This is a genomic window from Pseudomonas sp. MCal1 (assembly GCF_026341415.1).
GTDB lineage: Bacteria > Pseudomonadota > Gammaproteobacteria > Pseudomonadales > Pseudomonadaceae > Aquipseudomonas.
The window spans coordinates 111,608-164,683 of the sequence record NZ_JAKUMP010000001.1; the positions used below are offsets into that span (position 1 = coordinate 111,608).

At 60.3% G+C, this 53,076-nt stretch carries 65 protein-coding genes and 1 pseudogene (2 of these 66 only partly in view); 31 read left to right on the plus strand and 35 right to left on the minus strand.

All coding sequences use genetic code 11. From position 1 onward, the window contains the following. The 6 genes in view from MKZ87_RS00545 to MKZ87_RS00570 are tightly spaced (at most 11 nt apart) and all read right to left on the minus strand, a layout consistent with a single transcriptional unit that may run on beyond the window. Positions 1–597 carry the 5' portion of a response regulator gene (locus MKZ87_RS00545; RefSeq protein WP_085687674.1) on the minus strand. The gene continues 66 nt to the left of window position 1, outside the view, so 597 of the gene's 663 nt are visible here — the first part of the coding sequence; its start codon is at positions 595–597; the stop codon falls past the left edge of the window. 11 nt (positions 598–608) lie between these two features. Beyond that, positions 609–1,253, minus strand: coding sequence for a tetratricopeptide repeat protein (locus MKZ87_RS00550; RefSeq protein ID WP_085698215.1), 645 nt, complete (start codon positions 1,251–1,253; stop codon positions 609–611). Next, positions 1,250–2,059 (minus strand): SDR family oxidoreductase, encoded by an 810-nt coding sequence (locus MKZ87_RS00555; RefSeq protein WP_085703649.1) that lies wholly within the window; start codon positions 2,057–2,059, stop codon positions 1,250–1,252. The genes MKZ87_RS00550 and MKZ87_RS00555 overlap by 4 nt, the downstream gene beginning before the upstream one ends. Next, entirely contained in the window at positions 2,046–2,720 is a 675-nt protein-coding gene (locus MKZ87_RS00560; RefSeq protein ID WP_085698217.1) for a TenA family transcriptional regulator, read from the minus strand. Before MKZ87_RS00560 ends, MKZ87_RS00555 begins: the two co-directional genes overlap by 14 nt. Then, entirely contained in the window at positions 2,717–4,198 is a 1,482-nt protein-coding gene (locus tag MKZ87_RS00565) for an AMP-binding protein (RefSeq protein ID WP_266200061.1), read from the minus strand. The genes MKZ87_RS00560 and MKZ87_RS00565 overlap by 4 nt, the downstream gene beginning before the upstream one ends. Continuing rightward, the gene (locus MKZ87_RS00570) at positions 4,188–4,865 is read right to left on the minus strand and encodes a thermostable hemolysin (RefSeq protein ID WP_085703647.1); all 678 of its coding nucleotides are present in this window, start codon (positions 4,863–4,865) and stop codon (positions 4,188–4,190) included. Before MKZ87_RS00570 ends, MKZ87_RS00565 begins: the two co-directional genes overlap by 11 nt. A gap of 206 nt (positions 4,866–5,071) precedes the next feature. Between MKZ87_RS00570 and MKZ87_RS00575 the strand changes: the two genes are divergently transcribed. Then, positions 5,072–5,623: a cytochrome b gene (locus MKZ87_RS00575; protein WP_085698220.1), complete on the plus strand. Its 552-nt coding sequence runs from the start codon at positions 5,072–5,074 to the stop codon at positions 5,621–5,623. Positions 5,624–5,636: 13 nt separating this feature from the next. On the opposite strand, the gene MKZ87_RS00580 is transcribed toward MKZ87_RS00575, so the two are convergent. Further along, positions 5,637–6,563: a universal stress protein gene (locus MKZ87_RS00580; protein WP_085687688.1), complete on the minus strand. Its 927-nt coding sequence runs from the start codon at positions 6,561–6,563 to the stop codon at positions 5,637–5,639. Positions 6,564–6,782: 219 nt separating this feature from the next. On the opposite strand from MKZ87_RS00580, the gene MKZ87_RS00585 reads away from it, so the two are divergent. Continuing rightward, positions 6,783–7,856, plus strand: a complete 1,074-nt coding sequence (locus tag MKZ87_RS00585) for an NAD(P)-dependent alcohol dehydrogenase (protein WP_266200062.1) — start codon at positions 6,783–6,785, stop codon at positions 7,854–7,856. A 31-nt stretch (positions 7,857–7,887) separates the two neighbouring features. Here the strand turns inward: MKZ87_RS00585 and fnr are convergent, their stop codons facing one another. Then, positions 7,888–8,631, minus strand: coding sequence for a fumarate/nitrate reduction transcriptional regulator Fnr (gene fnr, locus MKZ87_RS00590; RefSeq protein WP_085687692.1), 744 nt, complete (start codon positions 8,629–8,631; stop codon positions 7,888–7,890). 309 nt (positions 8,632–8,940) lie between these two features. Between fnr and MKZ87_RS00595 the strand changes: the two genes are divergently transcribed. The 5 genes from MKZ87_RS00595 to MKZ87_RS00615 all read left to right on the plus strand — a co-directional run bounded on the left by MKZ87_RS00595 (position 8,941) and on the right by MKZ87_RS00615 (position 14,051). Then, positions 8,941–9,861 carry a universal stress protein gene (locus MKZ87_RS00595; protein WP_266200271.1) on the plus strand — a complete coding sequence of 307 codons (921 nt, stop codon included), beginning with the start codon at positions 8,941–8,943 and terminating at the stop codon, positions 9,859–9,861. A 98-nt stretch (positions 9,862–9,959) separates the two neighbouring features. Beyond that, positions 9,960–11,348: an MBL fold metallo-hydrolase RNA specificity domain-containing protein gene (locus MKZ87_RS00600; RefSeq protein ID WP_266200272.1), complete on the plus strand. Its 1,389-nt coding sequence runs from the start codon at positions 9,960–9,962 to the stop codon at positions 11,346–11,348. 237 nt (positions 11,349–11,585) lie between these two features. Continuing rightward, complete coding sequence (locus tag MKZ87_RS00605; protein WP_085698223.1) at positions 11,586–11,798, plus strand: hypothetical protein; 213 nt, start codon at positions 11,586–11,588, stop codon at positions 11,796–11,798. Continuing rightward, positions 11,795–13,045 carry an MgtC/SapB family protein gene (locus MKZ87_RS00610; RefSeq protein ID WP_266200063.1) on the plus strand — a complete coding sequence of 417 codons (1,251 nt, stop codon included), beginning with the start codon at positions 11,795–11,797 and terminating at the stop codon, positions 13,043–13,045. The genes MKZ87_RS00605 and MKZ87_RS00610 overlap by 4 nt, the downstream gene beginning before the upstream one ends. 88 nt (positions 13,046–13,133) lie before the next feature. Then, positions 13,134–14,051: a universal stress protein gene (locus MKZ87_RS00615; RefSeq protein WP_266200064.1), complete on the plus strand. Its 918-nt coding sequence runs from the start codon at positions 13,134–13,136 to the stop codon at positions 14,049–14,051. Positions 14,052–14,100: 49 nt separating this feature from the next. On the opposite strand, the gene MKZ87_RS00620 is transcribed toward MKZ87_RS00615, so the two are convergent. Then, positions 14,101–14,664 carry a GNAT family N-acetyltransferase gene (locus tag MKZ87_RS00620; protein ID WP_085698225.1) on the minus strand — a complete coding sequence of 188 codons (564 nt, stop codon included), beginning with the start codon at positions 14,662–14,664 and terminating at the stop codon, positions 14,101–14,103. Between the two features lie 202 nt (positions 14,665–14,866). Here MKZ87_RS00620 and MKZ87_RS00625 point away from each other — a divergent pair, with 202 nt between their 5' ends. The 5 genes and pseudogenes from MKZ87_RS00625 (at position 14,867) to MKZ87_RS00645 (ending at position 18,363) form a co-directional block, all read left to right on the plus strand. Next, positions 14,867–15,814: a universal stress protein gene (locus tag MKZ87_RS00625; protein WP_266200065.1), complete on the plus strand. Its 948-nt coding sequence runs from the start codon at positions 14,867–14,869 to the stop codon at positions 15,812–15,814. Further along, the gene (locus MKZ87_RS00630; RefSeq protein ID WP_266200067.1) at positions 15,811–16,695 is read left to right on the plus strand and encodes a universal stress protein; all 885 of its coding nucleotides are present in this window, start codon (positions 15,811–15,813) and stop codon (positions 16,693–16,695) included. Before MKZ87_RS00625 ends, MKZ87_RS00630 begins: the two co-directional genes overlap by 4 nt. A 23-nt stretch (positions 16,696–16,718) precedes the next feature. After that, a pseudogene (locus MKZ87_RS00635) lies at positions 16,719–17,258 on the plus strand (zinc-binding dehydrogenase); the annotation flags it as partial. Beyond that, positions 17,255–17,584: an antibiotic biosynthesis monooxygenase family protein gene (locus MKZ87_RS00640; RefSeq protein WP_085703641.1), complete on the plus strand. Its 330-nt coding sequence runs from the start codon at positions 17,255–17,257 to the stop codon at positions 17,582–17,584. The pseudogene MKZ87_RS00635 and the gene MKZ87_RS00640, both read left to right, overlap by 4 nt. A gap of 416 nt (positions 17,585–18,000) precedes the next feature. Then, positions 18,001–18,363: a DUF6124 family protein gene (locus tag MKZ87_RS00645; protein WP_266200068.1), complete on the plus strand. Its 363-nt coding sequence runs from the start codon at positions 18,001–18,003 to the stop codon at positions 18,361–18,363. Positions 18,364–18,430: 67 nt separating this feature from the next. Here MKZ87_RS00645 and MKZ87_RS00650 read toward each other — a convergent pair whose 3' ends face one another. The 4 genes from MKZ87_RS00650 to MKZ87_RS00665 all read right to left on the minus strand — a co-directional run bounded on the left by MKZ87_RS00650 (position 18,431) and on the right by MKZ87_RS00665 (position 21,278). Beyond that, on the minus strand, positions 18,431–18,787 hold the full coding sequence (locus tag MKZ87_RS00650) for a hypothetical protein (protein ID WP_266200069.1): 357 nt from the start codon (positions 18,785–18,787) through the stop codon (positions 18,431–18,433). A gap of 167 nt (positions 18,788–18,954) precedes the next feature. Beyond that, complete coding sequence (locus MKZ87_RS00655) at positions 18,955–19,335, minus strand: DUF6632 domain-containing protein (protein ID WP_085698230.1); 381 nt, start codon at positions 19,333–19,335, stop codon at positions 18,955–18,957. 228 nt (positions 19,336–19,563) lie between these two features. Next, positions 19,564–20,670, minus strand: a complete 1,107-nt coding sequence (locus tag MKZ87_RS00660) for a DNA alkylation repair protein (protein ID WP_266200070.1) — start codon at positions 20,668–20,670, stop codon at positions 19,564–19,566. Between the two features lie 2 nt (positions 20,671–20,672). Then, positions 20,673–21,278: a glutathione S-transferase gene (locus MKZ87_RS00665; RefSeq protein ID WP_085703637.1), complete on the minus strand. Its 606-nt coding sequence runs from the start codon at positions 21,276–21,278 to the stop codon at positions 20,673–20,675. 410 nt (positions 21,279–21,688) lie between these two features. Between MKZ87_RS00665 and MKZ87_RS00670 the strand changes: the two genes are divergently transcribed. The 3 genes from MKZ87_RS00670 (at position 21,689) to MKZ87_RS00680 (ending at position 24,244) form a co-directional block, all read left to right on the plus strand. Then, positions 21,689–22,093, plus strand: coding sequence for a TraR/DksA family transcriptional regulator (locus MKZ87_RS00670; RefSeq protein ID WP_039767046.1), 405 nt, complete (start codon positions 21,689–21,691; stop codon positions 22,091–22,093). Between the two features lie 610 nt (positions 22,094–22,703). Then, positions 22,704–23,927, plus strand: coding sequence for a methyl-accepting chemotaxis protein (locus tag MKZ87_RS00675; RefSeq protein WP_416383539.1), 1,224 nt, complete (start codon positions 22,704–22,706; stop codon positions 23,925–23,927). A gap of 113 nt (positions 23,928–24,040) precedes the next feature. Then, on the plus strand, positions 24,041–24,244 hold the full coding sequence (locus MKZ87_RS00680) for a hypothetical protein (RefSeq protein ID WP_085698234.1): 204 nt from the start codon (positions 24,041–24,043) through the stop codon (positions 24,242–24,244). Between the two features lie 6 nt (positions 24,245–24,250). Here the strand turns inward: MKZ87_RS00680 and MKZ87_RS00685 are convergent, their stop codons facing one another. Beyond that, positions 24,251–24,487, minus strand: coding sequence for a DUF2789 family protein (locus MKZ87_RS00685; protein ID WP_085687730.1), 237 nt, complete (start codon positions 24,485–24,487; stop codon positions 24,251–24,253). A 39-nt stretch (positions 24,488–24,526) separates the two neighbouring features. Then, the gene (locus tag MKZ87_RS00690) at positions 24,527–24,790 is read right to left on the minus strand and encodes a hypothetical protein (RefSeq protein ID WP_139834857.1); all 264 of its coding nucleotides are present in this window, start codon (positions 24,788–24,790) and stop codon (positions 24,527–24,529) included. Positions 24,791–25,198: 408 nt separating this feature from the next. Between MKZ87_RS00690 and MKZ87_RS00695 the strand changes: the two genes are divergently transcribed. From MKZ87_RS00695 to MKZ87_RS00705, 3 genes are all read left to right on the plus strand, one after another. Then, complete coding sequence (locus tag MKZ87_RS00695) at positions 25,199–25,669, plus strand: hypothetical protein (protein ID WP_007950541.1); 471 nt, start codon at positions 25,199–25,201, stop codon at positions 25,667–25,669. Beyond that, the gene (locus MKZ87_RS00700) at positions 25,666–25,863 is read left to right on the plus strand and encodes a hypothetical protein (protein WP_085703635.1); all 198 of its coding nucleotides are present in this window, start codon (positions 25,666–25,668) and stop codon (positions 25,861–25,863) included. The genes MKZ87_RS00695 and MKZ87_RS00700 overlap by 4 nt, the downstream gene beginning before the upstream one ends. Before the next feature lie 128 nt (positions 25,864–25,991). Then, positions 25,992–27,005, plus strand: a complete 1,014-nt coding sequence (locus MKZ87_RS00705) for an ABC transporter substrate-binding protein (protein WP_227232855.1) — start codon at positions 25,992–25,994, stop codon at positions 27,003–27,005. A 37-nt stretch (positions 27,006–27,042) separates the two neighbouring features. On the opposite strand, the gene MKZ87_RS00710 is transcribed toward MKZ87_RS00705, so the two are convergent. Together MKZ87_RS00710 and MKZ87_RS00715 are read right to left on the minus strand one after the other, a co-directional pair. Further along, positions 27,043–29,175, minus strand: coding sequence for a TonB-dependent receptor (locus tag MKZ87_RS00710; protein ID WP_085703633.1), 2,133 nt, complete (start codon positions 29,173–29,175; stop codon positions 27,043–27,045). A 94-nt stretch (positions 29,176–29,269) separates the two neighbouring features. Further along, positions 29,270–29,656, minus strand: a complete 387-nt coding sequence (locus MKZ87_RS00715; protein ID WP_011334690.1) for a DUF2946 domain-containing protein — start codon at positions 29,654–29,656, stop codon at positions 29,270–29,272. 94 nt (positions 29,657–29,750) lie between these two features. On the opposite strand from MKZ87_RS00715, the gene MKZ87_RS00720 reads away from it, so the two are divergent. Then, on the plus strand, positions 29,751–30,191 hold the full coding sequence (locus MKZ87_RS00720; protein ID WP_085698239.1) for a DUF3995 domain-containing protein: 441 nt from the start codon (positions 29,751–29,753) through the stop codon (positions 30,189–30,191). Here MKZ87_RS00720 and MKZ87_RS00725 read toward each other — a convergent pair. From MKZ87_RS00725 to MKZ87_RS00755, 7 genes are all read right to left on the minus strand, one after another. Then, on the minus strand, positions 30,188–30,550 hold the full coding sequence (locus MKZ87_RS00725) for a Na+/H+ antiporter subunit G (protein WP_007950534.1): 363 nt from the start codon (positions 30,548–30,550) through the stop codon (positions 30,188–30,190). The genes MKZ87_RS00720 and MKZ87_RS00725 overlap by 4 nt on opposite strands. Further along, the gene (locus MKZ87_RS00730; protein ID WP_007910754.1) at positions 30,547–30,825 is read right to left on the minus strand and encodes a K+/H+ antiporter subunit F; all 279 of its coding nucleotides are present in this window, start codon (positions 30,823–30,825) and stop codon (positions 30,547–30,549) included. The genes MKZ87_RS00725 and MKZ87_RS00730 overlap by 4 nt, the downstream gene beginning before the upstream one ends. After that, complete coding sequence (locus MKZ87_RS00735; protein ID WP_085698240.1) at positions 30,822–31,310, minus strand: Na+/H+ antiporter subunit E; 489 nt, start codon at positions 31,308–31,310, stop codon at positions 30,822–30,824. Before MKZ87_RS00735 ends, MKZ87_RS00730 begins: the two co-directional genes overlap by 4 nt. Beyond that, entirely contained in the window at positions 31,307–32,986 is a 1,680-nt protein-coding gene (locus MKZ87_RS00740; RefSeq protein WP_085703632.1) for a monovalent cation/H+ antiporter subunit D, read from the minus strand. The genes MKZ87_RS00735 and MKZ87_RS00740 overlap by 4 nt, the downstream gene beginning before the upstream one ends. Continuing rightward, complete coding sequence (locus MKZ87_RS00745; RefSeq protein WP_003192163.1) at positions 32,983–33,327, minus strand: Na+/H+ antiporter subunit C; 345 nt, start codon at positions 33,325–33,327, stop codon at positions 32,983–32,985. Before MKZ87_RS00745 ends, MKZ87_RS00740 begins: the two co-directional genes overlap by 4 nt. After that, on the minus strand, positions 33,327–36,227 hold the full coding sequence (locus MKZ87_RS00750) for a monovalent cation/H+ antiporter subunit A (RefSeq protein ID WP_085703631.1): 2,901 nt from the start codon (positions 36,225–36,227) through the stop codon (positions 33,327–33,329). Before MKZ87_RS00750 ends, MKZ87_RS00745 begins: the two co-directional genes overlap by 1 nt. Positions 36,228–36,333: 106 nt before the next feature. Then, complete coding sequence (locus tag MKZ87_RS00755; RefSeq protein ID WP_085703630.1) at positions 36,334–37,272, minus strand: DMT family transporter; 939 nt, start codon at positions 37,270–37,272, stop codon at positions 36,334–36,336. An 85-nt stretch (positions 37,273–37,357) separates the two neighbouring features. Here MKZ87_RS00755 and MKZ87_RS00760 point away from each other — a divergent pair, with 85 nt between their 5' ends. Both MKZ87_RS00760 and MKZ87_RS00765 read left to right on the plus strand, forming a co-directional pair. After that, on the plus strand, positions 37,358–37,921 hold the full coding sequence (locus tag MKZ87_RS00760; protein WP_085703629.1) for a helix-turn-helix domain-containing protein: 564 nt from the start codon (positions 37,358–37,360) through the stop codon (positions 37,919–37,921). 118 nt (positions 37,922–38,039) lie between these two features. Further along, positions 38,040–39,455, plus strand: coding sequence for an FAD/NAD(P)-binding protein (locus tag MKZ87_RS00765; RefSeq protein WP_085703628.1), 1,416 nt, complete (start codon positions 38,040–38,042; stop codon positions 39,453–39,455). 64 nt (positions 39,456–39,519) lie between these two features. Here MKZ87_RS00765 and MKZ87_RS00770 read toward each other — a convergent pair whose 3' ends face one another. The 5 genes from MKZ87_RS00770 to ppnN form a co-directional block, all read right to left on the minus strand. After that, positions 39,520–39,771 carry a hypothetical protein gene (locus MKZ87_RS00770; RefSeq protein WP_266200073.1) on the minus strand — a complete coding sequence of 84 codons (252 nt, stop codon included), beginning with the start codon at positions 39,769–39,771 and terminating at the stop codon, positions 39,520–39,522. Positions 39,772–39,879: 108 nt separating this feature from the next. After that, entirely contained in the window at positions 39,880–40,614 is a 735-nt protein-coding gene (locus tag MKZ87_RS00775) for a substrate-binding periplasmic protein (protein ID WP_085698247.1), read from the minus strand. A gap of 162 nt (positions 40,615–40,776) precedes the next feature. Then, positions 40,777–41,109: a hypothetical protein gene (locus tag MKZ87_RS00780; protein WP_085703627.1), complete on the minus strand. Its 333-nt coding sequence runs from the start codon at positions 41,107–41,109 to the stop codon at positions 40,777–40,779. A gap of 151 nt (positions 41,110–41,260) precedes the next feature. Beyond that, positions 41,261–41,998, minus strand: coding sequence for a response regulator (locus tag MKZ87_RS00785; protein ID WP_085698249.1), 738 nt, complete (start codon positions 41,996–41,998; stop codon positions 41,261–41,263). 157 nt (positions 41,999–42,155) lie between these two features. After that, positions 42,156–43,529 (minus strand): nucleotide 5'-monophosphate nucleosidase PpnN, encoded by a 1,374-nt coding sequence (ppnN, locus tag MKZ87_RS00790; RefSeq protein ID WP_007950520.1) that lies wholly within the window; start codon positions 43,527–43,529, stop codon positions 42,156–42,158. Between the two features lie 210 nt (positions 43,530–43,739). Here ppnN and MKZ87_RS00795 point away from each other — a divergent pair, with 210 nt between their 5' ends. After that, positions 43,740–44,261: a DUF3087 domain-containing protein gene (locus MKZ87_RS00795; protein ID WP_085703626.1), complete on the plus strand. Its 522-nt coding sequence runs from the start codon at positions 43,740–43,742 to the stop codon at positions 44,259–44,261. Here the strand turns inward: MKZ87_RS00795 and MKZ87_RS00800 are convergent. Further along, positions 44,258–44,644, minus strand: coding sequence for a DUF2784 domain-containing protein (locus MKZ87_RS00800; protein ID WP_085698251.1), 387 nt, complete (start codon positions 44,642–44,644; stop codon positions 44,258–44,260). The genes MKZ87_RS00795 and MKZ87_RS00800 overlap by 4 nt on opposite strands. A 155-nt stretch (positions 44,645–44,799) precedes the next feature. On the opposite strand from MKZ87_RS00800, the gene MKZ87_RS00805 reads away from it, so the two are divergent. The 3 genes from MKZ87_RS00805 to MKZ87_RS00815 are packed head-to-tail and all read left to right on the plus strand — an operon-like array spanning position 44,800 to position 46,005. Continuing rightward, complete coding sequence (locus MKZ87_RS00805) at positions 44,800–45,498, plus strand: AzlC family ABC transporter permease (RefSeq protein ID WP_045121617.1); 699 nt, start codon at positions 44,800–44,802, stop codon at positions 45,496–45,498. Beyond that, positions 45,498–45,809, plus strand: a complete 312-nt coding sequence (locus MKZ87_RS00810) for an AzlD domain-containing protein (RefSeq protein ID WP_176247751.1) — start codon at positions 45,498–45,500, stop codon at positions 45,807–45,809. Before MKZ87_RS00805 ends, MKZ87_RS00810 begins: the two co-directional genes overlap by 1 nt. 49 nt (positions 45,810–45,858) lie before the next feature. Beyond that, entirely contained in the window at positions 45,859–46,005 is a 147-nt protein-coding gene (locus tag MKZ87_RS00815) for a hypothetical protein (protein WP_007950514.1), read from the plus strand. Positions 46,006–46,051: 46 nt separating this feature from the next. Here the strand turns inward: MKZ87_RS00815 and MKZ87_RS00820 are convergent, their stop codons facing one another. Further along, the gene (locus MKZ87_RS00820) at positions 46,052–46,324 is read right to left on the minus strand and encodes a hypothetical protein (RefSeq protein WP_085703624.1); all 273 of its coding nucleotides are present in this window, start codon (positions 46,322–46,324) and stop codon (positions 46,052–46,054) included. Positions 46,325–46,592: 268 nt separating this feature from the next. Next, positions 46,593–47,273, minus strand: coding sequence for an SOS response-associated peptidase (locus MKZ87_RS00825; RefSeq protein WP_085703623.1), 681 nt, complete (start codon positions 47,271–47,273; stop codon positions 46,593–46,595). A gap of 215 nt (positions 47,274–47,488) precedes the next feature. Between MKZ87_RS00825 and MKZ87_RS00830 the strand changes: the two genes are divergently transcribed. Together MKZ87_RS00830 and MKZ87_RS00835 are read left to right on the plus strand one after the other, a co-directional pair. Beyond that, positions 47,489–48,388 (plus strand): polysaccharide deacetylase family protein, encoded by a 900-nt coding sequence (locus tag MKZ87_RS00830; protein WP_266200074.1) that lies wholly within the window; start codon positions 47,489–47,491, stop codon positions 48,386–48,388. A 122-nt stretch (positions 48,389–48,510) separates the two neighbouring features. Continuing rightward, the gene (locus MKZ87_RS00835) at positions 48,511–48,753 is read left to right on the plus strand and encodes a DUF1652 domain-containing protein (protein WP_085698256.1); all 243 of its coding nucleotides are present in this window, start codon (positions 48,511–48,513) and stop codon (positions 48,751–48,753) included. Between the two features lie 3 nt (positions 48,754–48,756). Here MKZ87_RS00835 and MKZ87_RS00840 read toward each other — a convergent pair whose 3' ends face one another. After that, the gene (locus MKZ87_RS00840; RefSeq protein WP_085698257.1) at positions 48,757–49,119 is read right to left on the minus strand and encodes an NUDIX hydrolase; all 363 of its coding nucleotides are present in this window, start codon (positions 49,117–49,119) and stop codon (positions 48,757–48,759) included. 195 nt (positions 49,120–49,314) lie between these two features. On the opposite strand from MKZ87_RS00840, the gene MKZ87_RS00845 reads away from it, so the two are divergent. Continuing rightward, positions 49,315–49,503 (plus strand): hypothetical protein, encoded by a 189-nt coding sequence (locus tag MKZ87_RS00845; RefSeq protein WP_007950503.1) that lies wholly within the window; start codon positions 49,315–49,317, stop codon positions 49,501–49,503. Positions 49,504–49,562: 59 nt separating this feature from the next. On the opposite strand, the gene MKZ87_RS00850 is transcribed toward MKZ87_RS00845, so the two are convergent. Then, a complete protein-coding gene (locus MKZ87_RS00850) occupies positions 49,563–49,802 on the minus strand; it encodes a hypothetical protein (RefSeq protein WP_007950501.1) in 240 nt (79 codons plus the stop codon). A gap of 176 nt (positions 49,803–49,978) precedes the next feature. Here MKZ87_RS00850 and MKZ87_RS00855 point away from each other — a divergent pair, with 176 nt between their 5' ends. Next, entirely contained in the window at positions 49,979–50,314 is a 336-nt protein-coding gene (locus MKZ87_RS00855) for a hypothetical protein (protein ID WP_085698258.1), read from the plus strand. 63 nt (positions 50,315–50,377) lie between these two features. On the opposite strand, the gene MKZ87_RS00860 is transcribed toward MKZ87_RS00855, so the two are convergent. After that, positions 50,378–50,926, minus strand: coding sequence for an RrF2 family transcriptional regulator (locus tag MKZ87_RS00860; protein WP_085698259.1), 549 nt, complete (start codon positions 50,924–50,926; stop codon positions 50,378–50,380). A 336-nt stretch (positions 50,927–51,262) separates the two neighbouring features. Here MKZ87_RS00860 and MKZ87_RS00865 point away from each other — a divergent pair, with 336 nt between their 5' ends. After that, complete coding sequence (locus MKZ87_RS00865; protein ID WP_266200075.1) at positions 51,263–52,468, plus strand: NAD(P)/FAD-dependent oxidoreductase; 1,206 nt, start codon at positions 51,263–51,265, stop codon at positions 52,466–52,468. Positions 52,469–52,773: 305 nt separating this feature from the next. Continuing rightward, positions 52,774–53,076: the 5' portion of a formaldehyde-activating enzyme gene (gene fae / locus MKZ87_RS00870; RefSeq protein WP_085698261.1), read on the plus strand. It continues 210 nt past the right edge of the window; only the first 303 of its 513 coding nucleotides appear in the window; the start codon lies at positions 52,774–52,776; its stop codon lies beyond the right edge, outside the window.

The following is a 53,076-nucleotide window of genomic DNA, read 5'->3' on the forward strand; positions in this document are numbered from 1 at the left end:
CTTGCGCAGGTGATGAATGTGCACTTCAAGGGTGTTGCTTTCGGCTTCTTCGTTCCAGCCGTAGAGCAGTTGTGTCAGGTGATCGCGGGTCATGACCCGGCCCGGCGGCGACAGCAGTTCGTGCAGCAGTTGATACTCCTTGGGCGTGAGCACCACCGGCTGGCCCAGATAACTGACTTGCTGGGTGCCGGGGTTGAGGCTGATGCCGGCGTGCTCGATCAGCATCTGCGCGCGTCCGGCGCTGCGTCGCAGCAGCGCGCGCAGACGGGCCTTGAGCTCGGCCAGGTCGAAGGGTTTGATCAGGTAATCGTCGGCGCCGGCGTCCAGCCCCGCGATGCGGTCTTCGGTGGCATCGCGGGCGGTGAGGATCAACACCGGCAGGTTCGAACCGCTGGCGCGCAGACGACGCAGGACTTCGAGCCCGTCCATGCGCGGCAGGCCGAGATCGAGCACCGCCAGATCAAAGGTTTCGCTGAGCAGGGCGTGCAGGGCGCTGCTGCCGTCCTTGAGCCAGTCGACGGTGTAGCCCTCGCGCCCCAGCGCCTGATGAATGCCCTCGCCGAGAGCCACGTCATCCTCGATCAGTAATAAACGCACACGGACTCCTGTCAGTCGAGTTTCTTGTTTATGTCCACCAGCAACGCGGCGATCTCTTTGCGGCGCCCGGCGTCTGCACTTTCCCGGCCCGGGCGCGGAGCGGCCTGCTGGGCCTTGAGCAGTGCTGCCTTGGCTTCAGCGTAGCGTTTTTGACGGTAAAGGTGATCGCCCCAGAAGTACAGACTGTCGATCCCCTCGGGGTTGAGTTGCAGGGCCTGTTTGAGCAGCTGTTCGGCCTTGTCGCTGTCGCCGAACCCGATTGGCCAGCCCGGCACCCGGTCGTACAGCGCGGCGAGGCTGGTGTAGGCCGAACCTTGCAGCGCTTTGGGGTCGAGGGTCAGGGATTTTTCCAGATCAGCCTTGGCGTCCTTCGCTTTACCCAAAGCCCCCAGTCCGCCCTCGGCACCGGCCCAACTGCTGGTGACGATGCCTTTCCAGATCCAGGCCTCGGCGACGGCCGGACGTTCGGTGGCGAAATGCGTTGCCTGGACGGCCAATTGTTCAAACGCGGCGGCCCGTTGTTTTTCCGGTGTTTCGTATTGGATGTGCGCCCAGCTCTGCTGGATGCCGTTGAGGCGTTGCTGATCGGCGGCGTCCAGTGCCCAGACACTTTGACTGAGGGCGCCCAACAACACACAGGCGAGAAGTTTTTTCATGGTTTTGGCGTCTCGTTCTCGGGTTTTTCACTCAGGCGACGGATCAACGGCAATTGCTTGCGCAAGCCGCGATCCACCAGATTGGGCAGCAGGCTGTTGAGGCGTACGAAAAAGCGCTCGGGCCAGCCCAGATAGAGGTCACGGCGATCACCGGCGATCGCATGGATCACGGCATTCGCGACGGCTTGCGGGTCGTCGACGCTGGATTTCAGTGCGTCGTTCAAGGCTTGGGCGGCGGGGCTGTTCATGGCGGTGCGCGTGGCGCGGGGCGCCACGTACAACACACCGACCCGGGTATCCGCCAACTCCCGGCGCAAGGCTTCGGAAAATCCGCGCAAGGCAAACTTGGACGCGCAATAGCTGGCGTAACCGGGATAACCGATCGAACCGTAGGTCGAGCCGACGTTGACCACCATGGCACTGTCGGCCTGTTTGAGCAGCGGCAGCAGCAGTTTGGTCAGGCAGATCGGCGCACTGATGTTCACCGCCAGCATGGCGTTGATGTCGCTGTCGTCGAGCTGTTCCAGCATGGCGAAGTGGTTGATCCCGGCCGCGTTGATCAGCAGGTTGATACCGCCGATGTCCTCGGCGGCGGCCAGCACGTTGCGGCGGTCGCTGAGAACCGTCAGGTCGGCGGCAACCCAGCGCAGGTTTTGCGGGTAACGTTCGAGCAACGGGCGCAATGATTCCTGGTGACGCGCCACGGCCAGAACCTTGGCTCCGGCGCTGCACAGGGCTTGGGTGATGGCCAGCCCGATGCCGCCACTGGCACCGGTGAGCACCACGCGGGCTTCATGCAGCTGCATGTTGAGCCTCCGCGTCGCGGGGCAGGCCACGGAACATGTCGGTGTAGAGCCGATAGACGACTTTCGAGGCATGGATCACCGCCGCCTGGTCGGCCGGGTCTTGCAGCTGATTCATCAGGTGCCGATAGGTTTGCATGTGCTCGATGTCGAGCGAGCCATGGGAGCTGAGGTAACTGAACGCTGTTTCCGGCAGCGCCAGACGCTCGCGGATGCTGCCCGCCGCATGGGTGGCCAGGGCGATGCTGGTGCCCTCAAGCACATTGACCATGCCGAACAGACCCACCGGGTTGCCTCGGGCGATCAGGTCGTAGAGAAAACTGACCATCAGCTCGATCGGCAGCGACGGCTGGCCGTCACGCACCGCGTTCCGGTCACCGCCACAGGCCTCGATGTCGTTGAGCACCCATTGCTCATGGCCGTATTCATCCTCGATGTATTCGCAAACGGCTTTGCGCAACCATTCCAGATGCGTCGGCAGGCGCGCGCCGCAGGCCATCATCAACGGTACGGTGTGACGAACGTGGTAGTAGGCCTGGGCGAGAAACGCGCGATAGCTTTCAAGGCTGACCTTGCCTTGCAGCGCATCAAGGATGATCGGCAGGTTGAACAGCTCGTGGCGTTCCTGCTGTGTGGCTTCTTGCAGGGTGTCGAAAAAACTCATGGTGCGTTTTCCTCGCAAAGGACGGATTCGGTGAGCACGGTGCGGTATTGCGCGACGATGGCATCGCGGCGCGGACGACCGTTGGCGGTGAGCAGGCCGTTGGCGGCGGTAAAAGGTTGTTGCAGACGTGTCCAGTGATGCACCTGGGCGTAATCAGGCAAGGCCTCGTTGGCAGCGGCGACGGCAGCCGCCAACTGTGCATCGGTGCAGTCCGGACGGTGCGGCCAGAGCAGGGCATGGTTGTGTGGCATGGCCTCGCCATACACAAAGGCCTGGGCAATGTGCTGGCGCTGGGTCAGTTCGGACTCGACCCATTCCGGGTTGACGTTGCGTCCGAAGCTGGTGACGAACTGATGCTTCTTGCGGCCCTTGAGGTAGAGGAAACCTTCCGGGTCGAACTTGCCCAGATCGCCGCTGGGCCACCACTCATCACTGAACGCCGGTTCGCCAAGGTAGCCGAGCAGGGTCGAGCCTTTGATCAACACCTCTCCGTCCTCGGCCAGGCGCACGTCGACGTGGGGCAGAGGCTGCCCGACACTGCCCGGACGCCGCGCACCGGGCCGGTTGAGACAGACCACCGAAGCGCACTCGGACAGGCCATAACCTTCGTAGACCGGCAGGCCGACTCGTTGCGCACGGTGGAGCAGGTCTTCGGAAACCCGTGCGCCACCGACGGCGGCAAAACGCAGCGATTGCGGATCGAAGGCTTTCTGTTCGGCGGCGCTGACCAGCAACAACAGCAATTGCGGCACCAGAATCAGGCTCTCGGGTGCCCGGCTGGCCAAACATCCAAGCAAGCGCGGCAGGTCGACGCCGCTGGCGCCCTGGATGCCCAGGGTTTTCTGGCTCGGCACGCTCAGGGCCGCACCGGCGTACAGCGCCGCGTAACAGCCGAGGTTTTCCAGCAGGATCGCCAGTGGCAGCAACGCCACGTGATGTTGGGGAACTGTCGCTTTGCTTGCCTCTTCCAGTTCCCGAGCGACCCGCAGCAGACTGTCGGCGCTCAGGCACACGCCTTTCGGTGTGCCGGTGGTGCCGGAGGTGAACGTCAGTTTGGCGGTGCCGGCGGGCAAGCGGTCGGGCCCTTCAAAGGCGCGGCACCAGAATTCACCGCGTTTTTCATAACCGGCGGCGAGTAATTCAGGTTCCAGCTCCGGTTCGGCGATCACCCGCTCGGCCTGGCTTTGTTCCAGGCAATGGGCGCGTTGTGCCGGACTGAAGAACGGCGGCAGGGTCACGCAGGCCAGTCCTTCAAACAACGCCGCCAGATCCCAGAGTATGGCTTCGACGCCGTTGTCCAGTGCCAGGGCAATAACCTTCACGTTTTCATCGCGCAAGCGTTGCTGGCGGTACATTACTTCGGCGTAGAGCGTCGTGTAGCTGATTTTCAGCGTGTCGCCCCACAATGCCAGAGCGTTGTCATTGCGCCCTGCATGGCTGCGCAGGGTTTCCTGGAATCGTTGCCGTTCAAGCGACATGGCAGGCTCCTTCGATAGACGTCGGCAATCCCAGCCGGCTGAACAGGCCGATATTGCGCAGATGGATGAAGCCGGCGCGGATATTGCCGACATGCACCCAGGGTTTGCTTTCGTAGTAACTGCCCCAGTGGTGACGGTCATCGCCCAGGCGTTCCGGGTCGGCGGCGCACAGGGTCACCGGTTTCAGCCCCAGGCGATGGAAGCTGTTGACCAGTCCGATATTGCCGGTGAAGGTCACCCATTCCAGGCCGCCCATGGCCAGCACGTAAGTGATGGCAATGATGCTCAGGCGTGCGCTGCCAGTGTCGCTGGCGGCAAGGTTGCCGACTTCGACAATCCCGCTGCGCTCCACCGGACGGTCGGCGGCTGCGCTGATCAACGGCTCGATCGGCTCGTCCAGGTAGCGTTCAAGAAACAACGGTTCAAGGTGCGCACGACGTACCCCGGCCACCGCGCACAAGTCGCCGGAGTCGTTGTGCACACCAAACAGTTCAGGCATGAAATGGCGGATATCGGCGCCGTGGGCCTTGCGAAAGCGTTGTTGAATGAACGCTTCGAACGCCGTCCGGTGAGCGTCGCCCGGCTGGGCGCTAGACAGTTGCATCTGCGGTGTTTCGCTGTGGCCAAAACGCAGGGGCAAGGGAATGTTCCAGTCAGAATCGGGCATGGGCTGAACGCCTCCCTCAATAGGTTTGAGTGGAGTATCCGGGCCATTTCTTAACGAAGTCTGAAGGTGAAAAAAGTTAACGAACGACCGATCTTCAGATTGTCTTAAGACTGTCAGGGCAGGGTGACGCCGTCGGCTCGCCCGGCAAAAACCGATCGAGACGGCCGAACGAATCGGCCGTCGCTCACAACAATCACGAGGCACCTATGACCCGCGACATGCCCGCAAACCGTTATGGAAAACTGTCGATCACCTTGCACTGGCTGATGCTGGCGCTGTTCGTCGGCGTATATGCCTGCGTTGAAATCAAGGGGTTCATGCCCCGAGGCAGCGAAGCGCGGGGCCTGTTAATGGGCCTGCACGGGGTGTTCGGCGCGAGCATCTTTGTTCTGGTGTGGGTACGCCTGCTCGGGCGCCTGACGCCGCGTCCGCCAATCACCCCGAAACCTCCCGCCTGGCAGACCGCAATCGCGCACTTGATGCACCTGGCCCTGTACGGGCTGATGATCGCCACGCCGGTGTTGGCCTGGCTGATGCTGGCAACCGGTGACAAACCTTTCCCGTATTTCGGCTTTCATCTGCCGTCGCCGCTGGCGGTGGATACCGACCTGGCCAAGCAACTCAAGCACTGGCATGAGCTGATCGGCAATGCCGGTTACTGGTTGATCGGTCTGCATGCGGCCGCCGGACTGTTCCACCACTACTGGGTGGGTGACGACACCCTTGACCGCATGCTGGGAGGACGCACTCGCTCCTGAGGCGCAAGCCTGCTCAGTCGGCCAGATGTTCGGGCGCTACGACCCAAACGCTGCACGGAATCTTGTACAGCAGGTGTTCGACCGTACTGCCGACCAGCCGATCTACGCCGTGATGGCCGACACGTCCCATGACGATCATGTCGATGTCATATCCGCTTGCGTAACTGCAGAGCACCTTGGCCGGGTTACCCATGACCATGTGCTGACGCTCGTCTGGAATGCCGTTGCGCTCGGCGAGTTCGCGAAACGCAGCGGCCTGCGCATCGAACAGCGATTTGGCGGCGCTGGAGGAGAAGAATGCCGAGGCATTGTCGAAGCCGAATTCATTGGCGCTGATCGAAGACAGATCATGGGCATACAGCACGTCGAGTTCGGCATTGCACAGGCTGGCCAGTCTGGCAGCCTCGCGCAGGATCCGGTCGTTGAAACCGGCGTATTGCCCGTCACGGTGGAACGGATCTACGGCGGCCAGGATCTTGCGCGGCAGGGCATGCCCGACATGGCTGACGAAATGCAGCGGCACCGGGCATTCGCGCAGCAAGTGAATATCCAGCGGGGTGAACATCAAACGTGAAAGGAACGATTCTGGCTCCAGCGCCTTGATCAGCGCCGCCATGGGCTGTTCCCTGAGATGAATGAGGATTTCCTGTAACGGCCGTTCCACCCATACCACTTCCGTGGTGACGGTGACCCCGAGCTTGCGCATCGAGTGCGCCCGCTCTTCGAGCCACTGACGATGACGCTCGATATAGCCGATCCGCATCTGCTCCAGTGCTTGCTCGTTGACCATGCTGGCGGTCGCCAGACCTTCGAGGTAATCGAAAGCCACGATGTGCAGGGCCGCGCCCGCCGCTTTGGCCAGTGCCGCCGCACGCTCGAAAGCCGGGTTGTTTTCCATCAGGGGTGGGGCGACCAGCATGTAACGCGATTGCTCTGACATGACGACTCTCCTTTGGCAGGACGCTTTGAACCGATGGTCACAGGCTGCGCCGTGCCTGAGTTGGGCGTTTGATCTTTGTCAAACAATGGGTGGCCGGCAGAACACGACAGACGGATGGTCAATCGTCGTGGATGTCGTCGATTGTTGATCATTATCAAGTGCCGCTCAGGGAGTGCGGCGCAGGCTGGGCCAAGAGTCGGATCGCTCAGGAGAATGCTCATGGCCACCATGAAAGCCGCCATTTTTGTCGAAAACAATCGCATCGTGCTGGATGAAAAACCGATCCCCGAAGTCGGCCCGCTGGACGCTCTGGTCCGAATAACCACCACGACCATTTGCGGTACGGATGTACATATCCTGCGGGGCGAGTACCCGGTGGCGAAAGGGCTGACGGTCGGTCACGAGCCAGTGGGCATCATTGAGCGTCTGGGTTCGCAGGTGCGCGGATTCGCAGAAGGGCAGCGCGTGATTGCCGGCGCCATCACCCCCAGCGGTCAAAGTTATGCGTGCCTGTGTGGTTGTGGTTCTCAGGACGGGCCGGACACTCGCCATGGTTTCCGGGCCATCGGCGGGTGGAAATTCGGCAATACCATCGATGGCTGCCAGGCCGAGTACGTACTGGTGCCCGATGCCTTGGCCAATCTTTGCCCGATTCCCGATGGCCTCAGTGATGAGCAGGTACTCATGTGTCCGGACATCATGTCCACCGGTTTCTCAGGTGCCGAACGGGGTGAGGTGAGCATCGGCGACACCGTCGCGGTGTTTGCCCTGGGGCCCATCGGCCTGTGTGCGGTGGCCGGTGCCCGGCTCAAGGGCGCCAGCACGATCATCGGTGTCGATGCAGTGGCCGAGCGCATGACGGTGGCGCATCGTCTGGGAGCAACCCATGTCGTCAATTTCCGGGAGGGCGATGTGGTCGAGCAGATCATGGCCCTGACCGACGGGCGCGGCGTCGATGTCGCGATCGAGGCACTGGGCACGCAAGGCACCTTTGAATCGGCGTTGCGCGTGCTGCGTCCGGGCGGTCGATTGTCGAGCCTGGGCGTTTACTCGAGCAATCTGCACATACCGCTCGACGCCTTTGCCGCAGGGTTGGGCGATTACAGCATCGTTACCACCCTGTGCCCCGGCGGAAAAGAACGTATGCGGCGTTTGATGGCAGTTGTGCAGAACGGCAGGGTTGACCTGTCACCGCTGGTGACTCACCGATTCAAACTGGATGACATCGAAGCGGCCTATGACTTGTTTGCGCACCAGCGTGACGGGGTGATGAAAGTGGCGATTACACCGTGAAGGTGACGGTGTGGCCAGCCCGTCGGCCAACTCACGGCAGGTGACGATGGCAGCCGGCGACCAACTGCTTGAGCCCGTCCATGTTCTGAATGGTGACGTCGCGGCCGGTGATTTCCACCAGCTCCAGGTCGCGCAGGTGGGCGATGCCGCGACAGACGGTTTCCAGGCGCAGGCCCAGGTAGGAGCCGATCTCCTCCCGACGCATCTTCAACACAAAGCAGCGGGACGAATAACCCCGGGAGTTCAAGCGTTGCGACAGGTTCAACAGGAACGCCGCGAGGCGTTCATCCGAATTCATGTTGCCCAGCATCATCAGCATGTCGTGATCGCGAACGATTTCCCGGCTGAGGATTTTGTTCAGGTTGTGCTGCAGTGACGGCAGCTCCCGGCTCAGTTTTTCCAGATGACCGAAATGGATGGGGCAGACTTCGCTGTCTTCCAGCGCGACCGCATCGCAGGTGTGCAGGTCCGAACTGATGGCGTCCAGACCGAGCATTTCACCGGCAATCTGGAATCCGGTGACTTGCTCGCGACCGTCGATCGACAGCACGCTGGTCTTGAACGACCCCAGCCGCACGGCATAGAGCGAGCGTAAAGGGTCACCGGCACGGTAGAGCGCAGCGCCTTTCTTGACCTTCAGTCGCTGGGTGATCAGCGTGTCCAGGCGCTCGATTTCCCCACCGCTCAAACCGAGCGGCAGACACAACTCCAGCACGCTGCAACTGGAGCACGCCGTTTTGAGTTGTTGATTGCGACAAGAGCGAGTTTCTGCCACCGAAAAGCCCTCACTTTCAGCCTGTTCAGCATAGTTCTCGGGTCGCCATTGGCACGGAAAAAACGTCGTCAAACGACGAATGGATCCGGGCTGTCAGACATTCACGTGCATCAGAAACCAGCCATGAATCAGTGTGGCGACGTCTCTCATTCAGTTGATAAAAATCAGTGATTCAGACGTGTGCCGCCAGATACTTGAACGGCAGCGTTTCCTGATTGTGGTCACACGCAGAGAAACTCACGCCCCTGTCGCTCTTCAGGAAATCAGGTTTGCAATCTTCAAGGTAAACGTTTCAGGGAGAGGCACGTGGTGCTCAAACTCAAACGCATTCTATTGATCGCCCCTGGTGAAATGACTCTGACCCCGGCGTTTGAGCGCGCCTGTGCGCTGGCTTGTGCAGGCGGAGCGCTGTTGCACATCGTCGCGTTCGATTATGTCCCGGTGCTGGCAGCGGCCGGACTGTTTGCGCCCGAGGCAATGGCCCGGGCGCGGGAAGGGTATCTGCAAGTGCATCGGCACTGGCTGGAGCAGCAGGCCCGCTTCAAACGATGCATCGGCCTGAACGTGACCACTGAAGTGGTCTGGGCCAGATCGTGCCTGGCGCACGTGCTTGAGTACGTGAACGACTTCCATCCGGACCTGGTCGTCAAGGATACCCATTGCGTCCCGGCTCTCGACCGGGCTTTCCATCGCTCGCTGGACTGGCGCTTGCTGCGCGAATGTCCGGCACATCTGCACCTGGTGACTCGCGCCGGGCATGCCAGGCCAATGAAGATCCTTGTCGCGGTCGATCTGTCGCATCTGGAAGCACTGACGCGGGGGTTGAACGACCGGCTACTTGACCTTGCTTGCAGGCTGGCGGCCGATTGCGGCGCGGCGCTGCACCTGCTCAATGTCGGTTGCTGGGCGGTCATGGATGAGGGAACCGCAAGTGTGCCGACAGGCAGCCTGGACGACAGTCTGAAAGACGCAATCGAGGACGCCCAGCAAGAAGCTTTCGAAGCACTCGCCGAACGCTATGGCATCCCGAGTTCATGCAGACACTTGCTGACCGGCGTCCCGCGAAAAGTCATCGGGCTGTTTGCCCGGCAGCACGCTTTTGACATGGTGGTTCTTGGGATGCTCTATCCCGATGGCAAACACCGGCTCATCGGCAGTACCGTCGAGAGCCTGTTGAACCAGGCTCCCTGCAGTCTGATGATCGTCAAGTCGCCGCAGCCCTCCGATTGAAAGTGAGCGTTGTCAGGTCAGCAGTTGATAAAAATCAACGGCTCCCGAGCCAAAAGGAGCGCTCAATAGTGCTCCTCCGAGCGTTCAAGGAAACGGCCATGCGAATCACATTTCTGGGTGCTGCGGGCACGGTGACGGGCAGCAAGTATTTGCTGGAACATCATGAGCAACATGTGCTGGTCGATTGCGGCCTGTTCCAGGGCTACAAGCAACTGCGACTGCACAACCGCGACCCGTTCCCGCTCCCTCCCGGCGGTCTTGACGCGATTGTGCTGACCCATGCCCATCTCGATCACAGCGGCTATCTGCCGGTATTGGTACGCAATGGTTATCGCGGCCCGGTCTACGCCACGCCAGCGACCTGTGAACTGGTAAAAATCCTGCTGCTGGACAGCGGTCGATTGCAGGAAGAGGAGGCTGAGTTCGCCAATCGGCATGGTTTCTCCAAGCACAATCCGGCGCTGCCGCTTTACACCGAACAAGACGCGGCACGCGCGTTGAAACTGTTGCGGCCGGTGGAGTTGCACCACAAGCTTCAAATTGTCCCCGGCATGACCATCGAACTGCGCTGCGCCGGGCATATTCTGGGCGCAGCGACGGTCACGGTAGTTGCCGAAGGACAATCCCTGGTGTTTTCAGGGGATCTTGGGCGACCGGATGACCCTTTGATGTTCGCCCCGGAAACGGTCGAGCAAGCAGACTTTCTGCTGGTGGAGTCAACGTACGGCGACCGAAAGCATCCAGCCGAATCACCCCATCAACAGTTGGCCGAGGTCATTAACCGCACTGCGTTGCGCCGAGGCATCACGCTGGTGCCATCGTTCGCAGTCGGACGTGCCCAATTGCTGATGTATCACCTGTATCAATTGAAACGCACAAAAGCGATTCCGGATCTTCCTGTCTACCTGAACAGCCCCATGGCCACTGACGTCACGGGCCTGTATCAGCGATTTCGCAGCGAGCACAAATTGTCTGCGCAGGACTGCGACGGGATGTGCCATGTCGCGCAGTTTGTCCAGACGGTCCAGGACTCCAGAGAGCTTGATCAAATGCGCACGCCGGCGGTGATCATTGCTGCCAGCGGCATGGCGACGGGAGGGCGGGTTGTCCATCATCTCAAGGCGCTGGCTCCCAACGCGCTCAACACATTGTTGATGCCGGGCTTTCAGGCCGGTGGCACCCGTGGGGCGCAGATTGTCGCGGGCGCTCCCAGCGTACGCATCCATGGCAGGGACGTACCCATCAACGCCGAGGTGGTGCCCATGCAAACCCTGTCGGCGCATGCCGACGCCGATGAAATCATGCAGTGGTTGCGTGGATTCAAGCGGCCGCCGAAACACACCTTCGTGGTGCACGGTGAACCAAACGCTTCCGACACGCTGCGCCGCCGCATCAGCCTGGAACTGGGATGGCCGGTGTCGGTGCCGGAGTATCGCGACAGCGTGGATCTGGCTCGATTTGACTTCGATATGGATCGGCAGCGCTGACGCAGGGATACCCCCAACCGTTTGCGGCGTGGATTGTTGATCATTATCAAGGGTCGGTCGCGTAGCCCGGCGCAGTCTGGTTCAGCGCCCACCCCCGGCAGATGACCGCGATGCTGGCCTGATGCCGAGGCGCTCAAGGTCATCGGCGACGGCCACTCATGGCGAGCTCACGACACTGCTTCGAGGGATGTAACGGTGACTGCATGTCGGATTGTCTTCGGCGATTGGAGGTGATCGATGAACATTGAAATCAGTGGACCAAGCGGCGACCAATGGATCGTGCGAATGGATGCGTTCGTGGTCAGGTTTGACAGCAAGGTCGCTGCGCAATCTTTTGTCGATCAGCTCAAGGCAAGGATCGATGCGCCTCATGTGTGGCCAACAATTGTCGATACAGCGCCGGTTGCACGACCAGAGGTCGCGCGCGCCCGTGATCCCGTCGCGCTATGACCAACGCACTGGGTCTGGCCGGAGCCGCCGCGGCGCTGGGGATCGGCATGCTGGTCGGTCTGGAGCGCGAGCGGCACAAAGGGCGCGGCGACAGCCGTGCCTGCGCCGGGTTGCGCACATTTGCGATCACGGCGTTGCTGGGTTACGTCGCGATGCAAGTGGGCGGCGCGCTGCTGGTGGGCATTGTGGGCGGCTGTCTGGCGGTGCTGATCAGCGTGGCTTATTGGCGCAGCCTGAGCAGTGATCCAGGGGTAACCAGCGAAGTGGCCTTGCTCACGGTGCTGGTACTGGGCGCGCTGTGTGGTACAGCGCCGGAATTGGCAATTGCCGTTGGCGTGGTCATGGCGGGGCTGTTGGCTTACCGGCAGAAACTCCATCACTTCGCCCGCAGCCAGTTGAGCGAAGCGGAGATGCGCGATGGGCTGGTGCTGCTGATCGCAGCGCTGGTAGTGTTGCCGCTGACGCCTGACCGGTTCATCGGCCCCTACTCGGCGCTAAACCTGCGCACCCTTTGCACATTGACCGTGTTGCTGATGGCCGTCGGCGCCATCGGGCATATCGCCGTGCGCACGTTGGGGGTTCGCTACGGCTATGCGGTCAGCGCCATCGCCTCCGGTTTCGCCTCCAGCACCATGACGATCGCGGCGATGGGGCACATCGCCCGCAAAGACCCGGAGCACCTCAAAGTATTGAGTTCGGCGGCCCTGCTGTCGAACCTGGCCACGGCGGCGCAGGTCGCGCTGATCCTCGGCGCGGTCGACACCGCGCTGTTGCCGCACCTGTGGGGACCGTTGCTGGCCGGAATTATCGTTACGCTGCTGTTCAGTATGTGTTTGCTGTTCCCCAAACCTGCGGTCGCTGCGAACCAGCCGATCAAGGTCGGCGGGGCGTTCAATCTCAAACTCGCGCTGGCGGTCACGTTGACCATGGGCGGGGTGACGTTCTTGTCTTCGTTGATGCTCGACTACTTTGGCGAGGCGGGCGTGATGCTGACCGCCGTACTCAGCGGATTCGCCGATGCGCATTCTTCCACGGCTTCGATTGCCACCCTCGCCAAGGGTGGTCTGTTGGCTTACAGCGCTATTGCGCCACCCGTGCTGCTGGCGGTCAGCAGCAACGCATTGAGCAAATGCCTGGTGGCCTGGATCAGTGGCGGACGACGTTTTGCCGCGTATGTCATACCCGGCCAGATTCTGCTGACCGCTGCCATGTGGGCCGGTCTGCTGGTGAATCAAGCGACGATTTGACCGGACACTGACAAAAATCAAAGTGGTTGTCGGTAAAAGGGCCAGCGTGAGTTTAATTCCCTGCCATCGCTCAATGTCGAGGTGCACCATGTCACAGGAACCCCGCCTGCTGCTGATCGCTCCATCCGCCATGGACCACACGCCGGCATTCGATCGTGCCTTGGCATTGGCCCAGGCGCTGCAAAGACCGCTGCATATCGTGGCGTTCGATTATTTACAGGCGCTGGCCGTGGCCGGACTGTTTGCACCCGACCAGGTCGCAGTGGTCCGTGACGCCTACCTGGAGAAGCATCGCCATTGGCTCGAAGAACAGGCGACCCGGATGCGTGGACACGGGGTCGTCGTCACGAGCGAAGTGGTGTGGGTTCAGGACCCGTACGCGGAGATTGTGCAATTCATCAATGAAATGCCGCTGGTGATGATCATCAAGGATGCCCATGAAGAGTCGGCCCTGAAACGGGTGTTCTTCACCCCGCTGGACTGGCAACTGCTGCGCGACTGCCCGATTCCGGCACACTTGGTGACCAATGCCTTGAACCCACGCCCCCGTCATGTTCTGGCGATCATCGACGTGCTGCGCAGCGAAGATCAGGATCTGCTGTTCAACGACCAGATCATCGACGCGGCATCGAAGCTGGCCGAGGTGTGCAATGCCCGGCTGCAGTTATTGCACGTTTACGATTGGACCGCCGCGTATGCGCAAGACTACGGTTTCGGCGCGTTACCGCTGGCCACCGGCATCTACGAGGCATTGGGGACGGCACAGCATGAGGCGTTTGCCGCGATGGCCGAGCGTCACGGCGTGTCGACGGACTGTCGCCATTTCATCGAAGGTGTGCCGGTGCCGGCCATTTGCCGATTCGTCGAAGAGCAGAATGTCGATGTCATCGTCGCGGGTACGGTGCAGCACAAAGGCATGAGCAAACGGCTGGGCACCACCGCCGAACAGCTCCTGCACCGGGCACCGTGCAGTGTGTTGGCGATCAAGCCGGGCAGGGGGCTTTAGCGCCGAAGCGCCGGCGATCGCCCGTTTGGACGATCGCCGGCCGCAGAGGCTACAAATTCAGGCTGTGAATGACCTGGCGAGGATCTTCAGGATCGCTGTTCCGTTCAAACCCCAACGTCCGGGCCAGGTCCCGCATTTGGGCGTTGCTGGCGGCATCGACCGAGTACATTCGGTGCATTCCATTCTTGCGCGCCGCCGTGATCAAGTGCTCCATCAATAATGTCCCCAACCCCAGATGCGTCCATTCATCGGCAACGGTAACGGCGCATTCGCACTCGTGTTCACCCGTGGCGGCATAGCGGCTTACGCCGATTTCGATCAATTGACCGTTGTCGTGCACCAGCGCTACATAAGCCAGGCGCAGGCGATTATCGGTGTCCATCAATTGGTCCAGCATCGTGCCCGACGGTTCATTGATCTGCGCCAGAAAGCGCATATGTCGCGACTCGGGAGACAAGCGTTTGATGAACGCATATTCGCGTTCCCGATCCTTTTCCGAAAGAGGCCGGATCAGTACATGACGACCGTCCTTGAGTGCTTCGATCCAGTGTTGGCCGGCGATCGAGGCATAGGCAACGGCGGCTCGTTCGTTGTGGTCTTTGACGGTGAGCATGAGGAGAACCTCCCTGCGGTTTGGAGACGGGCACGGGACACAGCGCCCCGCAGTCGCTTTCTTTCTACGCCGCTCGAAGGGCAGGAATCTGATCTGGGTCAGAGACCGGCGATGTTGAATCGTCCGGAGTTGATGTAAATCAACTGCGCGCCGGCAGTCAGGCTCAGTCTCAAAGCCTGTGGTTGTCTTGCGGAGGTGTGTGATGGGGCAATATCAACGTTTGCTGCTGGTCGCCGACCGGACCCTGCATCAGACGCCCGCCATGCTGCGCGCAGTGGCGCTGGCCAAGGCGAGCGGGGCGGCGCTGGATGTTCGGGTATTCACTGAGCCGGCGCCGGTTGTCCGGCTGTGGGAGGACAAAATCGACGAGGCCGGCTATCAGCGATACCTGCGTCACCATCGTCGCTGGGTTGCCGATCAGCTTGAGCAACTTTCAGGACAGGGATTGAAGGTGACAGTGGAGGTGGTGTTCACCACGCACCCGCAACTGGACATTTTGCGGGCTGTCGCAGACCTCAATCCTGATGTGTTGATCAAGGACGTGGCGATGGAACCCCTGCTTAAACGGGTTTTCATCACGCCGCTGGATTGCCATTTGCTGCGCGAGTGCCCCGTGCCCGTGCATCTGGTTAACGAGGTCCGTTACAGCCTGCCGCATCGCATCGTCGCGGCCGTGGATCCGTTCGATCCAGAGACCCAGATCAGCGGTCTGAATGACACCATCATTCAGACCGCCAACGCGCTGGCCGCGCAATGTGACGCGCCCATGCACCTGCTCTACGCTTATGACCTGTCACCGGCATTCAATGGCGATGCGCCGTTGGTCGGTGCCGGCTGGGGAATGGATTTTGTCGAGGAGCTGCGGCAGTCCCTGCATCAGGCGTTCATCAATCTGGCCGAACGCTACGAGATTCCACCCGAGCGACGCCATTTTGTGATGGGGCTGCCGGTGCCGGTCATCAGCGAGTTTGTCGAGCAATACGTGGCGGATGTGGTCGTGATGGGCACCGTACACCGGACCGGTATCGATCGATTGATCGGCAGCACTACCGAACGGGCATTGTATTCGGTACCCGGTAGCATTCTGGCAGTGGGGCCGGGCGTCAGAGCCGGCGTAGACAGTCACTCAGCTGACACGAGGTTGCCATGAGCCAGTATCAGCGATTGCTGCTGATCATCAATCCGCTCCTGCGCGAGTCCGGCGCGATCAATCATGCAGCAGCGCTGGCCAGGGCCAGCGGCGCGCGTTTGCACCTATTGGCGCTGATTCCTTCGCCCGAAGGTTTGTCGCTGCTGGAAACAGGCAACCGGCAACAGGCGCGCGAGGCATTTCTTCAGGATCATCGGCAAACGCTGGAGGCCCGGGCGGTCAATCTGCGCGGCAGGCGGATCGAGGTGACCATCGAAGTGGAATGGGCCGCTGATGTGGAGCATCGCATCCTTGATCACGTCAAAGCGTATGAGCCCGATCTGCTGATCAAGGAAATCGAACAGGTGTCGGCCCTCAGACGTGCGTTTTACACGCCGCTGGACTGGCAATTACTGCGCGATTGTCCGGTACCTGTCTATCTGGTGGGTGGAAGCGGCTATGTATTGCCTCGCAAAGTGCTGGCGGCGGTCGAGGTGTCGGATATCGAGTCCGCCGACAACTCGTTGAACGAGCAGATCATCCGGCAGGCCAATGCCCTGGCCATTCAGTGCGACGCCGAGTTGCACTTGCTCTATGCCTGCGATATTTCCGCCGGGTACCTGGCGGACATGGGCGGATTGCCGCTGGCCGAGCTGACCCGGTCACTGCGCGAAGACCTGCAAAAATCGTTTCTTCGACTGGCCGGGCATTTCGGTGTGGCCTCCAGTCAGCGCCACTTCATTGAAGGCCGGCCAGTCACCGTGCTGAGCGAGTTCGCCGACGAGCAGCATGTCGATGTCATCGTGATGGGCAGGGTTCGCAAGCGGGGTCTGAGCAAGTGGTTGGGCAGTACCACCGAGCACATTCTTTATCAGGTGCCTTGCTGCGTTCTGGTGGTTTGACGAGGTTTGCCAAGCTGTCGGCAGGGGGAGGCGTCGGACACGTCGCCATCCAGCTCGCCAAAGCGATGGGCGCCAAAGTGTTCACCACCGCGCGCGAAGCAAACGCCGAGTTCGTCCGCCGCATGGGCGCCGATGTGATCATCGACTACGAAAAAGAAGACTACGTCGACGCCATCCTGCGGGAAACCGATGGCCTCGGAGTGGACGTGGTGTTCGACACCATCGGCGGCGACTCCCTGTCGCGCAGTCCTGACGCCCTCGCACAACTAGGCCGCGTGGTCTCGATCGTCGACATCGCCAAACCACAAAACCTGGTCCAGGCCTGGGGCAAGAACGCGAGTTATCACTTCGTTTTCACCCGCCAGAACCGCGGCAAGCTCGATGAATTGAGTGCCCTGGTGGAGCGAGGTCAACTTCGGCCCCATGTTGGCGCGGTGTATTCGCTTGCGGAGATTGCGCTGGCCCATACGCGGTTGGAAAGTCCCAATAACGGTCTTCAAGGGAAAATTGCGATTGCGGTCGTGCCGGCGCTTCGGTCGAGTTCTGTGGGGAATGCGTCATGATTTATGAGATTGCCTTGCTGCCTGTTCATGCAGAACGTCGTGAAGCGTTCAGACGTGCATTTACCGAGGTTGCACCTTTACTCCGCCGCGCGAACGGGTACGGCGGGCACATGTTGGCGCAGGGGATTGAAACGCCTGAGCGGTTCAATTTGATCGTGCGGTGGGAATCGCTTGAGGCTCATACAGAGTTTGAGGCAGGGGAGGATCACAGGATTTTTATGCTGGGGCTGGAGGGGTATTTTTCGGAGGAGCCACAGGTTTATCACATTGAGGGGGCGGCTTTTAATGCCCGTGAAGGTGATGGGGATCTTTGGCCCGGAAACTGAGACATGCTTTTGTGATGAGTAAGCCGGACTGGGTGACAGTCCGGCTTTTGTCCGGAGTTAAACGCGGTGCGCATTGGTTGTTTAAATAAGTCCTACAGTCACACCCGGATGCCCACAGCGCCTTGCGCCGTCCCCTACACCTAAGACAGAATCCGCCGGCTTGTGCGTCTGGACCTCCGACCGTAACTTGATTCCCGTCACTGCCCATCAGTGATCGGGTCTGCAAGCCCGCCGGAAAACCAGTCGCACAGCCTGCTAAAGGACGCTCGTTCGCGTCCGCTCAATGGCGGCTTTGTGCGGGAGACCCTCGGGTCTGCCGGGTGCCTGGTTTCCCGGTCTTGCAGACCCGCACATGGATGCCACCCATCATCTGCAAGTGATGCTGGTAGCTCCTATTGAAAATCAGGAGTTTCACCATGATCAAAGCCACACCGAATCCTCCGGAAACCGATCCGGTTTCACCCTACAAATTCCCCGACTCCCGAACCCTGAACGAGGCAGCCGAACGCGCGCTCGACCATTACCTCACTCCGCAGCAACGGGTAATGGGGAGTCACCACAAACACGATCCGATGTACCTGGCCAATCCGGCGTATGACACCGAATCACTGCTCGCCAATGCCAGCGAATCTCTCGGTTCGGCCGGCGAGATGCTCAACAACTTTGCGGCCACTTTGGAGCCCGCTCACCGTAAGACCGCGATAGGGATTGCGCAGATTGTGATGCTCGGGGAATTGGCGGTGAATCAGGCGTTGGATAACGTTGAACTGAAGACCTAAGTCTGTACTTCAGTAAAAAGGGAGCAGATTCATTACCTGAATCTGCTCCCTTTTTTGTTCGTTGAGCTCAGCCGTTGGCGTCTGCTCTCTTTTCCGCCGTCACGATGCAAGCCTTGTAGAAATTGTTCTGGAAATCGCTGATCGATTTCTGCTGCTGGCTCTCGGTTGAGTACTGAGGAATCGCGTACGCCTCGCGGATCAACGTCCTGAACAACTCACCCACATACTTGCTCTGCTTGCCTGCCGCTTCGGCCAGTTCCGACAGCGAAGCCATGGGCACGCCTTGCTGCCTGCTCTTCATGACCTGTTTGGCTGAATTTTCTATCCGTTGGCACTCTTCGAGCTCTTCCTGCGGCACAGGGGAGGCAAGAGCGGAAAAACTGATGGCGAAGGTTATTGCTGCTGCAAGGCATTGTTTGTGCACGAAGTGTCGTCCCTGGTTTTGAGGCTGAACATTATCATTCGGCACTCAGTGGCACCAAGGCCGGTGAGAGTAGAGCGGAAATGGAAAGGTCTCCTGTTGTTTCTTAATGGTGTCTGTTGTTTCGAAGCATCTCCAGACCGGCTCCAGGCTCCATGACCTATTTCGAACTAAGAGACAGGTTGCGAGCGGGGCGTCAAGATTGCCAAGGCAATCGCCACGATGAAGAGCGCCGGCACATCACCTGCCAAGTGCCCCATCTGCCCAGGCTGGGTGGCCGCCTGGACGGCCATGATTGCTCCGTGCACGACGCTGGACCACACGGTGAACCAGATCAGGCTCAGATTGGCTAACGGATCACGTGCGGCCAGGATCAAGAACACGCCCAGTGTGGCGTAGATGCCAACGATCATCAGCGGGTAGTCTGAGTGGCCGATGTGCCAGGCCCAACCAGACGGCCAGAACACCATGAGTGGATAGAGGGCAAGGCACGCGAAGCCAGCCAGAACCAGAACAACGCGCAAAAACCTGAGGCGATCAATTACGGTCATGGAGAAATTCTCTTTGGGCCCGCTCTAAATCAACCACGTGTGGCGTGATGACGCCTTCACGAGCCTGGTGGATAAGGTTTTCCTTTTCTGTCGTCTACCGCTGACGTGTCCTATCGCCTTGCCTTGCGGATTGAAAACGCGCACACCGTCGAGTTTTCCAGGTCGGCCTCTGGGTCACCGTTGCCGCCCCAGCCACACCACAGATTGGGTAACCGGCCGGTATTGACGTTATGAAGTGATTATTTCAACGGCAGAAGTTGCCAGCCGCTCCCCGTTAACCATCACATGCACTGCATGCTCCCCCGCATAGTGTTTCCTCGTAGTGAAATCCTTGATCACCTGCCGCCGCGACACAACCTCACTTCCAAACCCCGCCAAATCCAACGTTTTCAACTTGAAAACCTTGGCCGACGTCCCGCCATTGGCCTTCACATAGTCAATCGCATAATCAATCACCAACCGCTGTTCAACGGGCACCAACGATCGAACGGTAAACGATAAAGTAATCGTCTCCCCAAGCCGCACAACCGCCGGTTCCACCTTCACATCCAATAACTCGACCTCAGCCTTTGCCCCAGCACCGATAACCGCGAGCGCCCGCAATTCCCCCTGTTTGATCAAACTCCGCAACGCATGTTTGGCAATCCACGCCGTGTGCCTGTTCTCCAGCGACCATCCTTCAACTGTGTCCAGCACCCAATCAGGATGCTCTTTGGTCACGTCATTCAAATGATTCGCCACGGACTTGCGCACGTACAAACTTTCATCGGCCTTCAACCGGTCAAGAATCCCGGCTGCCAACAGGGGATCAGCCTGCACCGGTTCCAGCCGAAACGACCAAGGCAGGCGCGGACGACTGCCTTCGCTGGCCAGTCTTCGGACATGGTGGTTTTCATCTCGCGCCCAGTCGTGCATCAGTTCCAGCGAACGTTCCAGGTCGCTGCGCAGGAAATGGCGGATGGCGAATTCGGAGGAGCCGAAGGTGGTGAAGTACTTCAGGGCTTCCATCGAGGTATCGAACGCGTGCGCGCCGTAGCTCGCGACATAGTGCGGCAGGCACATGCTGACGAAGCCGCTGTTCAGTCGCGGGGCAAGTTCGCGCAGGACGGCGAGGGAGTCTGCGTAATCCAGCGGCAGCACGTGGTGCAGGCTTTCGCTGACGCGGGCCATGCGCTGCATGACGGAGAGGTCGGCGAGGCCGTCGTTGGCATGCTTGAGAAATGCCTTGGCCTTGAACGCCGGGTACACGGCGCTCATTTCTGTGGCGATGTGTTGCAGACGTTCGGCGTTGAAGATTTCTTTCAGGGCCGGGGTGGCGGTTTCGGTGGTGCTCATGGTCAGGTCATCGGGGTGCTGATGAACGCCTGGGTGCTTTCGGCGTACGCGGTGTATTGGGCGATGCGCGGGAAGCGCTCCGCGTCGATCTGGTCGGGGACGACGAGGCCGGTGAAGCTCCAGGCGACGGCGAGGGTAATGCCGTTCTGTTGGAGGGGGCCGTCGGTGGGCAACGGGTGTTTTTCGAGTTCGTGTTCAATGGCGGCGAAGGCGGCGGCGAGTTGGCCTTCGACGCGTTCGACCCACGGCTGGTATTGAATGTCGGCCGGGCGCATGTTGCGTTCGTAGTAGAGCTGCACGGCTTTTTCGCAGGCGGCGAGACCGAGGCCGATCAGGCGCAGGGCTTTGACCCGTTGCGTCAGGTCTGCAGTTAGCAGGGTTTTGCCGGACAGGGCTTCGAGATAGTCGAGGATCAAGGTTGAGTCGATCAGTACTTCGCCGTCATCAAGTACCAGGGTCGGCGCCTTGACCACCGGGTTGATCTGCTGGAAGCGCTCGAAGTGACGGAACACCGAGACCGGGTCGTGTTCCAGTTCGATCCCCAGGCATTTGGCGGAGATCGCCACGCGGCGCACGTAAGGGGAGTCCAGCATGCCGATCAGTTTCATGACGCGTTCCTTCAAGTCGAACCGGAGAGGGCATAACGTAGCTGAGGTTGGGGGGATTTGTCAGTCTTTGAGAAGGGGCTGGTTTCGCGGTCAATGATCGTAACGAATTGCGACAAAGCGCCGCTCGTCCGACGTTTGTCTTCTATATACAGCCGCTCGACTGAATTTCTTGCTATAAACGCACTCCGATGAGCGCTGTGAAGCTTGTGTCAGAGCAGTTTCCGAGCCTTGTCGGACAAATTCCCGGTATTTACAGTTGCTGAGGCCTCAAACGGGCCTTAGACTGCCGCCCCTTCGTAAATTGAGTGCCGGGTGGCGTTTGCAATAAACGATGCCTTTCCGATGACCGCAGGCGGTTCGCCGGAACGCTCCCTAATTCGCCTTAATGCACGTTTTTTATAGAGATATCAATGACAAAGGACAAGTTGCTGGCCATGCCGGCAGATGACTACATGAATGCCGAGCAACACGCTTTCTTTCAAGAGCTGTTGCAGAACATGAAAGTCGAAACCCATGAGCGCATTGAGCAGAACCGTATTGCCATCGAAAGCCTGGACACCCCGGCTGACCCGGCGGACGCCGCATCGGTGGAAGAAGAGCGCACCTGGCTGGTGAACGCGATTGATCGCGACCAGCGCATGCTGCCGCAACTCGAGCAGGCCCTTGAGCGTATCAAGGAAGACAGCTTTGGCTGGTGCGACGACAGCGGCGAGCCGATCGGCCTGAAACGCTTGCTGATCAGCCCTACCACCAAGTACTGCATCGAAGCTCAAGAGCGTCACGAGCAGATCGACAAGCACCAGCGTCAGGCCTGATTCCTGAGGCGGCCCCTTCGCTGTGGGTCGTCGCGAAAAGATCGCAGCCTTTTGCAGTTTCTCAGTGAACTGCAAAAGTCTGCGATCTTTGCTTTTTCTCGTCTGCCGAAAAGTCCTGCCCACCATTCCATTGACCTGCCACAGACCCACGACTAACGGACCATGGATAATGGCGTTGTAGTGGCGTTTAATGCAGCCACAACAATGAGAACAAGCGTGGGGTAACAAAATGACGAGAGATGGATCTCTGGTTGCGGCTCGGCCTGCACCAGTTGTTTTGCCGAAGAATCGCTGGATGACGCCGACCCTGCAAAGCATCGCCCTGATGCTGTTGCTGGCCGGGATGAGCCTGGGCGAATGGCCCTTGTACGTCAGCATGCCGCTGGCGGTACTGATCGTCTGGCTGCCACGCCTGCGTTCCCGGGCGGTCTCTGATGCGCAACCGGTCGATAGCAGCAACGCGATGTCCGAGCTGACTCGCGACCTTTCGTACACCACCAGTCATAACGCGCTGTCGGCTGCTGGCGTGGCTTTTTCCGTCAAGGAGCTGGCGGGCAAGCTGCAATCGCAACTCGACGCCGCCGCGCAGATCGTCAATAACGCTGAAGTCATGATCGCCACTGAACAGGCCACTTCGCAGCTCAGCCGCGAGGCATTGGGCGCTGCCAGCGAAGCCCATCACAGCAGCGCAGCAGGGCGCACCGAACTGGTGGATTCGATCTCGCGCATGCATCAGCTCAGCCAGCGCGCCAATGCCAGCCGCGAACTGATCGAAGCCTTGAGCCAGCGCAGCGACGATATTCAGCGCGTGACGTTGGTGATCCAATCCATCGCCAGTCAGACCAACCTCCTTGCATTGAACGCCGCGATCGAAGCGGCCCGGGCCGGCGAGCACGGTCGCGGCTTTGCAGTGGTGGCGGATGAAGTGCGCGGTCTGGCGGCGCGTACTGCGACGGCCACTGGCGAAGTGGGCGAGATGGTCGCCGACATTCAGCAACGTACGGCGCAGGTGGTGGAGCAGATACGTCAGCTCTCCGACGATTTGCACACGGGTGTCGAGCAGGTCGAACACACCGGTCAGCACCTGGAAAACATCGCACGACTGGCGGCCGGTGTAGAAAACCAGGTCAGCGAAATTGCCCGGGGTGCAGAAACCAATCGTGAACAGCTCGACAGCCTGTTCACTGCCATCGAACAGATGCGCAGCGATCTGGCGATCAGCGACCAACAGACTCGTCGCCTGGCCGAGGCCGCGGTGCAGATGGAGGGCCAGGCAGAAACCATCAGCGAACGCCTGGCTGAAGTCGGGCTGGATGACTATCACCAGCGCATCTACGACCTCGCCCGCGAAGGGGCCAGCCAGATTGCTGCGCGCTTCGAGGCTGACGTCGAGCAAGGGTGCATCAGCCTTGAAGAACTGTTTGACCGCCAGTATCAGCCGATTCCAGGCACCCAGCCGGCCAAGTTCCAGACCCGTTTCGACCGCTACACCGATCAGGTGCTGCCGGCGATTCAGGAACCGTTGCTGCCGCGTCATGAAGGCCTGGTATTCGCTATCGCCTGTACGCAGCAGGGTTATGTGCCGACCCATAATAAGGTGTTCAGCCAGCCACTGACCGGGGACGTGCAGGTCGATACCGTCAACAATCGCACCAAACGCAAATTCGCCGACCGCACGGGCATCCGCTGCGGCAGTCATCAGCAACCGGTACTGTTGCAGACCTACACCCGCGATACCGGCGAGCTGATGCACGACCTGTCGGTGCCCATCATCGTCAAGGGACGCCACTGGGGTGGATTGCGTCTGGGCTACAAACCGGAGAAACCGCGCTGAGGCATTGTTGCCGGAACTGCAATTAAGCTGTGCAGCGGCGTTGCTGTTTCCTCTTGATCCACTTCATTAACATGCCCGCATAGTTAGGTTGCTAATGAAGTTGGGAGGTCAGCATGCAATGCAGAGTCGATGTCGCGGTGATGATCGGCAGCGGTGTACCCGCCGGACTGCGCGCGATGGGGCAAAGTGTCTGCTGGGTGGTGCTGCTCAATGGCGAGCAGCGCGGCACCGCTTTTGCCAGTCGCGATGAAGCCGAGGAGTGCAGGGCGGCTTGGCTCGCGCAGTTGGGCGCCAGAACAGAGAACAGCCTGCACTGATCGAAATCATTTGCCCCGGTGCAGGCGCACATTCAGCTCGTCGACCATCACCGCTTCTTCGCCATCGGCACGCAGCCATTCCTTGAGCAACTGCGCTTGTTGCGGGCTCCAGAAGTCGGCGTCGATCAACTTGGTATCGGCTTCCAGCGGATGGGCTTCGATGAAGTCGTCAATCGCCGCTTCCTCCGAAGGCAGCCCCAATTGATCGAACAGGGTTGTCAGGTTGTAGGCAGGCAGTTCCATGGTGTACTCCTTGAAGAATGGCGGGATTGATGACTCTCTTTATCTGAGGTGCTCGCTGGTCAGGAGTTCGATTCGCGATTCCAGAGAACGGGCGAGGGCGCAGGCGGCGTTATGATTCTCGCGGAAACCTCTTACAAGCCCCGTCGACTTTTCCCTGATATGGAAAAAGCTGTTGCCCGCCGGGACCACCTGAAACAACGGCTCCCGACCAGAAGGCTCAATTGTAGGATCAGTCTCGAACACTGGAGTGTTCAAGGCAAAGACGGGTTCGTGAGTCACGGCAAAATGCGTCATAGTGCACATATGAAGTCCTTTTCATGGATTGACCCGCATTTACAGGGTGTTGCGGGTAGTCGCGAACAGCATCGCTGCTCTAAAATCGCCAACACCTGTTGACGGTATGGCGCTATCTAAAGCAATTTTTTGCGTGCGATATGTCGGAAAAGTGCTTTTTTTGGTGAGTTTTTTCCCTAAAGTTCGTAGTCAGTTTTCTTTGGCCGGCCTTGACGCGTTTTCCTTCAACATTTGGAGAACGTCTTTGCAGGTTTCGCGAGTGGCATTCCAGTAGTCTTGTGCAACTCGCGTTGAATGAGCACTTCGCTCGCTCAGGCGTATATTCGAGTCATCGCGCAACACCTTCGGCCAAGCCGAATTTTTCTGCCGTGCGCGCTATTCGCGTGCGGCACTCTTTTCAAGTGTGGGGATGTTTCTTTGGCAGTCAGTAACCTCGATATGCATGCTTTGTTCGTGCTCGGTGATTTGCGGGCAAAGCTGGTCAAGCAGTTTCAATCGCGTTTTGTTTACATCACCGAGCAGAACGCCGAAGGCATTTATGTTGCCGAGATCGATACCGAAAGCGCACTGGTGGTCGATGACAAACCTGGCCTCAAGCTCAAGGTCGGTGATCATTTCAGCGCGTCGGTACTACCGAGCCGTGAAGGCGGCAAGATGGATATCCGCTTTCGCGAAATCAAAATGACCGTTTACGGTCTGGGCGATTACGCGTTCGTCACCACAGCCGACGGCCATGCCATCGTGTTCAAGGAGGGCCATAGCGCGGTCACCGTGTTTGCCGCCAATGAACAACTCCAGGAAGGCCTGACGAAGACCCTGAAAGCCGTCACCGCCAAAGCCGCCAAGTGGCGCAAGGGCGAACTGGTGACGTTCAAGGCCAGCGAGTGAGCCGCGCCGATTTCCATTTGCAGAACCTCGACAGCGCCCGTGATGAAGCTCGTCGATTGTTCGCTGCGAAGGACGAATTGAAGGGTGCCTGGCTGGGTTGGGTTGCCTCGCAGATCTACGCCTTGCAGCCTGCGGAATACGCCAGCATGGTCAGACGCGAGCTGAAGAGCCTGCAGGAAATGTCTGAAAAGTAGCCTTATCCGTTTCATGCCCCTGAAAAAGCAGGAACCTCGTCTACAGTCAGTTGACTGAGTATTCAGAGGCTTGCGGTCTTCTGTCAGGCCATCCTGCTATTGCTGTGAACAGCACGAGGTGCAAAAGCATGAACGGATTTCGACGGTTGCTGGCCGCTGGCCTGACCACCTTCGGCTTGATGACGGCGGTGCCTGCGGTGAGCGCGGCACAGGCGCCGATCCACTTTGCCGACCTGAACTGGGAAAGCGGCAGCCTGATCACCGATGTCCTGCGCATCATCGTCGAGAAGGGCTACGGCCTGCCGACCGACACCTTGCCGGGCACCACCATCACGCTTGAGACGGCGTTGGCCAACAATGACATTCAGGTCATTGGTGAAGAGTGGGCCGGACGCAGTCCGGTTTGGGTCAAGGCCGAATCCGAAGGCAAGGTCGCCAGCCTGGGCGACACAGTCAAAGGGGCGACCGAAGGCTGGTGGGTGCCGGAATACGTGATCAAGGGCGACCCGGCCAAGGGCATCAAGCCACTGGCGCCGGACCTGCGCAGCGTCAGCGATCTCAAGAAGTACAAGGACGTGTTCAAGGACCCGGAAACCCCGAGCAAGGGTCGATTCCTCAACAGCCCGATCGGCTGGACGTCGGAGGTGGTGAACAAGCAGAAGCTCACGGCCTATGGCTTGCAGAATGACTTCACCAATTTCCGCAGCGGCTCTGGTGCGGCACTGGATGCTGAAATCAGCTCATCGATCCGCCGGGGCAAACCGGTGCTGTTCTATTACTGGTCGCCCACGCCATTGCTCGGCAAGTTCAAGCTGGTTCAACTGGAAGAACCGCCGTTCGACGCCGAAGCGTGGAAGACCCTGACCGACGCCGACAATCCCAATCCAAAACCGACCCGTTCACTGGCTTCCAAGCTGTCGATCGGGGTGTCCACGCCATTCCAGAAGCAGTATCCGCAAATTGCCGAGTTCTTCAGCAAGGTCGACTTTCCGATCGATGACTTGAACAAGGCGCTGGCCGAAATGAGCGAGAAACACACGGCGCCTCGGGATGCGGCGGTGGCGTTCATGAAAGCGCATCCGGATGTGTGGCAGGCGTGGTTGCCGAAGGATGTAGCGCAGAAGGTTCAGGCAGGTCTGTAGCGATGTGGCGAGGGCACCAGGCCCTCGCCAAAGTGGATCAGAACCTTGTCTGCACTGCCAGCTCGAATGTACGCGGTGTGCCGAGGTAATACGCCGGCGACACATGGGCGAACTCGGCATACACCTCATTCGTCAGGTTACGCACCCGCCCGGTCACCGTGGTATGCGAATCCACCTTGTAGCTGAGGAAGCTGCCAAACAGTGTGTAGGACGGCACGGTCATGGTGTTGGCGTTATCGGCGAACACCGATGCTACGTACCGCGCATCGACCCCGCCTTGCCATTGCGACGAGAAATCGTAGGTCAACCACAGATTGCCGACTCGGTCCGGCACGTTGGTCGGTGTGTTGCCCTTGCGGGAGACCACTACGCCGGCGGCGTTCTTCTCGTTGAATTCATCGTATTGCGCGTCGACCCAAGCGAAGTTGCCTTCGGCCAGCAACTTGTCGGTGATCCGTAGCGAGCTGGCAATCTCGATGCCTTTCGAAGTCTGCTGGCCGACCGGAATGCTGCTGGTCGGGTCCAGTGGATCCGTCACCGCGAAATCTTTTCGCTCGATAGTGTAGGCGGCCACCGTCGCCGAACCGCGACCGTTCAGATAGTCGAACTTGCCGCCGATTTCCCATTGTTTGCCGGTCGAGACATCAAAGTCCTGAGTGCCATTGGGTTGCTCGGCGGCGGTGCTGTATTGCACGTAGACATTGGCTGACGGAATGAACTGATACGTCAGGCCGACGCGTCCGGTGACTGGCTCCCAGCTGCGCTTCAGATGACGCGGGTTGCTCGCGGTCACCGTGCGATGGTTGGTTACGTCGAGGTCGATGTCGTCGTAGCGCAGGCCTGTGAGCAACGAGAGCTTGTCGGTCAGCGCCAGGCGATTTTCGGCAAACAGCGCTTTGGTCGTCACCTCATTGGTCTTGTCGCTGACAAAACCCGGCATCGTTCCGGGAATGTCATAAAAGTGCCCCGGTCGGTAGTTGTTCGGGTTCACCGTGCTGGCGCCTTTGACGTTCAGCGGCGAGTTGGTGGTCTGGTTGACTTTGTACTCGAAACCACCGGACCAGGTGGTGTCGAGGCCGAACAGGGTGTTGTCGTGGCGCAATTCGAACTGGTTGCCGTTCTGCTCGCCCTGGTGTCGAACCTGATACGCGGTGGAGCGATTCACCGCGCTGTTGTCGGCGTTGTATTGATAGGTTTCCAGGTTGCGGTAATCACGTTGGCTGTCGAGGTGATAGAGAGTGTTGCGCAGGCTGGTGCTGTCGTTGATCCGGTAATCGATGATCGAGCGCACCCAGATGGTCCGCTGCTCGTAGCGGCCGTCCTCGACGTTGTAGTTGTTGAAGCGGTTGTGCTTGTCGATCTTCAATTCGCCGGCCTTGGGGTTGAGCACCGGCGTGCCCCAGTACGGGCTGTCCTCGTGTTCGTCCTGATATTCCAGGGCCAGGGTGTGCGACAGGTTTGGCGTCAGGTCGCTGAGCAACGAAAATGCCACGCTCCAGGCATCGCGTTCCTGGCGGTCGATGTAGCCATTGCTGGTGTTGTGGCTGACATCGAGTCGCGCGTAATGCTGCACGTCGGCACCGGGTTCGGTCAGCGCGTGATTGAGGCCGAATGCGGTTTCGGTGGTGTCGTAGGTGCCATAACTGACTCGGCCTTCGACGGCTTGCTCGTCGCGAGTAGCCAGTTTGGTCACGTAGTTCAGCGAACCGCCGACCGAACCGGCGCCGTTGATCAGTGAAGACGGGCCGCCCAACAGTTCGACCCGGTCATAAATCCACGAATCCACGGGGCGCGCCAGTCCGCCGGAAACGTTGACGCCGTTGAACATCTGGGTGATCTGGCTGCTGGTGAAACCGCGGTAGGAGACGAACCCGCCAAAGCCAGGCGGCGCACTGGCGTTCACCCCCGGCAAGGTGTTGGCTGCGTCCTGAAAGTTTTGCGAACCGTGACGTTCGATGTCATTGCGGTTGGCGATGGCCACCGAAGCCGGGGTGTCACGCACGCTAAGGCCAAGACGCGAGGCCATGCCGCTGGATTGGTCGAGGCTCAGGCCGGGTTCTGCGCCGGACTCGCCATCAATGGTGATCGGCGCCAGATCGACCGTGGATTGCGCCCAGACGTTGACCGACAGGCAGCCGCACAGGCTCGCCAGCAAGGTAAGTTGTTTCATCGATTGAATCCTGAATGCTTGTCTCGGAGTCAGCGCACAGGCGAACGCCGCGCGTTGGCGCAGTGGGCTGACAAATCAAAAAGGGCAAGGACACTCAGGCGAGCGGCGGAGCGCGGGGATTGGCCGAAGGCCAGATGAAGCGGGCAGGGAGGTCAGCGCTGACAATGGCCGGCAGCGGCGGGCTGTGTTGTTCCGGCAGGATAGCCAGGGTCAGGCTGGAGTTGAACGCCGGACCCATACCGCCAGTGGAGCACAGCGGGCAGCCGAAGGCCTTGGCCAGCGTCGGCAGTTTTTCTTCGGCGGGATTCGAGGCGAGCGGCGCCTGGGTGCTCGGGTCGACGGCGCAGAACTGGCCGCCGATACCGTTGAGCTGCATGCCGACCATTTGTCCGTGACCGATGCTGCAGGCGAACACGTTGAACAGAACGCAGCAATAGAGCATCCAGGCCAATAGTGAGCGATCGGTACGGGTGAATTTCATGGGGCGGCACTTTACCGCACCGCCGACCGGTCGTGCACATGGAAAAATGCCGACTAGGATGTTTTGTTCAAATCCCTTTAAAGGATTCTCGACCATGACCTTTGTGTTGGCTCAATGGCTGGTGACGATATTCGCGGTAATCAGTCTGATGCATGTGTATTGGGCGATGGGTGGGCAGTGGGCGGCCGTGGCCGTGGTGCCGCAGGTTCCGGTGGACAGCGGCGGGCTGACGCTCAGGCCTGCGTTCAAGCCGTCGGGCTGGATCACGCTGGTGGTGGCGGCAGCCCTGCTACTGATTGCCGCACTGGTATGCATGCGGGTGGGATGGTGGCTGCCCGTCGTGCATCACTGGGCACTGCAATGGGTGATCAGCGCGATTGCGCTGCTGATGTTTGCGAGGGCGATTGGCGATTCGGAGCTGGTCGGTTTTTTCAAGGAAGTGAAGGGGTCGCGGTTTGCCCGGCTCGACACTTGGGTTTACTCGCCGTTGTGTCTGATATTGGGAGCCGGGCTCTTGGCTGTTGCCTGGATCTAGCTGCCGGTTTCAGTGCGCCGGCTGCTGACTTCGGCCGGCACGTCATCCCCGGCCATGCGCTTGCGGAACAACGCCGCCCGCGCCAGGAGCAAGGTGGTCACCGGTACGGTGATCGACAGCAGAATCGGGATCAGCCATGCGTGCAGCACCGGCCCGGACTTGAGCGCGGAAAAACAGATGATCGATGCCAGTGCCACGCACCACGCACCGAGTGTCGAGGCCAGCGCCGGTGGGTGCATGCGTTGAAAGTAGTCCTTCATCCGCAGCAGTCCGGTTGCGCCGATCAGGGCGAACACGCCGCTGAGGACCAGCAGGATCGCCACCGGGATTTCCACCCACAGAGACAGTTCAGCGTTCATTCGATCACCTCGCCACGCAGGAGGAATTTCGCCAGGGCAAACGAGCCGACGAAGCCGAACAGCGCGATCAGCAGCGCCGCTTCGAAGTAGGTGTCACTGGAATAGCGGATCCCCAGGGTCAGCATCATCAGCATGGCGACGATGTACAGGTAATCCAGCGCCAGTACCCGGTCCTGCGCCGACGGGCCTTTGAACAGGCGCACCAGTGTGAGGACCATCGCCAGGGAAAACAGGAACAGCGTCAGCAGAATCGCGTTCGACAGCAGCGGACTCATTCGAAAATCTCCATCAACGGCTGCTCGTAAGTGACCTTGAAGTGCTGGATGAATTGCGCCTCGTCATCCAGATCCCAGACGTGCAACAACAGAATGCTGCGATCGAGCGCCAGTTCCGACCACACCGTGCCGGGCACCACCGTACAGATCATCGACAGCGCCGCCAGACCGTTGGCATCGCGCAGGTCCAGCGGCACCTTGATGAAGCGTGAACGAAGCGGCCGGCGGCCGGCGTTGAGTACGCCCCAGGCCACTTGCAGGTTCGAGACGATCACGTCACGCCCGACCAGCAGAAACAAGCGCAGAATCGTGCCCGGGCGGCGGATGTGAATCCGTTGCGGGCGCAGTTTGCGCATCATCAGCGGGGCACAGAAACCAAGTACGGCACCCAGCAGCAGGTTGCCCGGGCTGACCGACAGGTTCAGCACCAGCCACAGCAGCCACAGCGCCAGCGACAACCACGGAGCAGGAAACAGACGCTTCATGGTTGCACCTCCAGCAGTGCGGCCTTGGCTTCCGGGCTCGGCACGGCGCGGGTGCCGAGCACCGCCATCACGTATTGCTGCGGATTGTTCAGGGCATCGGCCGCCGCCTGCGTGTAACGCAGCAGCGGTTCAGCCTTGAAGGTCAGCGCGATGCACAGGCCGAGCAGCAGGAAAATCGGCGTGCATTCCAGTTTGCGCAGCAGCGGCGATGGTCGTTCTTCTGGTGACCAGAAGCGCTGGATCCCCAGCCGCGAGAACGCCATCAGCGAGCCGAGTCCGGTCAGGATAAGCAGGGCCAGCAACGCCCAGGCGGCATTCGAAATCGGTTCGCCAGCGCCGAGGCCAAGCGGATTGAGCAGGGCGCCGATCAGGCTCAGCTTGCCGATGAACCCGGACAGCGGTGGCATGCCGATAATCAGCAGCGCGCAGGCAATGAAGCTCAGACCGAGGAAGGCCATGGTCCACGGGATCACCTGACCGACTACCGCTTTCTGATCGTCGTCGAGGTTGATGCCCTTGACCGGTCGTTGCCATTGCTGCGGACGTGGGAGCAGCTCGTTTTCGTCTTCCAGTGGAACTTCGATGGCGGTACGCGAGCGTTCGATCAATTCGGCCAGCAGGAAAAGCGCGCTCAATGCCAGGGTCGAGCTGACCAGATAGAACAGCGCTGCGCCGATCAGGTTCGGTTGGGCGAAACCCACGGCCGACAGCAAAATCCCCGCCGACACCAGAATGCTCAGACTGGCCATGCGTTCCAGGCGTTGCGCGGCAATGATCGCCACGCCTGCGCCGGCCATGGTGGCCATGCCGCCGTAGATCAGCCAGTCACCGCCGAAGTAAGCCGAAGCGCCCGCTTGGCCGGAGAACAGCAGCGTCCACAGGCGCAGCAAGGTGTAGACGCCGACCTTGGTCATGATCGCGAACATGGCTGCCACCGGCGCGCTGGCCGAGGAATAGGCCGGCACCAGCCAGAAGTTCAGCGGCCACATGCCGGCCTTGGCCAGGAAGGCCACGGCCAGAATCCCCGCGCCGGCGTGCAGCAGGCCACGGTCGGCCTCAGACACCAGAGGGATCTTCAACGCCAGGTCCGCCATGTTCAGCGTGCCGGTCACGCCGTAGATCAACGCCGCGCCAATCAGGAACAGCGACGAGGCCAGCAGATTGACCGAGATGTAATGCAACCCCGACGACACCCGCGCCCGGCCCGAGCCGTGAAGCAGCAGGCCGTAGGACGCGGCCAGCAATACCTCGAAGAACACGAACAGGTTGAACAGGTCTGCCGTCAGGAACGCGCCGTACAGGCCCATCAGCTGTATCTGGAACAACGCGTGGAAGCTCGACCCGGCGCCGTCCCATCGGGCCATGGCGAACAGCAGGGCACTGACGCCGATGATCCCGGTCAGCACCAGCATCAATGCCGACAGACGATCGACCACCAGCACAATGCCGAACGGCACCTGCCAGTTGCCCGGCAGGTACACGCCGATGGAGCCGGGCACGCCGGTGGTCTGGGTCCATTGCAGCAGCGTCACCGAAATACCGAGGCCGAGGAGGCTGGAGAACAGGTTGATTTTCGCCTTCAGCGGACGGTGCTTTTCGCCGAGCATCAGCATGATGGCGGCGGTCAGCAGCGGCAGCAGGATCGGTGCGGCGATCAGGTGAGTCATCGCCGTCATTCCTTGGGCTCCCTTCCGTCAACGTGGTCGGTGCCGGTCAGGCCCCGTGAGGCCAGCAACACCACCAGAAACAATGCGGTCATGGCGAAGCTGATGACGATGGCCGTCAGCACCAGCGCCTGGGGCAGCGGGTCGGTGTAATTGAGCAGGTCCTGCGGTACGCCGTCCTTGATGATCGGCTCCTTGCCGATGAACAGGCTGCCCATGCTGAAGATGAACAGATTGACACCGTAAGACAGCAGGCACAGGCCCATCACCACCTGGAACGTCCGTGGTCGCAGGATCAGCCACACTCCGGACGCGGCGAGTACGCCGATGGCGATTGCGATGACTTCTTCCATCAGACGGCTCCTTTGGCGGCAGCGGTTTTGTGGCCCCGGACCGATTGGTGGGCGAGGGCGGTGAGGATCAGCAAGGTCGAGCCGACCACCACGGCGTAGACGCCGATATCGAAGAACAGCGCGCTGGCGATATGGATGTCACCCAGCAGCGGCAGGCTGAAATGCCAGGTGTGGGTGGTCAGGAACGGGTAGCCGACCGCCATCGCCCCAAGACCGGTAACGGTAGCGAAGAGCAGACCGGTGCCCATCCAGCGCAGCGGCCGCAGGCTCATTTGCGCCTCGACCCACTGGGTGCCGGCGACCATGTATTGCAGGATGAACGCCACCGACATCACCAGACCGGCGACGAAGCCGCCACCCGGCTGGTTGTGTCCGCGCATGAACAGATAGAACGACACCACCAGCGCAATCGGCAGCAACAGGCGCACCAGCACCGCCGGCACCATCATGAAACCGAGCGCGGTGTCGCTGGCCGAGCGCGGGTTGACCAGATCGGTGACCACGTCGGGGGCGAGCAGGCGTTGCTGGGCCGGCAGTTGCAGGCTTTCTTTCGGTGGGCGGAAACGACGCAGCAGGGCGAATACGGTCAGTGCCACGGCGGCGAGCACGGTGATTTCGCCCAGGGTGTCGAAACCACGGAAATCCACCAGCATCACATTGACCACGTTGCTGCCGCCGCCCTCGGGCAGGGCACGGCTCAGGTAAAACGAGGAAATATCGTTCGGCGTCTGCCGGGTCAGCATCGCATAGGACAGCAGCGCCATGCCGCCGCCAACGGCAATCGACAGCAGCAAGTCGCGCAGACGCCGCACTCGCGCCTTGCGCAGGCTGCTCGGCAGCGGCGAAACCTCTTCGATCCGCCGTGGCAGCCAACGCAGGCCGAGCAGGATCAGTACGGTGGTCACCACTTCGACCACCAGCTGTGTCAGGGCCAGATCCGGCGCCGAGAACCAGACGAAGGTCACGCAGGTCATCAGTCCGCAGACGCTGACCATGGTCAGGGCAGCGAGCCGGTGATACTTGGCCTGCCAGGCGGCGCCGAGAGCACAGGCGATTGCCAGCAGCCACAGGGTCACGAAAACGATCGAGCCCGGGATCTTCGGCCGGTCGCCCCAGCTCAGGCTGCTGTGCAGCATCGGGATCAGGCCGGCCAGCACTGCCGCCAATACCATCAGGAATAGCTGGGTTTGCAGACGCTTGGTGCCGATCCGCCGCTCCAGCCGCCGGGCCAGGCGCATCATCGCCACCAGACTGCGCTCGAACATTCGCTTGCCGTTGAAGCGTCCGGCCAATGGCGGGTATTTGAAGCGCCCGCGCTTGAGCTGATTGCGCAGCAGCAGATACAGCACGATGCCGCCGGACATGGCGATCAGGCTCATGATCATCGGTGCATTGAGACCGTGCCAGATCGCCAGACTGTATTGCGGCAGCTCGCCACCCACCACTGGCAATGCCGCAGCGGCGAGCAGCGGCCCGACGATTTGAGCCGGGAAAATGCCCACCAACAGACAGGTAAATACCAGCAGTTCAACCGGCGCCCGCATCCAGCGTGGCGGCTCGTGCGGCGTATGCGGCAAGTCGGTGGCAGTCGGGCCGAAGAACACATCAACGGTGAAGCGCAGCGAGTAGGCCACGCTGAACATGCCGGCGATGGTCGCGACGATCGGCAGGCTGGTTTCAACCCACGCCGTGGCGTTGATGAACACGGTTTCGGCGAAGAACATTTCTTTCGACAGGAAACCGTTGAGCAGTGGTACGCCGGCCATGGATGCACTGGCGACCATGGCCAGAGTGGCGGTAAACGGAATCAGCTTGAACAGACCATTGAGCTTGCGGATGTCGCGGGTGCCGCTTTCGTGGTCGATGATCCCGGCGGCCATGAACAGCGAAGCCTTGAAGGTCGCGTGGTTGAGAATGTGGAACACCGCGGCCACGGCGGCCAGGGGACTGTTCAGGCCCAGCAGCAGCGTGATCAGGCCGAGGTGGCTGATGGTCGAGTAGGCCAGCAAACCCTTGAGGTCGTTCTGGAACATCGCGCAATACGCGCCGAGCAGCAGCGTGGCGGCACCGGCGCCGCTGACGATATAAAACCATTCTTCGCTGCCGGACAGCGACGGCCACAACCTTGCCAGCAGGAAAACCCCGGCCTTGACCATGGTCGCCGAGTGCAGGTACGCCGAAACCGGTGTTGGCGCCGCCATCGCGTGCGGCAACCAGAAGTGGAAGGGGAACTGGGCGCTTTTGCTGAGGGCGCCGATAAGAATGAGGGGAAGCAGGATAGGGTAGAGAGCATGTGCGCGAATCAGATCGCCGGCGGCCAGGACCTTGTCCAGGTCATAGCTGCCGACGACATGGCCGAGGATCATGACCCCCGCCAGCAGGCACAATCCCCCGGCGCCGGTGACCATCAACGCCATGTACGCACCACGGCGCGCGTCGTGACGGTGGTGCCAGTAGCCGATCAGCAGGAACGAGAAGAGACTGGTCAGTTCCCAGAAGAACACAATCTGGATCAGGTTGCCGGAGATCACCAGCCCGAGCATGGCGCCCATGAACGCCAGAAAGAATGCGAAGAAACGCGGCACCGGATCGTCCGGCGACATGTAATAACGGGCATATAGGGAAACGAGGGTGCCGATGCCCAGCACCAGCATTGAGAACAGCCAGGCGAAGCCGTCCATGCGCAGAACGAAGTTCAGGCCCAGGCTGGGCAGCCATGTGAACTCTTCGCGAATTACGCCGCCATGAGCGATCTGCGGGTACAGCATCGCGACCGAGACAGTGCCGATCAACGCGACCAGACCTGCCAGCAGGGATTCGGCGTTACGTGCGTTGTGCGGCAGCACGGCTGCCAGACAACTGCCCAGAAAAGGCAGAAGCAGTAGAACTATCAGAGACATAGGCTTCTAATCTGCGGAAGTTTGTGAAGCATCATACGTGCCAGCTCCCGGATCGCCAAACGCGAGGATGTCTCTGAATCCTACAAAGTAGCCGTAAAACCCGCGTTTAGCCTTCGGTCTCGTGCTCCAATTCTTCCGTGACCGTTTGTGTCTCTTTGCCTTTGGTCTTCAATTCGCTGACGATCACTGCCGCCACGATCAGCCCCGCACCCACCAATGCAATCGCTGGCAGACGCTCCCCCGCGATACGCCCAACGATCCCGGCCCACACCGGCTCACCGGCGTAGATCAAGGTCGCCCGGGTCGGCGAAACGCTTTTCTGCGCCCAGTTCATCGCCACCTGAATCGCCGCACTCATCGCGCCCAGCCCCAGGGCGGTGCTCAGCAACAGCCACGAAAAATCCGGAATCGCCTCACCGGTCGGCACCACCATCAAGAACGACAGCACCGAAGTCGTCGCCAGTTGCACCACGGTTACGCGGCGCACATCGACCTGCCCGGCATAGTTGCTGATCAAGATGATTTCGGCCGCTATCGCGATGGCGCTGATCAGCGTGGCGATTTCACCGGGGCTGAAATTCAGTGAAGCCCCGGATGGCCCGGAAAGCAGCATCAGCCCGGTAAACGCCAGCATGATGCCGATGCTCGGCATCAAACCCGGGCGCCGACCGAGCACCAGCCATTGCAGCAGTGGCACGAACGGCACATACAGCGCGGTGATGAACGCCGACTGGCTGCTGGGAATGCTCTGCAGACCAACGGTCTGCAAGCCATAACCGAGCATGATCGCCACGCCGATAAAGGCACCGGCCTTGAGTTCGAACAGGGTCAGTTCACGCAGGTGTTTCCACGAGAACAACGCCACGATGCTCGCGGCGGCGGCAAAGCGCAGACCGACGAAAAACATCGGGCCGCTGACCGTCATGGCGTGCTGCACCAGCAGGAAGGTGCCGCCCCAGAGCATGGTGATCAGCACCAGCACGCACTCGGCTTTGCTGAACCGGTGAAACCGCAGGGGAGTTTGGGAGGAGTTGGCTGACGTCATGACCTTGCGCACTGTTTAGGAAGAGACGCACAATGCGCCAAATGTTGCGCAGTATACTGCCCAGTCCCAGCCAGTGAGCAATATAGTGCACAGAGATTCCATTCAACGGGCTTCGGTCCTGCAACACGTCAGCCAGAATGTCCGGCGCCTGCGCCACGCCGCCGACATGAGCCAGACGGCCCTCGCGGAAAAATCCGGGGTCAGCCGGCGGATGCTGGTGGCCATCGAGGCCGGCGAAAAGAATGTCAGCCTGACCACCCTCGACCGTGTCGCCGAAGCCCTCGAAGTAGCCTTCAGCGATCTGATCCAGGCCCCGGACAATCGCGATCCCGGCCGTATCAATGAACTGGCCTGGGCTGGCAGCATCCCCGGTAGCAAAGCCGTTTTGCTGTCCAAGGCCAGCGCCACCCGTGCAGTGGAACAGTGGGAATGGTGCCTGCAACCCGGCGAGATCTATCCTTCGCAGCCGGACGCCGAAGGCTGGAGCGAACAGATTTTCGTGTTCGAGGGCTGCCTGACGCTGATGCTCGGCGACCAACCCCAACAGATTGCAGCCGGGGAGTTTTTCATGTTCGCCAGCAATCAGCCGCACACCTATCGCAACGATGGGGCAGTGGCGGCGCGTTTCGTGCGCAATGTGGTGATCTGACTGACACAGAACCCGACAGCGGATCGCGTCGGCAGGAGAAAAAAGTCGCGTCCGTCTAGACGTCCTCGCGGCGTCTGAATGACACTGGCCCGAGCCTATCCTCAGTTGCGAGACCGGCATGACTCAATCCGATACGACCGCACTGCGTCACGCCGACATTCTGATTGTCGGCGGCGGCCTGAGCGGCACGATGCTGGCGGTGCAATTACTGCGTTTGCCGGGTCGCAGAAAAATCCTGGTGATCGAGCCCCGGGCCGAGTTGGGCCGGGGCGAAGCGTACAGTGCGGTGGAGCTGGGCCATACGCTCAACGGCAACGCAGCCCGGATGAGCGTCGATCCGGACAATGCCGATGACCTGACTCAGTGGCTGACCGATCACATCGCCGGCGGCGGTTGGCCGGAGTCGGATCAGCAACATGTGCCGGTCAGCGAACTGTTTCCACCGCGGGGGCTGTTCGGTGTGTACGTGCAACAGCGTCTTGCCGAAGCGCAGCAGGTGGCCGCGCAACAGGGGGCGACGGTCGAGCATGTGCGCGCCGAAGTGGTCGATGTTCAGGCCTCCAGCGATTCCGTGCAGCTCACCTTGAATGACGGTCGGCAACTGCACGGCGCTTTTGCAGTGTTGGCGACCGGGATGTTCCCGGCGGCCCGCACACCGCAAAAGGAGTCCAGCGGCCTTAATGCAGCGGCGCTGGATCCGTGGGATGTCGCGGCCATGCGCCAGCTTGATCCGCAGTCGACGGTACTGATCATCGGCTCCGGCCTGACCATGGTCGATGCCGTGGTGTCGCTGGAGCAGGCCGGGCATCGCGGGCCGATCGAGGTGTTTTCCCGGCATGGGTTGCTGCCCCATGTCCGTCGACAACCGCCCGCATGGGTGGACTTCCTCGCTGAAGATCACAGCATCTGCACGCCACGCCAGTTGTTGCGCGAATTGCGCCGGCATTGTCGCGACGCCAGCGCACAAGGCATCGACTGGCAGGCACCGCTGGACACCGTACGTGCGCACATCGGTCGGTTGTGGAGCCAGGCCAGCGATGTGCAGCGGCGTCAGTTTGTACGTCATGTGCGGCCGTGGTGGGAAAGTCATCACCATCGTTCACCGCCGCTGAGTGCGGAACTGGTCGAGCGTCTGCACCGGGAAGGGCGATTGCGCATTCATGCGGCGTCTTACAAGGGACTTGAGTCGGCGTCGGGCGACGGGGTGAGTATCCGCGTTCGCCCTCGCGGCGAGGCTGATACCCGCGTGGTGCAGGGCGCGGCATTGATCAATTCCAGCGGCATCGAATACGACTGGCGCCGGGTCGCGCGGCCTTTGCCGCAGCAATTATTGGCGCGCGGTCTGGTTCGTCCGGGGCCGTTGGCGCTGGGCATTGCGGCGGCGGTGGACGGCGCTGTGCTGGATGAAGAGGGTCGGGTCTCGAACCGCTTGTTCGCCATGGGCCCGCCGTTGCGCGGCATGTGGTGGGAAAGTACTGCCGTGACCGATGTGGCAGCTCAGGCCAAGGCACTGGCCGCGCGACTGTTGCGCTGATGCCCGAATGCAAGAAACCCCGCTTCGGCGGGGTTTCCTGTTTCTGGCAGCTCAAACCGGTCACTCAGTAGCGCTGATATTTGGAACCGAATTCCGGACGGTTTTCCGCGACGTACAGTTTGGTCTGTTCGGCATTTTGTTGCAGGTTGAGGTTGCCTTTGTGTTCGGCATCGATGCCGACGGTGTCGACGTTCAGGGTGCCGGACTGGCCAATGGTCGCAGCCGCGACAACCGGAGTGCTGGCGTGTGGGGCAGCGATGGCGGAGGTGGCGCCGATCAGGGAAACGATGAAGCCAAGTGCGATGATGTCTTTCATGATGTTGCTCCAGGGAGTGGGGAGAAGATGGGGCCCACTCTAGTGCTGGAGAGATTTAATGTGAAAACACCCTTGCGCATAGTCGTTATCGAAGGCGTTGATGCCTGATCAGCGCGGTAGGGTATTGCTCAGCCAACGCTGGCGCATCTGCTCCAGACGACCATCGGCCCGCAGCGTATCCAGCGCCTGCTGCCAGCGTGCGACCTGTTTCGGATCGGTCTGCGGCGAAAAGGCAATGTAGGTGTTCTGTTTCATCAACGGGATCTGGTACTGCAAGCGCGCTGGCTCGATGCCTTGTTCGCGGGCCAGGGCAGCCTTGGACCAGGTATCGGAGACCACGAAATCGGTACGCCCCAGGCTGAACAGCCGCATCATCTGCTCCGGGGTTTCCACGCCGTAGAGGTTGTTCAGGTCCTGCCCTTGCAGATAGCTGTAGACCAGCCATTTGCGCGGCACGGTGATCCGGCCCATATGATCGGCTTCACGCAGACTGTGCACGGGAGGCTGGAGATTGTCGCGGGCGTACAGCGCGGTTTCGACTTCGATCAGCGGCCCGACCCATTGATAGCGATCGTCACGGTCGTCGGTCCGCAGCACGGTGAATACGCCGGTGTCGGGGGTATCGCTGGCCACGCGCAGGGCGCGCAGCAACGGGACTTGTTGCAGGTGGATGCGATCGCCGGTCTGGGTCGCCAAGGCCTGTACCACGTCCACCCCGAATCCTGCGAGTTGATTGCCTTGCATGAAATGCAGGGGCGGGTGGTTGTCGGTAAGCAGTTGCAGATCCGCCGCGCTGGCCGTCAGGGCCAGCACGGACAGCAGACAGGCGGCAAATCGTTTCATGGATCGTCCCTGAACAAATCAATCGCGCAGCTTAGTACGCGCCACGACGGCTGTCGTGGGGAAACAGCGGGGCTTTTGTGTCAGAGAACAAGGCGGTTCGGTAGTGAACGCTGCGGGGGCTGAGCGCCCCCGGCAGGAATCGACAACGGCGGGTCTAAACGATCAGTAACGCTGGTACTTGGAACCGAACTCGGGACGGTTCTCGGCGACCAGCACACTGCGAGCCGAACGTTCGCGCAGTTCCTGCAAGCGATCCGCACCCCCTTCGGCGACACGTTCGCGCAACTCCTGCAAACGGTCCGCACCCCCTTCAGCCACGCGCTCACGCAGTTCCTGCAAGCGATCCGCGCCACCTTCGGCAACGCGATCTTTCTGCAGGTTTTCCGAGCCGTATTCGGCGACCAGCGGCTGGGAGCTGGCGGACGCCAGGTCGGCCAGGGCCAGGCCGCCGAGCAGACTGATGGCGAGTACCAGGGATTTCGAGGACTTCAACATGGTGTTTCTCCTTGCGTTTGAGATGAGTGAGCCAGTGCTTTCTGGTGGGTTCATTCAAACGCGAGGGTGTATCGCTGGTATGTGGTGTTGCGGCCCGAAAACACGAGTTACGTATCTGCGTGGCGAATTTATACAGAGCGATACAAATCCATCATGATTCGGCGAGCATCTCCACGGCGAAGGAGAAAACATAACCCTCGTTGCGCACAGTCTTGATGTAAGTCGGCTCGCGGGAGTCGTCCAACAGACGCTGGCGCAGGCGACTGACCAGCAAATCGATGGAGCGGTCGAACAGGTCGGCGTCGCGGCCCTGGGTCAGGTTGAGCAACTGGTCGCGGCTGAGCACCCGTTGCGGATGGTCGAGAAACACCCGGAGCAGGCGATACTCGGCGCCGCTGAGGGCGACCATGGTGTCGTCTTCATCGAGCAAATGACGGGCGGTGGTGTCCAGGCGCCAACGGCCGAACGCCAGCAGGCGCCCGGTTTCAGTGATCAGCAGATTGGGTGGCAGCATTCGCGTGCGGCGCAGCACAGCGTTGATCCGCGCCAGCAGTTCGCGGGCGGCGAAGGGTTTGGTCAGGTAATCGTCGGCGCCCATTTCCAGGCCGAGGATGCGGTCGGTCTGGTCGTCGCGGGCGGTAAGCATCAGGACCGGGATCGCCTTGTGCTTGCCGGCGCGCAACTCGCGGCACAGCACCAGCCCGTCATCGCCGGGTAGCATGATGTCGAGCACGATCAGGTCGACCGTGTTGGCTTCCAGAAAACTGCGCATCTGCCGGCCATCGGCGACCACGGTGCTGCGCAGGCCGTTCTTGGTCAGGTAATTACCGACCAGCTCGCGGATCTCGCGGTCATCGTCGACGATCAGGATGTGGTTGATGTGATCCATGGTTCACACTCTTTTTGTGGGAGCGGGCTTGCTCGCGAAAGCGATCTGTCAGTCAACAATGATGTTGAATTCGATGTCCGCTTCGCGGGCAAGCCCGCTCCCACAGTGTTATGGGGTGGCCTGAAGAATGGGGCTCCAGGCTTATGCATTGATGGTGTCAGGACACCACGCGATAGCACGGCACATACGCCGCGCCGCCCGGCAGTTTCATCCGGTGCTGGGCGACGAAGGCTTTGAGCAGCAGATCGAGCGGCTGCATGATCGCGGCGTCGCCACGGATCTGGTACGGGCCGTGTTCCTCAATCAGGCGAATGCCCTTGTCCTTGACGTTGCCGGCGACGATCCCGGAGAACGCGCGGCGCAGGTTGGCTGCCAGTTCATGGGGCGGCTGGTCGCGGTGCAGCTTGAGGTTGGCCATGTTTTCGTGGGTCGGGTCAAACGGGCGCTGGAAGCCCTCGTCGATCTTGAGCAACCAGTTGAAGTGGAACGCGTCGGCACGTTCGCGGCGGAACTGCTTCACGGCCTTGAGGCCCGCGGTCATCTGCCGCGCCACTTCGGCCGGGTCGTCGATGATGATTTCGTAGTGCTTCTTCGCTGCTTCGCCGAGGGTCGCCGTGACGAAAGCGTCGAGCTGTTCCAGGTATGGCGCGGCATGTTTCGGCCCGGTCAGGATCACCGGGAACGGCAGGCCGGCGTTGTCCGGGTGCATCAGGATGCCCAGCAGGTACAGGAATTCTTCGGCGGTGCCGGCGCCGCCCGGGAAGATGATGATGCCGTGGCCGACGCGGACGAAGGCTTCCAGACGTTTTTCGATGTCCGGCAGGATCACCAGCTCGTTGACGATCGGGTTCGGCGCTTCGGCGGCGATGATGCCCGGCTCCGTCAGGCCCAGGTAGCGGCCGCCGTGAATGCGCTGTTTGGCGTGGGCAATCGTCGCGCCTTTCATCGGACCTTTCATCACGCCCGGGCCGCAGCCGGTGCAGATGTCGAGGCTGCGCAGGCCCAGTTCGTGGCCGACTTTCTTGGTGTATTTGTATTCTTCGGTGTTGATCGAGTGGCCGCCCCAGCACACGACGATTTTCGGCTCGACGCCCGGACGCAAGGTGCGCGCGTTGCGCAGCAAGTGGAAGACGTAGTCGCTGATGCCCTGGGAGGTGCTGAGGTCAATGCTCAGGGCATCGAGTTCGTTTTCGGTGTAGACGATGTCGCGCAGGGCGCTGAACAGCATTTCCCGGGTGCTGGCGATCATTTCGCCGTCGACGAAGGCGTCGGCCGGGGCGTTCAGCAGTTCCAGGCGTACACCGCGATCCTGCTGATGGATGCGGATTTCGAAGTCTTTGTAGGCTTCAAGGATGGTTTTTGCGTTGTCGACATGCGCGCCGGTGTTGAGGATGGCCAGGGCGCACTGGCGAAAGAGGGTGTAGGTGCTGCCGGTTCCGGCCTGGCTCAGTTGCTGAACTTCACGTTGGGAAAGGGTTTCGAGGCTGCCTTTCGGGCTGACCGAGGCATTGATTACGTGTCGTTGGGTCATGCAGTGATCCTTAAAACGATGTCATTGCCGACATGGCCAATGGCATCCGAATAGTGTGTATCCATGAATGAAGATGGCACGATCTGCGTGGTATCGCCATGTCCCCGTTGGACGTTGAAAAGATGAAAAGGCGCTCCAGCATAGCTAAATCCGCCTCAGAGGCGATAATGCGCAGCCTCTTTTTAACTCAAGCCATGGAAGCCTGTCGCGATGTTCGAGATTCAACCGATCGATGCCATCACTTATCGCCAGCAGACCCGGCGCAGCACGCTGATCATCGCGGTGCTGTTTCTGGTGCTGGCGATGGTGTTTTCGACTGCGGCAGTGGCACTGTTCGGCGAGCCGGGCGGGGATAACCTGCGATTCAATGTTGGCGGGGTGTTTGGCGCATTCCTGCTGACGGCGGCGTTGCTGCGCGGGCGTTTCTGGAATCAGACCTGGATGGCCCCGGCGGTGTACGGCTGGCGGCTCAAGCGCAGCCTGATGAGTGTCACCAACGTGATGCATCAGGTGACGGCGGCGGTGGAGAAGGGCGATCCGGTGGCGATGAAGGTGCTGCGTTTCTATCACCTGGGCCTGACCCAGATGCATGAGCTGGACGGCAACTCCAGCGATCACGCGCAATTGCACCGGGAAGTCGAAGAACACAAGGCGCGGATGGGGGCGCTCGGCCTGGACACCGATCAGCCGCGCCTCGATCCGGCCTGGCTGGAAACCTTGAAAGCGCGTTAAAACGGAATGCGCGCGGCGCGTCCAAGTTTCCAGCGGCGAATCAGACGCCCGTAAACCAGCAGGTTGACCATCAGCACCACGCTGCCCAGTACCAGCTGAATCTGCGGTGTCAGCCCGGCCGGGTAAATGATCGGCCACACGTAATGTTCGATGAAACCGCCGGCGTACTCGGTCTGCCCGGCAGCGTGGCGCATCAGGTTTTCCCAATAGGTCAGTGGACAGGTCAGGTGCAATACCTCGACCGCCACGCCCCAGGCAGCCGCCGGCAAGTGCAGCCAGAACAATCGTGGCCACTTGAGCACCAGCAGCCCGCCGAACAGCACGAACAGAATGAACAGCAAATGAAACAGCACCAGCCCGTCGCCGGCTATTCGATACAGCATGTCGTCTCCCTGACGCGTGTGTGAATGGTTGCCATGTTACGCCGGTAAACGGCTGCCAGAAGGAAGGTTTTGCGCCAACTGCGCAAGATTGTTCAAGCCATCCACGGGCGTTTGTTGGCAGAGTCCGGGGTCTTGTCTCACGGTTGAAGAGTGTTATGTCTGACTCATTAATGCCGCGCAGTGCCTTTCTTCGCGGAGCCGCGGCGATCATGCCGTTATCCCTGGCCACCGCGCCCTGGGGGCTGCTGGCCGGTTCCATGGCGATCGAAGCCAACCTCACGCCGCTGCAAGGGCAGGGCCTGTCGAGCATCGTGTTCGCCGGCGCGGCACAATTGGTGGCGATCGGCATGCTCAAGGGTGGCGCGGGGATTTTTTCGATTCTGCTGACAACCTTGCTGCTGACGTCGCAGCATTTGCTCTACGGCATGAGCATGCGCCACGTGATTTCGCCGTTGCCGGGGCGCTGGCGCATCGGCCTGGGCTTTTTGCTCACCGATGAACTGTTCGCCCTGACCAGTCAGCACGACCGCCAGCAGTTCAATCGCTGGTACGCGTTGGGCGTCGGTCTGACGTTCTACATCGCCTGGAACCTCTTCACTCTGGCCGGCATCGTGCTTGGCAGCAGCATTCCGGGGCTTGAACACCTGGGGCTGGACTTCTCGATTGCCGCAACCTTCATCGCCCTGATCACCCCGGTGGTGCGCAATGTACCGACAGTGGTTTGCGTGGCGGTGTCGCTGTTCTGCTCGGTGCTGTTCAGTTATTGGCAGTGGGGCTCGGCGCTGGTGCTGTCGGGACTGGCGGGTATGACTGCCGGGTTTATCTGCAACAAGTTGTATCGGGAGCGCACATGATGGTCTGGGCAGTGATTATCGGCATGGGGATTCTGGTGTTCCTGAACCGTTACGTGTTTCTCGAGCCGCGCTTGCCGGTGCGTCTGAGCAGCAACGCGCGGCAGTTTCTCGGTTTTGCCGTGCCGGGCATGTTGACTGCGATTTGCGGGCCGATTGTATTCATGCCGGACAAACAACTGAATCTGCAGTGGGATAACCCTTATCTGCTGAGTTCACTCGTGGCAATCGGCCTGGTGATCTACACACGCAATACGTTATTCAGCATGCTGTTGAGCATGGCGTTCTTCTTTCTATTGCGCTGGTGGCTATAAGTTGCGGGTGTTCTACGCTTAATGGATGAATTTCATTAGCGAGGTGAACATGGCAACCGAGCAGAAACGTCCCGAAGAAGATGATGAACCGAGTGAAGAAGAGATCGAGCGGGAGAAACACAAGGAGCAGACCTGGAAGCATGACGACAGCCGAGAGTTGTCCGACCGTGATCAGGAACGCCCGCTGAAACCCTGAACGCCACAACGAAAAAGCCCCGCGATCGCGGGGCTTTTTCGTTTCATCAAAGATCTTCCAGCTGCGTGAAATCGGGGTGGGAGGCCCGATAACCCAAAGTCTTGTCGATCCAGGCATTCAGCTCGTTGACCATCACCGGCGGGTGGCAGGGGTAGTTTTCGAGGGTGGCGCGCAGGATACGGTCGATATCGGGTACGTCACGCAGGTTTCGAGTCTTGATGTAGTGGGCGATAAAACAGTCGAGTTGAAAGCGTTCTGTCGTGGACAGATGAATACACTCCAGGCCGGTGACCTGTTTGATTGCAAAATCGTCGCGCAACTTAGTTCTCTGCAAGGTTTGTTAAGTTTGTGGGGTATTCCTGGTTTTACTGACTCTTTGGTCAGCTGGTATGCCAATAGGAAATGCGGCGCGCATGCTATCCGTAGTGTTTCTAAAAGTATGTATGGCGATTGAAATGTCAGACAGGCGGTTAGTTCACTCAAACGACTGTGTCAGCGCCGTGTTTCGAGAATGAAACACCGTGTGTAACGCGCAGGATTCAGTTCGTGGATGGCTGCTCTTGATAACGCACCGCGCCGGCATTTATTTACGTCACCGCTTCAATCAATTCAGAACCCTGATTGCGTGAGTTACCGACCGCTTTGCCGACTTTGTGCCATTCAAACGCTTCGCTCGGCTCGGCCTCGAACAACAGCATCTGCTCGGCGCGCTCCGTGGGTGTGGCGGGATCGAGCCATTCCAGCACCCGATCGGCGTACAGCACGATCGGGCGCCGGTCGTGCACATCGAGGAGGCCACCTTCGCTATTGGCAGTGATGATGACGAAGCCGTCGTCGTCCCGTGGAGGTTCGCCGGGTGTCGGAAACTGGCCGATGGCGGCGCAGAAAACCGGCTGATGATCGGCCCGACGAATCAGCCACGGCTGTCGGCTCTTGTCGGGCCCGTCGACCCACTCGAACCAGTTGTCGACCGGCACGATCAGTCGATGGCGCCAGATTGCTCGAAAGAACGGCCCATGAGCGACTTTTTCCACCCGCGCATTGATCGGCGCCGCGCGATCCTTCGCCCAGTGCGGGCGCCAGCCCCAGCGCAGATTTTCGGCGTACAGCCGTTGTTGGTACTGGTGAAGGATCGCCAGTGACGTGGTGGGCGCGGCGTTGTAATGCGCCAGCGGTGCGTCACCAACGTGATTGATCAGCGCATCGGGAATGCTCAGCACCGCGACGAAATCGTGGATGCCCCGGTATTGCGACAGTCTTCCGCACATCGGCCGACCCTCCGGCGAACAGCTGCCTGAAGGTTTGAGCTTAGTTGCACGGATCAATCCTTGCTGCCCTGGCCGGTGAGTGCGAGCGCCTGAACCAAATCCTGTGTATCTTTATCCAACCTCGGCCCATCTCATTGGGTCGCAGGGAGGCAACAGCGGCGAGGGAGTTTTGCCATTCGACAACATGACCGCAACGGTCGGGCTCAAGGCAAAACATGACACAGTGGTTCAAGCTTTTCTGCGCGATGGCGGTGGCCGTCGGGTTGGCCGGATGCATCGCCGCTCCCATCGAAATGACCCCGCAGACCGACGCCCGGCTTAAAGAACAGGCGCCTGTGCGGTTTCTGTTGACCTTCGATGACGGGCCCAGCGCGTCGAGTTTTTTCAATCCCACCGACAGTGTGCTCGACAGCCTCAAGGACAACCCGCTGCAACCGGGCATCAAAGCGGTGTTTTTTGTCCAGACCGGCGCCCCCCGGGCGGGCAATAGCGAGATCGGTCGGCGAGTCATGCGCCGCGAGCACGCTGAAGGGCATGTTCTGGGCTTTCACACCGCCACCCATTGGCACACCAATCATCGATTGCTCGACCCGGATGAACTCGAAACTTCGCTGACCAACGGTTCGGCGGACATCGCGGCGATCACCGGCGCGCCGCCAACGTTGCTGCGTCCGCCGTTCTGGAATTACGACAAACGCACTTTCGCCGCCTATCAGCAGCACCATATGCGGGTGTTGTTGACCGACCTTAGCGCCAACGATGGCAAGATCTGGGGCTTCAACGCCAGCCCCCGGCGGCGGGCGAACATGCTGCGTCAGCTGTCGGAAGTCCGCGAACAGATAGCCCTCGGCGAATTGCCAACAGTGGACGGGGTAATTCCGGTGGTGGTGACCTTCCATGACCTCAATCGCTACACCGCTCGACACACTGGTGAGTACTTGCAGATTCTGCTCGACAGCGCCGCCGCCACCGGTGTGCGACTGGCGGACAAACCGTTCTATGACGATCGCGCGGCGCTTGAAAAAGCCGCGCTGGCGCGCACCGTGCAAGAGTCGTCGAAACCGGTGAACCTGCCGGGAATCTGGAACTGGATCTGGGATCACGACGCCCACTGATTGCGGCGAATTGAAGATGTGAAGCCGTTGGCAAATTTTACGGTGGACGGCGCAAACAGAGCGGCCAAGGCTCATCTATGCTCATTGGGTCGCCCGAGCCAACGCCTGTGAGGCGCGCCCCCATGATTGCCATTGCCGACATTTGCCGCATCGTCGAATCCGGCTTTTCGCCGTTGTGTTGCGATTGCACCGAAACGGCGCAGGGCCTCTTGCAGATCAAGGTTTACGAACCCGACAGCGGGCGCGTCAATCTGTTGCTCAACGGGGTTTCCCCGGAGCACCTGGTCACCATTCGTGACATCTCCAACTTCATCGGTGAATTGCGCACGGAAATGAGCGCCGGACGCCGGGCTTTCGCCGGCTAAGGATCAAAGACGTCGTCGAAAGGCGCGGATGATGCTCAACGTGGCTTCACCGACGTTCAGATTCTGCACCGCATCGAGCGGGTGCCAGAGACAGTCGACGATTTCATTCAGCGGGCGAACCTGATCGATGTTCAGCACCGACGCCTCGTAGACGTGGTGGCGGGTGCTGCCATTCTGTAACTCCATCAGATAAAGCATGTCGTCGCTGTCCAGTCCGGTCTCTTCTCTGAGTTCACGAGCGGCTGCCTGCGCGCGGGTTTCTCCCGGCTCGACGGTGCCCCCTGGCAGGGTCCAGCGGCACCTGGGTTTGCGCACCAGGAGAATGTGTCGATCCTGCTCGCAGATGACGGTTGCTCGTACTTTCATGTGTCACCAGAATGCCGTTTGTCATAAAACTGTCATGAAGTAGCAATATTTGGGCCGTTGCCGTTTAGAGTTTCTGAGTGCCGGACAGTGGCAAAAGTGCCGGGGACTTGACGCGGCGCGGTGCGACGTCCGGTCGGCACGCGAGCGCGTTGCGGGTGTAAGGTGGAAAAGTTCGTTACCAGACAGGAGGTGTCTATGAGCATGGCGATGCTGAACAAAATGCACATGAATGGCTACGACGTACTCAGCGTGAACAACGGCCCGTGGCGGGTCTGCACGCAGGGTGACCGGCTCGCTTCGTTTGCCAGTCGCGAGGAAGCGCTGGCGTATGCCGCCGCGTTGCCGGGGTACAAAAGCCGCGCACGCGGTCGCAAGGCAGACTGAGGGTCTGTAAAGAAAAAGCCCCGGTTGTCCGGGGCTTTTTGCTGTGGACAGGGTGAGGTTCAGTGGACTTTGGTTCGGCTGATGGCGCGGGCTTTCACTTCCCGGGCATACAGTTGCAGGCGCTCCTCATCGCTTTGCAGCACCTCGCAGGATCGCAGCACCGCCTGGGCGTCCGCTTCGTTGCCCGACTGGCGCAGTTGCTCGGCGATGCGCTTGAGGTCCACCGCCGACCATCTCAGGTCCGATGCCACGCTTTGCAGGTCACGCTGAAGTTCGTGTTCGTATTCATTGAGCCGCATGATCACCTCCGGAACATTCTCGGTAAAACAGAGTAGCCGCATTTTTCCGGTGCGGGGCAAGGTCATCTGTCGATAAGCTCAATGGCCCGGTTTTCAGGGAGTACCGGCAGAGCGCTACGATGGATGTCCGAACAGTTACAAGGTACATTCGCGTTTTTTCAGATGAAGGAATCACCATGCGGATATTGATCGGGGGGATGCTGCTGGCGGCATTGGCCGGTTGTTCGTTGCCTGCGTCACTGGTGCCGGGCGAGCCAAATGTCAGCAAGACCAGCGACAAAACCCCCAAGGAATATGCCGCGTGTGTATTGCCACTGTGGCAGCAGGACGTTGCCAAGACCTCCCAGACAGCGATTTCCAACGGCTATCGGATTACCGCGCCGAGCATCGTCACCGCCGACGAGATTCTCGATGTGGTCAAGTACAAGGACGGCAGCCGTGTCTCCCTCTATCAGGGGCCGCCGTGGGCGAAGTCCGGGTCGTTGCGCAAAGCGGTGCGTGATTGCCTGTAATGGCGAAATAAAAAAGCAGAAACCGGTGATCGGTTTCTGCTTTTTTTTGCCTGCTGATCGAGCTCAGTCCGAGAGGTCGATGAGCGGAATGCCGGCGCCACCGGTCTTCTTTTCCCGGCGATCCTGCATCCAGTCTTCCACTTGGCTGTTGAACCCCGGCGGCGCCTTGCGCCCGACCTTTCTGGCGATGTCGAGGATGGTCTGCTGGGCGAGGGCTTCTTCCATGCGCTTTTGCGCGGTCATCATCGCGGCGTGAATCGAGCAGGTGCCTTCCAGCGCCCAGTCCGGTGGCGAGCCGTCGAACAGCGCGCAGCGTCCGCGAATGTCCCGGCATTCGAAAATGTTCTTGCGACCATCGATGGCATTGACGATGTCGAGCAGGGTGATTTCATCCGCCGGGCGCGCCAGGGTGAAGCCGCCGCGTACGCCGCCGGTGGATTCCACCAGTTTGCCTTTGGCCAGTTTGGTGAAGATCTTCGCCAGGTAATCCAGCGGCACCCCTTGCAGTTCTGCCAGATCGCGCACGCTGGCTTCACGACTGTCACCGCCGCTGCCCACCAGAAAGGCCAGGCAGTGAATGCCGTACTCGACCCCCGCACTGTAAAGCGACATAACTATCTCCGACTGTATTTGTCGCCGATGTTATCAGGCTTATCAGTGGCAAACAAATCCGAACGCTTTGCGTGTTCAGCGATGTATATCCCGATTTTCTTGGTTTATTGCTTAATCAAAGCGTTGCGTAGGGCAGCCATGAGCGGTCTGAGCTATCGAGTTATTCGATCATAATCATCACAAAATCTGACTTGTCGGCGTTAAAGGCGACCAATACAGTCGCCGTTATCCGGTGAGCAGCCTTCCGCACTCTTGAAAAATACAGATGTGTCCGCTCCCGATGATGTGAATCCTTCAACCTCATTCAGTGACTAGGCTTCGTGCCTGGAGAGAACAATGAAACAGCACATTCTGGTAATCGGCGCAGGTTTCGGTGGCATGTGGACGGCGTTGAGCGCCACGCGTCTGGTCGACATTCACAATCGGGACAACATCGACGTCACCGTACTGGCGCCGCAGGCCGAGCTGCGCGTTCGTCCGCGTTTCTATGAGCCGAACGCCCACACGCTGGCGGCGCCGCTAGGCGATCTGTTCGATGCGGTTGGCGTCAACTTCATCAAGGGCGCGGCGAACACCATCGACGTGCAGGCGAAAACCGTGGGCTACCTCGATGCAGCCGGTGCGCAACAGGTGTTCAATTACGACAAACTGGTGCTCGCCTCCGGCAGCGGCCTGGCCCTGACGGACACCCCGGGCGTGGCGCAATACGCGTTTGACGTCGACCAGATCGAAGCCGCCATCCGCCTGGAAAACCACCTGAAATCCTTGATCGACCAACCTGAGAGCCAGGCTCGAAACACCGTGGTCGTCGCCGGCGGTGGCTTCACCGGCATCGAAACCGCCACTGAAATGCCGGCGCGTCTGCGGGCCGTGCTGGGCGACGATACCAACGTTCAGGTGATCATCGTCGACCGTGGGCAGAAAATTGGCGCGGCCATGGGTGAAGCGATCAGCGTGTCGATTGCCCAAGCAAGCGAAGAATTGGGTGTGGAATGGCGACTGGGTGTGTCGGTGCTGTCGGTCGATGAAAACGGCGTGACCTTGTCGGACGGTCAACGTATCGAGGCAAAAACCGTGGTCTGGACCACCGGCGTGCGCGCCAGCTCCCTGACCGAGCAGATTCCTGCCGAGCGTGATCGTCAGGGTCGCCTGCACGTTGATGCCCATCTGAAAGTCATCGGCCAGGACGACATCTTCGCCACCGGCGACGTGGCTTATGCGGCCAGCGACGATATCGGCAACTTCGCCCTGATGACCTGCCAGCACGCGATTTCACTGGGGCGCCACGCCGGCAACAACGTTGCGGCGCAGATTCTGGGTGTCGACCCTACGCCATACAGCCAGCCGAAATACGTGACCTGCCTCGATCTCGGCGCCTGGGGCGCGGTGTACACCGAAGGCTGGGATCGTCAGGTGAAACTGGTCAAGCAGGAGGGCAAGTCCCTCAAGATGCAGATCAACACCCAGTGGATCTACCCGCCAGCGGCTGACCGTGCCAGCGCGCTGGCGGCTGCGGATCCGATGATTCCTGTCGTCGCATAATCAGAGCCGTTCAAAAACATCCTGCTTTCGAGCGGGATTTTTTTCGCCTGCCCTTTTTTACCTGCATAAAGGCTATGACTAAAAGTCATTGCCCCATGATTTTTAATGGTTACGGCCGGCCAGATCCCCGGTGTTAAAAAATCGCAAACACAGCTCATCAATAACAACCAGAGAGCGTTTGCAGCCATGTCCCGATTCTTCCCTCGCGTCTCCCCACGTCCGTTATTGATCCCGTCGGCCTCTCGGCCCGCGTGAGCTGTCGATCACCCCAAAAAATCCCTCTGCATCGCAAAGAGTAATGACTGATGAAAGAACTCGACCTGTACATTGGTGAAGGTTTCGAAGGCCCGGGCGTGAACGCCGCGCATATCAACATCCTGATCGGCCCGCGCAATGGCCCGGCGGGGCAGGCGTTTGCCAACAGCCTGGCGTCGCCGAGCCAGGGACATTGCCCGTTCATGGTGATCGCCCAGCCGAACATCCCGGTCAAGCCGATGACCCTTTACGTCAACAAGGCTGCGATCAGCAGCGACCTGCACGGCAATGCAACGTGGGGCGCCTCCCAGGCCGGTATCGCCAAGGCGGTGCTCGAAGCGCTGCTCGACGGC

Bases quoted from the DNA above. Each gene is read 5' to 3' on its own strand.
- MKZ87_RS00835 (WP_085698256.1), top strand. From the start codon at position 48,511: ATGATTGCCATTGCCGACATTTGCCGCATCGTCGAATCCGGCTTTTCG.
- MKZ87_RS00610 (WP_266200063.1), top strand. From the start codon at position 11,795: ATGACCAACGCACTGGGTCTGGCCGGAGCCGCCGCGGCGCTGGGGATC.
- MKZ87_RS00615 (WP_266200064.1), top strand. From the start codon at position 13,134: ATGTCACAGGAACCCCGCCTGCTGCTGATCGCTCCATCCGCCATGGAC.
- MKZ87_RS00575 (WP_085698220.1), top strand. From the start codon at position 5,072: ATGACCCGCGACATGCCCGCAAACCGTTATGGAAAACTGTCGATCACC.
- MKZ87_RS00775 (WP_085698247.1), bottom strand. From the start codon at position 40,614: ATGAAACGATTTGCCGCCTGTCTGCTGTCCGTGCTGGCCCTGACGGCC.
- MKZ87_RS00580 (WP_085687688.1), bottom strand. From the start codon at position 6,563: ATGTCAGAGCAATCGCGTTACATGCTGGTCGCCCCACCCCTGATGGAA.
- MKZ87_RS00745 (WP_003192163.1), bottom strand. From the start codon at position 33,327: ATGGAAGAAGTCATCGCAATCGCCATCGGCGTACTCGCCGCGTCCGGA.
- MKZ87_RS00690 (WP_139834857.1), bottom strand. From the start codon at position 24,790: ATGTGCACTATGACGCATTTTGCCGTGACTCACGAACCCGTCTTTGCC.
- MKZ87_RS00845 (WP_007950503.1), top strand. From the start codon at position 49,315: ATGAGCATGGCGATGCTGAACAAAATGCACATGAATGGCTACGACGTA.
- MKZ87_RS00720 (WP_085698239.1), top strand. From the start codon at position 29,751: ATGACCTTTGTGTTGGCTCAATGGCTGGTGACGATATTCGCGGTAATC.
- MKZ87_RS00805 (WP_045121617.1), top strand. From the start codon at position 44,800: ATGTCTGACTCATTAATGCCGCGCAGTGCCTTTCTTCGCGGAGCCGCG.
- MKZ87_RS00865 (WP_266200075.1), top strand. From the start codon at position 51,263: ATGAAACAGCACATTCTGGTAATCGGCGCAGGTTTCGGTGGCATGTGG.
- MKZ87_RS00555 (WP_085703649.1), bottom strand. From the start codon at position 2,059: ATGCAGCTGCATGAAGCCCGCGTGGTGCTCACCGGTGCCAGTGGCGGC.
- MKZ87_RS00560 (WP_085698217.1), bottom strand. From the start codon at position 2,720: ATGAGTTTTTTCGACACCCTGCAAGAAGCCACACAGCAGGAACGCCAC.
- MKZ87_RS00640 (WP_085703641.1), top strand. From the start codon at position 17,255: ATGATTTATGAGATTGCCTTGCTGCCTGTTCATGCAGAACGTCGTGAA.
- MKZ87_RS00840 (WP_085698257.1), bottom strand. From the start codon at position 49,119: ATGAAAGTACGAGCAACCGTCATCTGCGAGCAGGATCGACACATTCTC.
- MKZ87_RS00765 (WP_085703628.1), top strand. From the start codon at position 38,040: ATGACTCAATCCGATACGACCGCACTGCGTCACGCCGACATTCTGATT.
- MKZ87_RS00735 (WP_085698240.1), bottom strand. From the start codon at position 31,310: ATGAAGCGTCTGTTTCCTGCTCCGTGGTTGTCGCTGGCGCTGTGGCTG.
- MKZ87_RS00770 (WP_266200073.1), bottom strand. From the start codon at position 39,771: ATGAAAGACATCATCGCACTTGGCTTCATCGTTTCCCTGATCGGCGCC.
- MKZ87_RS00750 (WP_085703631.1), bottom strand. From the start codon at position 36,227: ATGTCTCTGATAGTTCTACTGCTTCTGCCTTTTCTGGGCAGTTGTCTG.
- MKZ87_RS00680 (WP_085698234.1), top strand. From the start codon at position 24,041: ATGCAATGCAGAGTCGATGTCGCGGTGATGATCGGCAGCGGTGTACCC.
- MKZ87_RS00660 (WP_266200070.1), bottom strand. From the start codon at position 20,670: ATGAGCACCACCGAAACCGCCACCCCGGCCCTGAAAGAAATCTTCAAC.
- MKZ87_RS00620 (WP_085698225.1), bottom strand. From the start codon at position 14,664: ATGCTCACCGTCAAAGACCACAACGAACGAGCCGCCGTTGCCTATGCC.
- MKZ87_RS00780 (WP_085703627.1), bottom strand. From the start codon at position 41,109: ATGTTGAAGTCCTCGAAATCCCTGGTACTCGCCATCAGTCTGCTCGGC.
- MKZ87_RS00715 (WP_011334690.1), bottom strand. From the start codon at position 29,656: ATGAAATTCACCCGTACCGATCGCTCACTATTGGCCTGGATGCTCTAT.
- MKZ87_RS00630 (WP_266200067.1), top strand. From the start codon at position 15,811: ATGAGCCAGTATCAGCGATTGCTGCTGATCATCAATCCGCTCCTGCGC.
- MKZ87_RS00810 (WP_176247751.1), top strand. From the start codon at position 45,498: ATGGTCTGGGCAGTGATTATCGGCATGGGGATTCTGGTGTTCCTGAAC.
- MKZ87_RS00725 (WP_007950534.1), bottom strand. From the start codon at position 30,550: ATGAACGCTGAACTGTCTCTGTGGGTGGAAATCCCGGTGGCGATCCTG.
- MKZ87_RS00855 (WP_085698258.1), top strand. From the start codon at position 49,979: ATGCGGATATTGATCGGGGGGATGCTGCTGGCGGCATTGGCCGGTTGT.
- MKZ87_RS00600 (WP_266200272.1), top strand. From the start codon at position 9,960: ATGCGAATCACATTTCTGGGTGCTGCGGGCACGGTGACGGGCAGCAAG.
- MKZ87_RS00605 (WP_085698223.1), top strand. From the start codon at position 11,586: ATGAACATTGAAATCAGTGGACCAAGCGGCGACCAATGGATCGTGCGA.
- MKZ87_RS00815 (WP_007950514.1), top strand. From the start codon at position 45,859: ATGGCAACCGAGCAGAAACGTCCCGAAGAAGATGATGAACCGAGTGAA.
- MKZ87_RS00830 (WP_266200074.1), top strand. From the start codon at position 47,489: ATGACACAGTGGTTCAAGCTTTTCTGCGCGATGGCGGTGGCCGTCGGG.
- MKZ87_RS00645 (WP_266200068.1), top strand. From the start codon at position 18,001: ATGATCAAAGCCACACCGAATCCTCCGGAAACCGATCCGGTTTCACCC.
- MKZ87_RS00755 (WP_085703630.1), bottom strand. From the start codon at position 37,272: ATGACGTCAGCCAACTCCTCCCAAACTCCCCTGCGGTTTCACCGGTTC.
- MKZ87_RS00795 (WP_085703626.1), top strand. From the start codon at position 43,740: ATGTTCGAGATTCAACCGATCGATGCCATCACTTATCGCCAGCAGACC.
- MKZ87_RS00565 (WP_266200061.1), bottom strand. From the start codon at position 4,198: ATGTCGCTTGAACGGCAACGATTCCAGGAAACCCTGCGCAGCCATGCA.
- MKZ87_RS00625 (WP_266200065.1), top strand. From the start codon at position 14,867: ATGGGGCAATATCAACGTTTGCTGCTGGTCGCCGACCGGACCCTGCAT.
- MKZ87_RS00570 (WP_085703647.1), bottom strand. From the start codon at position 4,865: ATGCCCGATTCTGACTGGAACATTCCCTTGCCCCTGCGTTTTGGCCAC.
- MKZ87_RS00785 (WP_085698249.1), bottom strand. From the start codon at position 41,998: ATGGATCACATCAACCACATCCTGATCGTCGACGATGACCGCGAGATC.
- MKZ87_RS00710 (WP_085703633.1), bottom strand. From the start codon at position 29,175: ATGAAACAACTTACCTTGCTGGCGAGCCTGTGCGGCTGCCTGTCGGTC.
- MKZ87_RS00850 (WP_007950501.1), bottom strand. From the start codon at position 49,802: ATGCGGCTCAATGAATACGAACACGAACTTCAGCGTGACCTGCAAAGC.
- MKZ87_RS00665 (WP_085703637.1), bottom strand. From the start codon at position 21,278: ATGAAACTGATCGGCATGCTGGACTCCCCTTACGTGCGCCGCGTGGCG.
- MKZ87_RS00825 (WP_085703623.1), bottom strand. From the start codon at position 47,273: ATGTGCGGAAGACTGTCGCAATACCGGGGCATCCACGATTTCGTCGCG.
- MKZ87_RS00860 (WP_085698259.1), bottom strand. From the start codon at position 50,926: ATGTCGCTTTACAGTGCGGGGGTCGAGTACGGCATTCACTGCCTGGCC.
- MKZ87_RS00675 (WP_416383539.1), top strand. From the start codon at position 22,704: ATGATCGCCACTGAACAGGCCACTTCGCAGCTCAGCCGCGAGGCATTG.
- MKZ87_RS00705 (WP_227232855.1), top strand. From the start codon at position 25,992: ATGAACGGATTTCGACGGTTGCTGGCCGCTGGCCTGACCACCTTCGGC.
- MKZ87_RS00740 (WP_085703632.1), bottom strand. From the start codon at position 32,986: ATGACGGCGATGACTCACCTGATCGCCGCACCGATCCTGCTGCCGCTG.
- MKZ87_RS00550 (WP_085698215.1), bottom strand. From the start codon at position 1,253: ATGAAAAAACTTCTCGCCTGTGTGTTGTTGGGCGCCCTCAGTCAAAGT.
- MKZ87_RS00655 (WP_085698230.1), bottom strand. From the start codon at position 19,335: ATGACCGTAATTGATCGCCTCAGGTTTTTGCGCGTTGTTCTGGTTCTG.
- MKZ87_RS00685 (WP_085687730.1), bottom strand. From the start codon at position 24,487: ATGGAACTGCCTGCCTACAACCTGACAACCCTGTTCGATCAATTGGGG.
- ppnN (WP_007950520.1), bottom strand. From the start codon at position 43,529: ATGACCCAACGACACGTAATCAATGCCTCGGTCAGCCCGAAAGGCAGC.
- MKZ87_RS00730 (WP_007910754.1), bottom strand. From the start codon at position 30,825: ATGAGTCCGCTGCTGTCGAACGCGATTCTGCTGACGCTGTTCCTGTTT.
- MKZ87_RS00670 (WP_039767046.1), top strand. From the start codon at position 21,689: ATGACAAAGGACAAGTTGCTGGCCATGCCGGCAGATGACTACATGAAT.
- MKZ87_RS00585 (WP_266200062.1), top strand. From the start codon at position 6,783: ATGGCCACCATGAAAGCCGCCATTTTTGTCGAAAACAATCGCATCGTG.
- MKZ87_RS00800 (WP_085698251.1), bottom strand. From the start codon at position 44,644: ATGCTGTATCGAATAGCCGGCGACGGGCTGGTGCTGTTTCATTTGCTG.